Source organism: Vibrio sp. T9 (assembly GCF_003123985.1).
Lineage (GTDB): Bacteria > Pseudomonadota > Gammaproteobacteria > Enterobacterales > Vibrionaceae > Vibrio > Vibrio diabolicus.
The window spans coordinates 1-56,480 of record NZ_NIGY01000006.1 but is presented as its reverse complement, the minus strand read 5'-3'; the positions used below and the strand labels follow the sequence as shown (position 1 = coordinate 56,480).

The window sequence follows — 56,480 nt, the reverse complement described above, 5'->3', positions numbered from 1 at the left end:
TCTTGAGGCAGCTCAACGTTACCGATCTGCTTCATGCGCTTCTTACCTTCTTTCTGTTTCTTCAGAAGTTTCTTCTTACGACTTACGTCACCGCCGTAACATTTCGCGATTACGTTCTTACGCAGCTGTTTTACAGTTGAACGTGCGATAATGTGGTTACCAATCGCTGCTTGGATTGCGATATCAAACATTTGGCGAGGGATAAATTCTTTCATCTTCTCTACCAGCTGACGACCGCGAGTCTGAGACTGGTCTTTGTGTGTGATCATCGCCAATGCATCAACGGTGTCACCGTTCAGAAGAACGTCTACACGTACCATATTCGAAGCTTCAAAACGCTGGAAGTTGTAATCCAAAGACGCATAACCACGAGATGTCGATTTCAGACGGTCGAAGAAATCCAGTACCACTTCTGCCATTGGAATATCGTAAGTCACGGCAACCTGGTTACCGTGGTAAACCATATCGACCTGAGTACCACGCTTTTCAACACACAGCGTGATCACGTTACCTAGGTACTCTGAAGGTACCAGGATATTACAACGAGCGATCGGTTCACGAATTTCTTCAATATCATTGATCGCTGGTAGTTTGGCAGGGCTATCAACGTACAGCAGTTCACCATCGGTCTTTTCAACTTCGTAAACTACCGTTGGTGCCGTGGTGATAAGATCTAAGTCGTATTCACGCTCTAGACGCTCTTGGATAATTTCCATGTGCAGCATGCCAAGGAAACCACAACGGAAACCAAAGCCAAGTGCCGCTGAGTTTTCTGGCTCGTAGAATAGCGATGCGTCGTTTAGGCTTAATTTGCCCAGCGCATCACGGAAGTTCTCGTAATCGTCAGACGATACCGGGAACAGACCTGCGTAAACCTGAGGTTTTACTTTCTTAAAGCCTGGTAGCGGTTTTTCACAGCCATTCTTAGCCATAGTCAGCGTATCACCAACTGGTGCACCAAGGATGTCTTTAATACCACAAACCACCCAACCTACTTCACCAGTACGAAGGATATCGGTATCTACTTGTTTTGGCGTAAAAATACCAAGACGGTCTACACCCCAAACTTGACCCGTGCTCATCACTTTGATCTTGTCGTTCTTCTTCAGTTCGCCGTTTTTAATACGTACTAGAGAAACAACGCCAAGATAGTTATCAAACCATGAGTCAATGATCAGCGCTTGTAATGGCGCATCTGGGTCACCTTCCGGTGCTGGAATCGCTGATACGATGTTCTCTAGAACGTCATCAACACCGATGCCTGTCTTCGCAGAACAGCGGGTTGCTTCCATTGCATCGATACCAACGATTTCTTCAATTTCTTCTGCCACGCGCTCAGGATCGGCTGCTGGTAGGTCAATCTTGTTCAAGATTGGCACAACCTCTAGATCCATCTCAATCGCGGTGTAACAGTTAGCCAGTGTTTGAGCCTCAACACCTTGACCCGCATCTACAACCAATAACGCACCTTCACAAGCCGCTAGAGAACGTGATACTTCATATGCAAAGTCAACGTGCCCCGGAGTATCGATGAAGTTCAGCTGATACGTTTCACCGTCTTTAGCGGTGTAGTTTAGCGTCACACTCTGAGATTTAATGGTGATACCACGCTCACGTTCAAGATCCATAGAATCCAGAACCTGTGCGGCCATTTCACGATCGGTTAACCCGCCACAAACTTGGATTAGACGGTCTGATAGGGTCGACTTACCATGGTCGATGTGGGCGATAATCGAAAAGTTACGAATGTGCTTCATAGATTTAGGGTGACTAACTCTTTACAAATAGGGACAGTAAGAAACGCCATCCACTGACGGCATTTCAATCAAGTTGGCAGATTCTACCGAATTTCGTTAACGGGCGCACGTAATTTAAAGTACATACCCAAATAACCTTTAGTGGAGGGGGGACGGCGCTTACTGGATTGGCTCTCCAAGTACCCGAACAAGGGTAACTTGGCGCTTAGATTCATCCTCTAACGGACGAGAAACACGTTTTGCGATCCACATTCCACCAGCTGCAAATAATACTGATGCCAATATGATGATACCTTCCCCGCCCGCGGTCAGCGGCGCTAATAGGAAGTGACCAAACATCGCACCGATAATCAAACCAAACAACGGCAGTAAATAAACCGCCATTGCTGATTTTATCAGGCTCGACTCAGGAAAGCCTATCTCGACGACTTGACCTATCTTCACTGATTTATCCGTGCGCAGGTGCCAAGATAAACTCTTGTTACCAATGGCTTTAGTCACAACGCCCGTTCCACAGCTTTTCTGTGAAGAGCAACTACTGCAACTGGTCTGCTGTTCGCAGCTTAAATCAATTTCGTATTGTTTACCGCGACGATGTACGTCTGTCACAGTAGCCAACGCGGTCATCATTGTTGTTTACTCTTTGTTACATTAAATGTGACAGATTGAGCGATACGCTGTGCTGTGGTCGGCGGAATGTCTCCAACTACGGAGATTTCATGTTGACCGCTCACAAAACTATGCAGCGTTCTTCGGCCTTGGCGAACCAACTGACCTTTTAACGAGTGCTCATCTTTGTTTGCTACGTAAACAGAGAAGCTAAATAGACCGTCAGAGTACAGCTGACTCTCCACCATTTGATTGGTAACAGCCATGCGATAGCGGTTGAGCTCGTTCGGTTCGAAACCTTCAGGGATCCAACCTACCTGCCAATTGCTGGTTCCAATATCGCCTTTTGGCATGGTGAGAACAGCTGGTAATTGAACATCTTGTAGGCCACTCATTAACTCTGCGATTTTTGGATTCACTGTGTAAGAAATAGTGCGATATTGTTCAAGCATCTCACCATCACGGTCCACAAGGTCGGCACGTAACGGCAATTTACTCTTTTCATCGATCCATAGTACGTATGAATAGCGCAGACCGTCTTTAGGGACGACACGCAGCACTTGTGTTGCTACACCTGCTTCACGAGCTCTACCCACTTTTACATAGTCGTAATACAAGTTTAGCTCATCGATATTGGTGTTGAGCATAGGCATGGTCGGAGCGACCATTTTACCTGACTCGATGGTGAATGGTTCTAAACCCGTTTCGATATAGCTTACTTCTGTGCCGCGACGAATCACTTCACGTACAGGGCCACTTAAATAGACAAGATGAGCATATTGATCGTCACCATGCGTGGCATGACGATACAGCAACGGCTCAATGCTGTTCTTTTTGATAAGGATATAAGAGAGTTCGTAACTTAAATTCTTACTCGCCTCGCTCATTTGATGCAATAAAGCCTCCGCTGGCTTATCACCAGCAAAGGCTTGAGAAGACATCATACTGAACAGAGCGCAAGCGCTGATCAGAAATTTTTTCATTCAATATCCGGATTCAGATTTGCATCTTGTTGAGATGCATCACTGTTAATTCGTAACTGCAATTCGTAGTCTCGCAGCATAGCATGAACACGCTTACGTTGCTCTTGCATATTTGCTTCACCTACAGAACGCTCAACAGACTCACGAGTTAAACTCACAGGCTCTGCGCTGCCAGCAAACGGAACTGTCTGCAACACAGGTAATTGGTCTGTTTGCGGCGACATTGAATCGCTACCACCGTACTGCTGTACACCTAAAATAACGACAAGCGATACACATGCAGCAACAGCAACTTGACCAAACTGTGTCAACCAACCTGGCAACTGACGTTTTGCTTTTTGCGGTTCTGGTTGCGACTCTTTTGGCGTATCAGCGATTGAGATAACATTTGCACTGTGCGCATCAAACGCACGGTGTGCAGGTTCATCTTCTAACGCTAACGCCACGCTTTCAGCAATATTCCACTCAGGTTTTGCTGGCGCTTCGCCTCGCATCACATCACCTATCAGGTGATAGTTCTGCCAAGCATCACGGCTCTCTTGGTCTTGCTCTAACTCTTGAATTAAAGCCTTATCGACCAATTCTCCATCCATGAGAGCTGAAAGTTTTTCTTTGTCAGCCATTATTTTCACCATAGTTATTACTTGTACTAGCGTTGCAAAAGAGGTCTGATTTTCTTTTCCACCGCCTCACGAGCACGGAAGATACGCGATCGTACCGTTCCTACCGGGCAATCCATCACTTCTGCAATTTCTTCATAACTCAAGCCATCGAGCTCTCGTAATGTCATTGCGGTTTTTAAATCTTCAGGTAAAGCTTCGATTGCACTGAACACCACCCGTTGCAATTCTTTGGACAACGTTAAGTTCTCAGGGTTCGATATTTCTTTAAGTGCACTACCTGTTTCGTAAAATTCAGCATCTTCAGCATCGACATCTGTCGCTGGAGGTCTACGCCCTTGAGCAACAATGTGATTTTTCGCAGTATTCACTGCAATGCGATACAGCCACGTATAAAACGCACTCTCCCCACGAAAGCTGGGAATAGCTCGGTAAGCTTTAATAAACGCTTCTTGTGCTACATCTGGTACATCGCCAGGATTACTAACGTATCTGGAAATAAGATTACATACCTTGTTCTGGTACTTCGTTACCAGCAGGTTGAATGCTTGCTTATCGCCATTCTGAACTCGCTCAATCAATACTTGATCGGTCAGCTGCTCGTTCATTCGAGCGGATACTCCTATTTGTTATGCCCCTACTCTTCTCAGATATGGGTACTAATTATGCAAAACGTAGTATTGACACCACTGCTTACTTGAGCACTATTGTGACCCTAACGTGAATGAGAAAGTTCCATGGTTTCTCAAGTTTTTTGTCATTGTTTTTTCACAATGTGATGTCTATACCCAAATGACCACCGTTGCCTGACTTTAGTCTAAGTTTGACAAGCGAGCATCTTGAGGGGAATTGGGTATAATGAATGATCTCTATCCCAGATTGTGCTGGGTCGAGCATGGAAAAGCAATGGCATTGACAAACTATTACTTTTCATTTGCATGGCTAATGGCTATCTGAACACCGCGTTACAAATATAACTTAGGAAGCATGCTCATGCTCTGCATGAAAAAGAAGAGTGGCTCAGTCACCGCAGTAACACGGATGTCGATAGGTCTCCCAACTTAGCCCTTAGCGACAGGTGTCGCGATAATGGAATGCACATGGTGTGCAAATAATACACAAGGTGACTTTGTTACCTTAGCTTGGGATTATAAAAGTTATATGAACACAAATCGTGAACATGAGTGTGATGTGTTAGTGGTAGGGAGTGGCGCGGCTGGTTTGTCGTTGGCTTTGCGCGTTGCTAACCACTGTAAAGTGATGGTGCTGAGTAAAGGGCCACGCAGCGAAGGGGCGACCTATTATGCCCAGGGTGGTATTGCTGCTGTATTTGATGAGTCAGACACCATTGAGTCACACGTTGAAGATACACAAATCGCCGGCGATGGTATTTGTGACGAAGATACTGTGAGGTTCATTGCTGAACATTCAAAAGAGTGCGTACAGTGGTTGATCGACGGTGGTGTCCCATTTGATCGTGAAGAGGATGACTCTGACGATGAGCCTCGTTACCACTTAACTCGTGAAGGTGGCCATAGTCGTCGTCGTATTCTTCACGCGGCAGATGCAACAGGTATGGCGATGCAAACCTCTCTGCAAGATAACGCTCACAACCATCCAAATATTCATGTTCTCGAACGTCACAATGCGCTGGACTTAATCACCGAAGACAAAATTGGCGGTGATAAAAACAAAGTTATCGGTGCTTATATTTGGAACCGCAACGAAGAGCATGTCGAAACCGTGCGGGCCAAATTTGTGGTTCTCGCTACAGGTGGCGCTTCAAAAGTTTATCAATACACCTCTAACCCAGATGTTTCGTCTGGTGATGGTATTGCCATTGCTTGGCGTGCAGGGTGTCGTGTGGCAAATATGGAGTTTAACCAGTTCCACCCGACGTGTTTATACCACCCCGAGGCGCGTAACTTCTTGTTGACCGAAGCGTTACGTGGTGAAGGTGCTTACCTGCGTCGTCCAGATGGTTCTCGCTTTATGCCAGATTTCGATGAGCGTAAAGAGCTTGCTCCGCGTGACGTCGTGGCTCGTGCTATCGACTTCGAAATGAAGCGTTTGGGTGCCGACTGTATGTACCTCGACATTAGTCACAAACCTGCGGACTTTATTACTAAGCACTTCCCAACCATTTACTCACGTTTGATGGACTTGGGCATTGATATGACCAAAGAGCCAATCCCAATCGTACCTGCTGCGCACTACACTTGTGGCGGTGTCATGGTGGATAGAAATGGCTGCACCGATCTTAAAAACTTGTATGCGATTGGCGAAGTCAGCTATACAGGGCTGCATGGGGCTAACCGCATGGCATCAAATTCACTTCTCGAATGCGTGGTTTATGCTTGGTCTGCGGCGAAAGATATTCTAAAACATCACACTAACGTGGAGCTTCCTTCACAGGTGCCATGTTGGGATGAAAGTAAAGTGACCAACAGTGATGAAGAAGTGATCATTCAGCACAACTGGCACGAGCTTCGTCTGTTTATGTGGGACTACATGGGCATTGTACGAACTGACAAGCGTTTAGAACGCGCCTTGCGCCGTATCCAACTGTTGCAACAAGAAACGCATGAGTACTACAGCAATTTCCGTGTCTCGAACAACTTATTAGAACTGCGTAACCTTTTACAAGTAGCAGAGCTGATGGTTCGTTGTGCGATGCAGCGTAAAGAGAGTCGAGGTTTGCACTACACGCTTGATTATCCGAACCAACTGGAAAACAGCGGACCAACGATTTTGGTTCCAGCTAAACAGCTTTAATTCGACAAAATAAACTATTACATCAACAGGGAGCATTGGCTCCCTGTTTCATTTCCCACTGGCGTAATACCAAAGATAATTGACGGTAATGCTGATCGTCACAGCTATCACGCCAAATCGTGACGCTACGGCCAGACTGCAATCGAAATGTTATCTTGAATGGCAATGTCGATGTATCGACTCGTTGTAACTGATCCTTTTCAGACTCAAGAGCCGCCGAACATTCACTATACTCAAGGGCCTCAAACCTAACCGAGCCATCGCAATGCACATACCAATAACCCTGACTTGTCGGTTTAACAAAGCCTTGGCTCAGTAGTGCCTTAACAATCATTAATAACAAATAAATCGATAATACGAGAGGGATGCTAGAGAGGGTAACGGCCCAAGTCATCAGTAAGAAAAGTATTACATTGAGAACTCGGGCAGTCAGAGAGGGAGAAGCGGTAAAATTAACGAACTTTGCTGAGGTTATGGGCGACAATTTTATCAACCATTGCAGCATGACCTAAGTTTTCGCTGCGGCCATGCCCCATTATCCAAGTAAACAGATCAGGATCATCGCATTCAAGTAAAGAAACAAAGTCACGCTGCTCTTGTTCACTCAGAGTATCAAAGCACTCTTCAAAAAACGGCATAATTACTACGTCAAGCTCAAGCATGCCTCGACGACAAGCCCATTTAATACGCGCTTTTTCTTCCGGAGTGTACATTCACTATTCCTTCATAGATGTCTTGTTGTTAGTGCGGAGTGTAACAAGGGATGTGCTACGTCACTAGTGTGCGGGTCACAATACGATAGTGAAAGCAGACAAATGTTGATTCGTAAATCGCTCCCCTAGTATCTCAAGGTTATTTGGGTATAACATAGCGGAAAAATATCTTCAAAAGGCATTGTAATTATGGAATGGCAAACTCGTTTTTCAGCACTACCTCTCTCAACTCAAGACGCACTTCCAGAGTTATCTATCTCGCTGCTGGACAATTTCGGCATGATCACCATGGTCGGTGACGATAAAAAATCATACTTACAAGGTCAGGTTACCTGCGATGTCGTTTCTTTAGAACAAGACCAATCAACGTTAGGCGCACATTGTGATGCGAAAGGTAAAGTGTGGAGTGTGTTCCGCCTTTTCCATCACCACGATGGCTACGGCATGATCCAACCAAAATCGGCGATTGACGTAGAACTTAGCGAAATAAAAAAATACGCCATTTTCTCTAAAGTAACGATTGAAGCTTCTGATGAAGTTATCTTAGGTGTTGCCGGCGTAAAAGCCGACGAGCTTATTTCTTCAATGAGCAAAACGACTGGCAGCGTTCGCCCTGTTGAAGGCGGCACCGCGGTACAAATTTCACAAAGCCGCTGGCTACTGATATTAAGTGCGTCAGCTGCGCAACAAGTCGTTGAAAATACAGATGCTGCCCTTACGACAAATGAGCTTTGGAATCGTTTCGACATTGAAGCTGGTTTACCATTTGTCTCTGCATCCGCGCAGAATGCTCACATTCCACAAGCACTCAACGTGCAAGCTTTAGGAGGCATTAGCTTCACAAAGGGCTGCTACACAGGACAAGAAACGGTAGCACGAGCTAAGTATCGCGGTACAAATAAACGTGCGATGTACATCGTAAAAGGGGCAACTTCTGCTCCATTTAGTGACGAGCCAATTGAGCTCGAACGCAGCGTGGGTGAAAACTGGCGTTCAGTGGGTGCTTTATTAAACCACTACCAGTTCAGCGACAATCAAGCGATTGGCCTGATCGTACTGCCCAATAATCTCGATGAAGACACTCGTCTTCGTTTGGTTGCTCAACCAGAATGTGAATGGACAATCGAATCACTGCCTTACAGCCTTGATGATGAGTAATACAATCAATACTCCTTTGATGCAATTTCTCACAGACCAACACATTCCGTTTCGTCTGTTACCGCATCAAAGACCAGCAACCACTATTGAGGATGCCGCGCAACAACGCGGCATTCGCCCTTCTCAAATGGTAAAAGCGATCTTGCTACGAGACATGGATAATCAATATGCTCTCGCCTGTGCTCCTGGTGATCGTAGTGTCGATCCCAAAAAAGTGCGCTCGTTACTGCAATGCCGCCGGATGACTTGCGTTGATCAAGCCGACGTTGAGGCCATCACGGGTTACAAAATTGGTACTGTCACTCCACTATTACTCAAACGACACATTCCGATCGTGTTCGATCCTAGCTTACTAGAAGAACAGGAAGTCACGATCAGCAGTGGCGATCGCATGGCTGGACTGGCGCTTTCTATCCAAGATCTTATCCAATTGTGTCAGCCGACCGTAGCTGAGATCTGTCGTTAATCGTCTAAAAATAATGTAATAACACGTAGTGTTTCTATCATCACGTGATCTCGCTCATATCTATAAAAATAGACGAGAGAATTTTTAATCACATATAAAACATAAATAGTCACAAAGATAAAACTCGTATATGCTGAATTTGTTGGTTAAGTTTCAAACAAGCACTTAACCAGCATAAAGTGAATCAGCTGACTGAATGACAGTATTCATGCCGTCAGCTGTCCACTTTTTGTGTAATGCATCTGTGACTATTCGCCCGCTGAAGCGGGCTTTTTTTTGTACGGAACTTTTTTCTCTTCCTCTTTCTCTAACCGTTAGGACGTAAAGTTTGTTCTGTTGGATACCACCTTAATAGAAACAATTAGCAAACAATCATTTTCGTTCTATTCTTAATTCTGTAACAAAACTATTGCTTAATGCGTCACGTAAAAAGGAGTGTATTGTCGTAAGGGTTCCTTGAACGGTGATTTTTTGGGGTAATCCTCACGCTATTTAAGAGATGACACTGTCAAATTGTCTAAGACAACACAAATCTCTGACGCAACACCCTACATCTGTATTTAATACTATGGCTGTCACAATAATTTTCGCGTCCAAAACGTAGAATACCTAGGCTAGGTTAGATAAAAGGAAAGTAAATATGAGACTGTTTAAGCGCTATACACCAAGTATGATTGCTAAACATATAAGTCGTCTTTTTAAAGGAAGAATTTATATTTACGGGGTCGGTAGATTCGAGTTTGATAACGGCAAGTTAATACTGCCGGAGAAAGCAGAGCAACGCCATTTCCGAGCGGTCAAAGAGATCAACCAAGAAATAATGAAACTCCGATGCGCATATGCTTAGCAAAACGTTGATAAAACAAAGGCTGGATTAACCAGCCTTTTGTGTATTTGAAGTTCGCTTTACACCTACTGACGTGCCAGATCCGGCAGATGACCTTTTAGACCAAGCGCACGCTTCATGATCTCATCTTTCGCTCCCGGCAGTTGACCCGCTAAACTCAAACCAATGCCACGAACCAGCTTCTTAGCAGGATTCTCTCCAGAGAACAGGTCTCGGAATCCTTGCATTGCAGCGATCATCTTTGCTGCTTCCGCTTTGCGCCAACGCTCATAACCTCTTAGATTGCGTTTGCTGCCAATATCTTGGCCTTGCTTCCATAGCGCTAACACCTCTTGAGCGAGGCTGGCTGCATCTAATAAACCTAAATTTACCCCCTGGCCCGCTAGAGGATGAATGGTATGCGCTGCATCACCAACCAATGCGACTCGCTCCACAACAAAATCTCGCGCATAACGCATTTTCAGAGGAAACGCGGCACGCTCTCCCACGACTTCACATAGACCAAGTCGTGTATCAAATTCGCTCGTCAATGCTTTGTTGAAATCATGCTCACTCATTGCCAATAGCTGCTCTGCACGATTTGGCTCAGTGGACCAAACAATAGAGCACATATCTGGTTGCGACATTGGCAAAAACGCCAATGGCCCTTGAGGAGTAAAAATCTGTCGTGCAATGCTATTGTGCGGAGCAGCGGTTTTAACATTCGCGACCAGAGCATGATGCCCATAATCCCAATGCGTTAACGGAATATCCATTTGATGACGAAGCCACGAGTTTGCCCCATCGGCTCCGACCACTAACTTAGCCGTCATGGCTTGACCATTGTCGAGCGTCAACCAACTTTCTTGTTCGCCCACCGCTAAGGTCGCGCAACGTGCAGGCATAAACATAGTGACGTTATCGAGCTTTTGGACTTGTTCGAGCAGTGCGAGTTGAATCACTCGATTCTCAACAATATGCCCTAAATCAGGTTGTGCCATGCTTTGTGCATTGAACTCAATACTAGCGAAGCTATCTTGCTCCCACACTTCCATTCCGTAGTATGGTGAAGCTCGGCGTTGCTCTATTCCCTGCCAAGCGCCAAGCTTACGCAAGATCGTCTCACTAGAACGGCTCAACGCAGACACACGCACATCAGGTAACTCTTTCAACGACTCATCTGGCACCTTGCCTTCTATTACGGCGACACGCAGATCGCTGTCCTTGAACGCGGCAGCAAGTGCCAACCCAACCATCCCTCCGCCGATGATGGCGATATCTACACTTTGCATCATTGCTTTTTATTACCTAATTCAGTGCGGCCGTTCATCGTTTTACCAAACCAAGCGTATGGCGCAGTAGCGGCTGCTTAAAAATAGAAAGGTTATCCATCGCTGCTAAGGCTGTATTTCGCCCAATTCGCATCGCGGGTAAATCATTTGAAAAAATATGCACTAAGGCACTGGTTAGCCAGATCGTTTCGCTTCGATCTGCCTCTCTACGCTGACTAAAGCGCATCAAGCCTTGATAAAGACCAACATCATCGCTTTGCTGCACGATTTCTTCTGCTAGCGAGACAACGTCGCGGATACCAAGATTAAAACCTTGTCCAGCTATCGGATGCAGCGTTTGCGCCGCATTCCCAACAATCGCAAAACGATGAGAAATATTTTGCTTTCGATGGCGAAGAAGCAATGGGTAACTCGCACGGCGTCCCACTTTTTTCATCGCGCCTAAACGCCAACCAAAATCTTGTTGTAAACGTTGGAGAAATGCTTGGTCAGATAACTCAAGAACTGCTTGGGCTTCTTCAGGGTGCAGACACCAAACTAAAGACATTCTATTGTCACTCATTGGCAATAAAGCAACAGGGCCATTTTCAGTAAAACGTTCAAAGGCTCTACCTTGATGAGGTTCTTGAGTCACAATATTGGCAATGACAGCCACTTGTTCAAAATCTTGCTCAGAAAGCTCTAAACCAATTTTCTGACAGCAGGTTGAAACCGCACCATCTGCTGCCACCAACAGTTTTGCGTCAAGCTGCTCACCGCTTTTCAACGTAATATGGGTACAGTCTTGCTCGCGCTCGATATCGGTAACAGAGTCAGGGCAAAACAGCGTAATGGATGCGCTGCTATCTAATAATTCTTGATATACGCGACCAACATCGGCTAATTCGACAACATACCCTAGTGCTTCAACGCCAATCTCTTGCTTGGTAATTTCCGTCATCCCAGCATGAGAGCGGTCAGAAACGTGGATATGTTCAATAGGTGTGACAAACGGTTCTAATGAAGTCCAGAGCTGTAGTTGACGCAACAGATTGACAGTACCGTAAGACAATGCGATTGAACGAGAGTCAAAACCAGGGTGCATATCTGACTGCGCTTTAAAAGGCTCAACGACGGCAATGCGGAGCTTTCCCTGGGACAAATGGTCAATCGCCAATGCTAACGTTGCACCAGCCATGGCACCACCAGCAATGACTACATCATATTGCTTCATGCTAACCTCTGGACCATCTACGATTAATGAATAGTATGCTTTTTATCGCTACTTTCAGGGCGAACACCAAACTCAGCATGAATCGTTAGTACGCAAGCTTTGATGTGTTCAATCACTTGTTCTAGCAATTGCGCTTGTTCACCGAGGTCGTCATCTTCATCAATGCCTAATTTGGCAATCTCTTCTAAGTCAGCCAATGCTTCTTTAGCGTCATCTGACGCTTTATTTAGCGCAACACCTGCTAGACCTAAACCAGAAATAAAGTGGTTTACGAAATCGGACACGCTGTCAGCCAACGCGAATAAGCCTTCTTCTCCCGGCTCATCTGGCAATAATAAAGACAGCTCCATCGACGTGCCCGTGAGTTCATTGACAGTAACAGTGAATACGCTTTGAGCAAAAGCTAACGCGGTAGAAGGCCAACCCATACCATCATTGGTGTAGTCAAACAGAATAGGCTGCCAAGTTTGATCATTAATCGCCAATCCACCACTTAACATGCCGACAAATAAGCCATGTAATTCCGCAGGTGTTACTGCTAGGCTTGCAGATTGCAGTTCAGCAGCAATAGATTGGTATTCAGGAAGGGTGATTTCACTCATAACTTGGCTCATTCTTGCATAATAATGTATTGGTATATCCTACCATCAAGGTTAGTGGTCTGAAACGGCTATCAAATTCAATTTTGAACAGCATTTGCTCAATTTGCCCAATTCCTGTGTGATCTCGTCATCATTTCTCTTTCTGTGATGGGAAATGCTTGAATCTTAATAGCGGTTTTCCTATAGTTTGCTCCTCGGTAGTTGTATGAAGCAACACCTTAGATAGCGCGAATATAGAGTTTATTCATCATGAGCAATCAAGCGATCGACGTTGAAATATTAGGCAAAGTTACACGAGTGAATTGTCCGACAGGACAAGAAGAGTCTCTTGTTGCAGCGGCAAAAGATCTGGATCGCCGATTGAAAGAAATGAGCGAACGTACTAAGGTAACCAATGAAATCCAACTGCTGACCTTCGCTGCATTGAATATTTGTTATGAGTTGCACACCAAGTCATACGAATCAAACGGTCAACAGCAAGAAATTACTGAGCGAATGGAAAAGCTCACTGCGTCTCTTGAGAACGCACTAAGCAAAGTTACGCAAGGACAGCAGTAAATACAAAATTTACCCTGGGGTGTGCGTCAGCAGGATTTAAGTCCCTGAGCCGATAAGCAATACCTAAGGGTTAGTATTTGGTAACTATTGAGCAAGCTCGGCATGTACCGAGAAGCCTACGGTTGTCATTGCTGATCCGCCTTGAACCAGCTGGTTCAAGGGCCACAATCCTCAACGGCACCCTGGGGTATTCTCTCTATGTCAGACCTCTCTCGACAAGACTTCCGCAAACTGATTCGTGAAAAGCGCAACGCATTGTGTAGCGATACGCAATTCCAAGCGGGGATCGACCTTGTCACTCAGTTCTCTCAACTTCCTGAAATCCAGCAAGCACAGCATATTGCTATTTATCTTTCTGCTGACGGTGAACTTGATACCAAGCCGCTCATTGAGTGGTTGTGGCAACAGGGAAAATCGGTTTATTTACCTGTCATCCATCCGTTTTCCAAAGGTCAGTTACTGTTTCTTCTGTACGTAAGTGATGATCAATTGGTCTACAACAAATACGGCATCTTAGAGCCCAAACTGGACATCCGCCACCTCAAGCCCGTTCGTCAACTTGATATCATTTGTACACCTTTGGTTGGATTCGACAGCATCGGCCACCGCTTAGGCATGGGCGGAGGGTATTATGACCGTACCCTGTCTCATTGGTTTATAACCGGAGAAGGTGCCAAGCCTGTTGGTATCGCTCACGACTGCCAACATGTAGAACGCTTACCAATTGAAAGCTGGGACATTCCATTACCTAAGATCGTGACCCCAAGCCGAATATGGCAATGGGAAAGTGGCAAGTAAGCCGCTATAATCACGCCCGCAAACGTTAACGAACATCTATTCAGGAGATTGGCATGACTCAAGATGAAATGAAAAAAGCGGCTGGTTGGGCAGCACTAAAATATGTTGAGAAAGGCAGCATTGTCGGTGTTGGTACTGGCTCTACCGTGAATCACTTCATCGATGCACTAGGCACTATCAAAGACGATATTAAAGGTGCAGTGTCTAGCTCTGTCGCTTCAACTGAGCGCCTTAAAGAGCTTGGTATTGAAGTATACGAGTGTAACGACGTAATGAAGCTGGATGTGTATGTTGATGGCGCAGACGAAATTAACCCAGCACGTGAAATGATCAAAGGCGGCGGCGCGGCTCTGACTCGTGAGAAAATTGTCGCAGCAATCTCTGATAAGTTTGTATGTATTGTTGACGGCACCAAAGCAGTTGACGTACTAGGTCAGTTCCCACTACCTGTAGAAGTGATCCCAATGGCACGCTCTTACGTTGCGCGCGAATTAGTAAAACTGGGCGGTGACCCGGCTTACCGTGAAGGCGTTGTGACTGACAACGGCAACGTAATTCTGGATGTACACAACATGCAGATTACTAACCCGAAAGAAATGGAAGACAAGATCAACGGTATCGCGGGTGTGGTGACTGTGGGTCTTTTTGCTCACCGTGGTGCTGACGTCGTAATCACAGGTACACCAGAAGGTGCAAAAATTGAAGAATAAATAACAGCTCAAATCGACCTATCTGGTTCACTTTTCTGTTATTTCATTACATACGGTGCTGCAAGGCACCGTTTTTTATTCCTTTCTCTAAGAAAATTATCTCTTATTCCGTAATTTTCTTACCCAAAGCAATTTTTTTTTGTTACTTTATTGAACAGAAGACGCACAAGGAAACGTTTGTCCTCCTACAAAACTATCAATTATCCCCTTTTTAATAGTTTTGCCCAATGTGCGCCACATTAGCCCACCTTTCCATTTTAAGGACGAGAAAAATGGCCAAAGTTTCACTGGAAAAACAAAAGATTAAGATCCTCTTGTTAGAGGGACTCCACCCTTCTTCAGTTGAAGTTCTTCAAGCAGCTGGTTATACCAACATTGAGTACCATAAAGGTTCCCTTCCGGAAGAAGAATTGATTGAAGCGGTTAAAGACGTGCACTTCATCGGTATTCGCTCCCGTACGAACCTATCCGAAGAGGTAATCAATGCGGCGAATAAACTGGTTGCAATTGGCTGTTTTTGTATCGGTACTAACCAAGTAAACCTAGACGCAGCAGCAAAACGCGGCATTCCTGTGTTTAATGCACCGTTCTCTAACACACGCAGTGTGGCTGAGCTGGTACTTGGTCAAATCCTACTACTTCTGCGTGGCATTCCTGAAAAGAATGCGCTTGCACATCGCGGTATTTGGAAGAAAAGTGCTGACAACTCTTACGAAGCACGTGGCAAACGTCTTGGCATTATCGGATACGGCCACATTGGTACGCAGCTAGGTATTATTGCCGAAAACTTAGGTATGCGCGTTTACTACTACGATATCGAAAACAAGCTGTCCCTTGGTAATGCGACGCAAGTACATACCATGAGTGAACTACTAAACAAGTGTGACGTAATTTCTCTGCACGTTCCTGAAACGCCAGAAACAAAAAATATGATGGGTGAAGCTGAGTTTGCTCGCATGAAGCCAGGCTCAATCTTTATTAATGCAGCACGCGGCACTGTCGTGGATATTCCAGCGCTTTGCCATAGTTTAGAAGCAGGTCATATTGCGGGCGCTGCGATTGATGTATTCCCAACAGAACCGAAAACGAATGCCGACCCGTTCGAATCTCCTTTGCAGAAGTTCGATAATGTCATTCTCACTCCACACGTTGGTGGTTCAACGCAAGAAGCACAAGAGAACATCGGTGTTGAGGTCGCAGGAAAACTGGCGAAGTACTCTGACAACGGCTCTACGCTTTCAAGCGTAAACTTCCCAGAGGTGTCACTGCCAGAGCACGGTGGTGAATGCTCTCGCTTGCTTCACATCCATAAAAACCGTCCTGGTATTCTTACTCAGATCAACACCATCTTCGCGGAAGACGGCATTAACATTGCCGCACAGTACCTACAAACAGCCGCTGAAATCGGCTACGTAGTGATCGATGTTGAAACCGAGCGCTCAGAAGAAGCGCTAGCGAAACTGAAAAGTATTGAAGGCACTATCCGTGCTCGTATCCTTCACTAATCACTAATTTGTGAAGCAGAAATAACAAAGGCAGGGAATACCCTGCCTTTTCTTTTTGCACCCAGTATTACTTCAGCTTGTAAATCACGTCAACTTGATCGCGAATAATCATGGTAGAATCCTGGTAGCTGTTTGCCCCTTCTTTACTGTCCATCGCCATCGAGCGCATTAGAACAGGCTGAACGTGCATCTGTCTGTAATTGATCTGCCAGACATCACCCAATTTTTTCTCAAAGCCAGTAGCCAGTGACGCTGCTTTTTCTCGCGCATCTTGGATAGCCGCCATGCGTGCCTTTTGCTGATACTCAGCCTGGTTGCTTACCTTAAGTTGAATATTATCAACCTGATTAATCCCTGCTTCTAACGCCATATCTAGGTACTGGTTTAGGTTTTTTAGATCCGTAACCGTCACATCAATGCTACGAGAAGCGCGATAACCAACGAGCTCTGCTTTACCAGATTTAGGGTAGTGGTATTGAGGCGCAAGGTATAAATTCGAGCTGGTAACATTGTCTTTTGATAAGCCAGCATCAGACAGATTTTTCAGAAATTGCTCAACGGTTTTGTCAACTGACTGCTTGGCCTGTTCAGCAGTCATTGTCGTGTCTACCACTTTTACAGAAAACGTCGCCATATCTGGTGTAGCAATAACTTCACCATAACCTGTCGTCGTTACGTGAGCAAATTCAGGCGAGTTCGCCAACACTGAAGCACTAGTAAGGCTGAGTGCAGAAGCCAGCAAAAATGAATACAGTCTCATTCAATAAATCCATCCATACAAAAATAAAGTACTTACTCTCAGCAGAAAGGCTCAAGATTCAGACAAAACTATCACTACTGAGAAAGTGTATGGTTTCATAATAGAAACTTCTGTCGATTATCCAAGCACTCAGAATGACTTCTAACACAACTTTGACTATGTAACATTGGCGTAATTTTTCAACGAAACACTCTGTCGACAATGAACCCATCGATGCGACAATGAACTTATTGAGGTAAGTGTCGCTGAGCATACCCGACTATCGCGTGTGAGATTTCTTGTAGAACCCCCGTTTCCAGTTGCCAATGATGCCAATAAATCCGATGGGACATTAAGAAACCGGGAGTAACATCAACCAACGCGCCACGCTCTAGCTCGTCGGTAATTTGCAAACGAGGGATTAAGCAATAGGCTACACCAGCTAACGCCACTTTTAGAAACGCTTCAGAGCTGCTGATGTTATGGTGAATGACGCTATCAGGGCTGACATTGAAATGCTCGGTAAGAAAGGTTTTATGTAGGTCATCATATTGATCATACGAAACGGCCGGCGCCTTGGCCAAAGTCTGGTTATTAACGCCTTGAGCAAAGTAACGCTGATAAAACTCCGGGCTCGCGACACAAACGTAATCAACACGTCCCAAGTAATCCGCTCTACAGCCAGGTATCGGCTGGGATTCTAAGCTGATCGCCCCCGTCACTTCGCCACTTTTTAGCTTTTCGATGGAACGAGATTCACCATAGATAGTGAGTTTGAGTTCAACCTGACGCTGCTTCATGACATCTTGCAGTGCAGGCAGTAGCCAAGTAGCAAGGCTATCAGCATTGGTCGCCAAAGAGAGTTGTACAGGTCGAGTACTGGTATCATTCTTGAGTTCGGGTAGAATTTCATGCTCGAGTAAGCGCACTCGACGATAAAGGCCTAATAACTTTTTACCAATCGGCGTTGGCTTGGGTGGTTGACTACGAACCAAAACGGGTTGTGCAAGAAACTTCTCTAATTGTTTAATACGTTGAGAAATCGCTGATTGCGAGACAAATAAATGCTCAGCTGCACGCTCAAAGCTCCCCTGATAAACCACGGCATCTAATGCCTCAATCCATTTGTAGTCCAACCCTCTCATCCTACTCTTCCTCTCCTGATAAAACACCAACCCTTAAATTAGCTTGGCTAATATAATATTAAAATCATTAATTATACTTATTTAGATAAACTCTTTATCTTTCACTCTTCTGAGAATTTATTGGTTATTTTGAAGTGAGGTGAAGTGTGAGCTTGTGGGTTCTATTGCAAGGGTTTGGTTTAGGGGCATCAATGATCATTCCGATCGGCGCACAAAATGCGTATGTCTTAAATCAAGGCATAAAGCGCAATCATCACCTGACGACTGCCACTATTTGTAGCATCCTAGATATGATCTTCATTTCTCTAGGTATCTTTGGTGGTGGTGCGATTTTGTCTCAAAATGAAATCTTGCTAACATCGGTGACGCTTGGTGGTATTGCCTTCCTGAGCTTTTATGGATTACTGTCACTTAAGAGTGCGTTTAAGTCAGACAGTGACTCAGAGTCAAAAGGTGAAGTCGTCGCTCGTGGTCGTCGAACGGTCATATTAGGTGCGTTAGCCGTCACAGTACTTAACCCACACTTGTACTTAGATACCGTCGTTATTCTGGGCTCTATTGGTGGGCAGTTTGAAGGCCATGACCGAATTGCTTTTGCACTAGGTACGATGATGGCTTCCTTTGTTTGGTTCTATACCTTGTCGATAGGAGCCGCAAAACTAGGCCCAACCCTATCAAAGCCAAGAGTGAAAAAAGGCATCGACATCGCGGTCGCAGTAATGATGTTCACGATAGCGTATATTTTAGCTAGTGAACTTATTGAAAAGTACTGGTAATCAACAGGACAACAAAGACATGGAGTCACTAAAGCGTATCTATGATATCAATAGAGAGCGACTCAACGCGCTCTCTATTCCTTTTCGGGAATGGCAGCATGAAGCCATCTTAGACTTTGACACGGATATAAGAATTGCGTCCGAGCTTGGATGGACAGGCACGCACACCAAAAGCCTCTTCTTAAAACTTAAAGGACAAGGCTACGCAATTTATCTAACAGAAAAAGACTCTCGCCTCGATGCCAAACAAATAAAAGCCGTCACAGGCAAACGCCCCTCAATTTGTGACGACGATGAAATGGTCGAAGTGTTAGGTTGTTTGCCTGGAGCGGTATGTCCGATTGGCTTACCTGAATATGTCACGCTCATTGTTGATACAACCCTGTATCAACACGAAGAGTTGCTCTATACGCCAGGATTGCCTGAATTCACCTTTGGCTTTGCAGGTAAACATCTAAAACGTCTATTGCTTGCCGGTAATCACATTCTTTATGAGATATAAAAAAGCGAGGCCAATTGGCCTCGCTTTCGAATATCTACCGCTTGTATTAAGCGTCGATTTTGTTCAGATGAACATCCATTTGTGGGAATGGAATTTCGATACCATTTTCATCCAATGCTTCTTTAATACCTTGCATTGCATCAAAGTATACGCCCCAGTAATCTGCAGTTTTCACCCATGGGCGAACCACAAAGTTTACTGAAGAGTCTGCCAGCGTAAGTACGCCGATTGTGATATCAGGATCTTTCAAGATACGCGGATCTTTTTCTAGCGTCTCGCGAATTACTTTCTTCGTTAGTTTAAGATCCGCTTTGTATGACACACCAATCACTAGGTCGACACGTCGCGTTGCATGACGAGAGTAGTTAGTAATTGCACCACCGATTACTGACGAGTTAGGCACAACAACCATCTTGTTGTCTGGTGTTTTTAGAACAGTTTGGAAGATTTGAATTGCTTCAACACTACCCGCTACACCGCCAATTTCTACGTAGTCGCCAGATTTGAATGGACGGAACGCAACAATGAGTACACCAGCTGCAAAGTTTGATAGTGAACCTTGTAGCGCAAGACCAACAGCAAGACCTGCCGCACCGATTACAGCCACGACTGAAGCGGTTTGAACGCCTAATCGACCAAGAGCGGCGATAAGTACGATTACAAATAGCAAGTAACGAACAAGACCGTGAATAAATTCAACGACAGCCTTATCCATGTTTTTCTTTTCTAGTACTTTAGAAACACTACCAGCGACTGCTTTAACGATAATATTACCGATAAACAGAATAAGCAGCGCAGAGATAATGTTCACACCGTACTGAACCAGTAGATCTGAGTTGTTTGTCAGCCAAGTTTCAGCCTGAGTTAGACCATCCGTTAAAGTGGTATCGATACCCACCGATTCACCTGCCATAATTCTTATCCTCAAAAATAAAGATATATAAATCCAATTGCCGTTAATTTATGAACCTTGTTTTTTAAAGGCTCTTTTCTAAAACAACATCCCTATTGCCCCACTGAACAGTGTCAGATTTTTGGCACAATATCCCAACTTTGACTTTTTCAAAGTCAGAGTTTCGCAAAGATATGCAAAACAAGACTTTATCAGAGTTTTCTGATATTGGCTTGTTACAGGTTACGCAATGCACTCTTATTTCGCCACTCCTATGACTGATATTCCTATGTTTTTATTTAAAAACGTTAAAGGGGGAACATCCCACCAGAAAATACAACCTGACGCATAAAGATATCAATAGGAAAACAGGGAAAGAAACATAGGGGCAAAATGATAGACATAAAAAAACCCGCTCAAACAGCGGGTTTTTAAGTAACTTAATCAGCAACGATTATAGTACGTCAACTGCGTTTAGGTCAGCAAATGCTTGCTCTAGACGAGCTACCATTGAAGCTTGACCAGCACGTAGCCATACGCGTGGATCGTAGTACTTCTTGTTTGGTGCATCTTCACCAGTTGGGTTACCGATTTGACCTTGTAGGTAATCGTGGTTTTCAGCTTCGAACTTACGGATACCATCCCAAGTTGCCCACTGTGTATCAGTATCGATGTTCATTTTGATAACACCGTAACCGATAGACTCACGGATTTCTTCTAGAGAAGAACCTGAACCACCGTGGAATACGAAGTTTAGAGAGTTCGCTGGAAGACCGAATTTCTCAGAAACGTGCGCTTGAGAATCACGTAGGATAGTTGGAGTTAGAACAACGTTACCTGGCTTGTACACGCCGTGTACGTTACCGAAAGATGCTGCGATAGTGAAACGGTGGCTGATTGCGCTTAGTTTCTCGTATGCGTATGCAACGTCTTCTGGAGAAGTGTATAGCTCAGACGCATCCATATCAGAGTTGTCAACGCCGTCTTCTTCACCACCAGTACAACCTAGTTCGATTTCTAGAGTCATGTTCATTTTAGCCATGCGCTCTAGGTACTTAGCAGAAATCTCGATGTTCTCTTCTAGAGACTCTTCAGAAAGGTCGATCATGTGAGAAGAGAACAGAGGCTTACCAGTTTGCGCGAAGTACTCTTCACCAGCGTCTAGTAGACCGTCGATCCAAGGAAGTAGTTTCTTAGCAGCGTGGTCAGTGTGTAGGATTACTGGTACACCGTAAGCTTCAGCTACAGCGTGAACGTATTTCGCACCAGCAACAGCACCTAGGATTTGAGCTTCTTGACCTTCAAGTTTTAGACCTTTACCAGCAAAGAAAGCAGCGCCACCGTTAGAGAATTGAACGATAACTGGAGCTTTAACTTTTGCAGCTGCTTCAAGTACTGCGTTTACAGAGTCAGTACCCACACAGTTTACTGCTGGAAGTGCAAAGCTATTTTCTTTTGCAACTTCAAATACTTTCTGAACGTCATCGCCAGAGATAACACCTGGTTTTACGAAGTCGAAGATCTTAGACATGGATGTAATCCTATTTATCTGTCGTTTTTAAACAAAACTTGTTAAGTTGAAAATCTTGCAAACGTTTGCTCACAACTGAGGCTATTCTAGCAGAGTTCCTCACACGTTGCAGCAAACAAGAAAGCGGGAGAATCACTCCCCCGCTTTGCTTTAATTACTTAGCGCGTGCTTCTAGCATTTCTACTGCTGGAAGAACTTTACCTTCTACGAACTCAAGGAAAGCGCCGCCACCTGTAGAGATGTAAGAAACGTCAGCTTTGATACCGAACTTGTCGATAGCTGCTAGCGTGTCACCACCACCTGCAACAGAGAAGCCTTCAGATGCTGCGATAGCTTCTGAGATACCTTTAGTACCTGCTTCGAAGTTCTTGAATTCGAATACGCCTACTGGACCGTTCCATAGGATAGTCTTCGCGTTCTTAAGGATTTCTGCTAGTTCAGCTGTTGAATCTGGGCCAAGGTCGAAGATCATGTCGTCGTCTTGTACTTCAGAAACGTGCTTAATTTCTGCTTCTGCGTTTTCGTCGAATGCTTTCGCACATGCAACATCAGTTGCTACTGGAATTGCACACTCATCCATTAGCTTCTTAGCAGTGTCTACTAGATCCGCTTCGTATAGAGACTTACCAACGTTGTGGCCAGCAGCTGCGATAAATGTGTTAGCAATACCACCACCAACAACTAGTTGGTCAGCGATTTTAGATAGAGACTCAAGTACAGTTAGCTTAGTAGAAACTTTTGAACCACCTACGATAGCAACCATTGGGCGAGCTGGGTTGTCCATTGCTTTACCTAGCGCTTCAAGCTCGTTTGCTAGAAGAGGGCCAGCACAAGCGATAGGTGCGTGCATACCAACACCATGAGTTGACGCTTGAGCGCGGTGAGCCGTACCGAATGCATCCATTACGAATACGTCACATAGTGCTGCGTATTTCTTAGATAGCTCTTCGTCGTTTTTCTTTTCGCCTTTGTTAAAGCGAACGTTTTCTAGAACAACAAGTTCACCAGCGTTTAGCTCTAGGCCATCTAGGTAGTCTTTTGCTAGCTTAACTTCACAATCTAGTGCGTCGTTTAGGTAGTTAACAACTGGTTGTAGAGAGAACTCTTCAGCGTATTCACCTTCAGTTGGGCGACCTAGGTGAGACGTAACCATTACTTTAGCGCCTGCTTCTAGGCAGTGCTTAATAGTTGGAAGAGATGCGATGATACGTGCATCTGAAGTTACTTTACCGTCTTTTACTGGCACGTTTAGGTCAGCACGGATAAATACACGTTTACCTGCAAGATCCAGGTCAGTCATCTTGATTACAGACATGATGTGTCCTCTCAAATATTGATAATTAAAGTTTTTGAAAACTCGGCAACCCTGCCAAGCCTGTTAATTCTTCAAACTGGTTATAGATGATATGGAGATATCATGGATTTATTTCAAGGCTTGAAATAAAAATTCTCCATCACTTCTTCGTCATTACTGCTCCACTTGAGAAGAAGCTTGCATTGCTAAGGCAGTATCCAGCATCCGGTTAGCAAAGCCCCATTCGTTGTCGCACCAAACGAGCATTTTTACGAGTTGCCCGTTACTCACTCTAGTCTGGCTTCCATCAACAATCGCACTATGGGGGTCGTGGTTAAAGTCGATGGAAACGAGTGGCGATTCAGTATAGTCAACAATGTTACGTAATGTACACTGAGATGCGTTAACAATGGTTTGATTTACGTCATTAACTTTCACATTTGTATTAATTGTGACACTTAAATCCATTGCGGTGACGTTAACGGTTGGGACACGAACAGAAATTGCTTCGAATTTGTTGGAAAATTTCGGGAAGATTCTTTCAATCCCCTTATGCAACTTGGTGTCAACCGGAATAATAGATTGGCTCGCTGCGCGGGTACGGCGTAGATCGTTATGGTACGCATCGATTACTTGCTGATCGTTCATGGAAGAGTGAATCGTGGTTATGGTACCGGACTCAATACCGAAGGCTTCGTCTAACACTTTAATGATGGGAACGATACAGTTGGTAGTACAAGAGCCATTGGAGACAACACGATGCTCGTCTTTCAGAGTTTCGTGGTTCACACCATAGATAATCGTATTATCTATGTCGTTTGCGCCCGGGTGTGAAAACAGCACTTTCTTCGCGCCAGCTTCTATATGCGCTTGCCCATCAGCTTGTGAACCAAACACGCCAGTGCAATCCAAGACAATATCGACTTCTAAATCACGCCAAGGAAGTAGTTCGAGTTCAGAGAGGTGAAGAATGCGAATAGAGTCATATTCGCCGCTGTCATGATGAACATGCAAGTGTTCTTGGTCGTGGGAGATTTTTTTTCCGAAGCGACCATGACTAGTGTCATATTGCAGTAGGTGCGCCATCGCTTCTGGCTGCGCTAATTCGTTAACCGCCACAACCTTGATCTGCTGATGTTTTCCGCTTTCATATACGGCTCGCAGAACATTACGACCTATACGTCCAAATCCATTGATCGCAACCTTTAGCATTTATCCTTCGCCCTACCAAAAATTTCGTGTCACAGATACTACCTGATCAGGCTGAAAAACGCACCTGTTGAATCATAGTAAAGCAGGATTAAAAAAGGCCGAGACAATGCTCGGCCTTATTACAACAATAATTAAAATGCGACGTCTAAACCTAACCAGTAGCGACGACCATCTTCGACATATCCGTATTCTTCGTAACTGATTTCCTCATCCAGCAAGTTATAGATCGCGCCTTTAATACGAGTATTATCGGTTAACTGGTATGTCACACCAGCGTCCACAAAGGTATAAGCAGGCTCTACGATACTGTTTCTTGATGGGCCAGTAACCGGATCCATTTCTTTACCTCGGTAAGTGACTTTCGCCCAGCTTTCTAGATCTGTTGTTGTTTGCCAAGTTACATCCACATTGAACAGATGCTTTGGTAACTGCTGCAGCGGCATGCCTTTGTATTCACCTGTTTTTTGCTCTGAGTCGGTAAATGTGTAACTCGAACTGAGGTAAATGGTTTCCGTTAATGGCGATGCTAAGGTCGCTTCAATACCTTGTGTGACCGCTTCGTCCACGTTAATGCGGTACGTTGGATCTGCACCCCATTGGTTTGGTCCATCTGTACAGATGGTATCTGGACAAACAACACGTGTGATCTTGTCTTTGAACTCATTATGGAACGCAGTCAAAGAGACATCTAAACCAGAGTCACCTTGATACAAGACACTGATTTCTTTGTTTAGCGACGTTTCAGGGTCAAGGTCTGGGTTACCGTAGATATTACCGCCGCCACTGACTTGCGCCCAACCAGGAGTAATTTCACGTAATTGCGGAGAACGGAAACCTGTTGCCACGCCACCTTTCACAGTCCAAGACGGGTCAACTCGCCATACACCATAGACACGCGGACTAAAGTGCGCGCCATAGTTTTCGTCATGATCTAGACGACCACCAAGCGTAACGCTAAACGGATCGGCGACTCTCCATTCATCTTCAATGAAAACAGCCCACTGCGTATTCGATGTTTCGGTCTTCGATGACGCTTTGTTGGAGGTGAAATCCTCAAGCTCTGCATGAGTGGCGTCCACACCAGTCGTCAACGTATGGTTTCCAATACCAGTCACCAAGCTCGATTTGAACGTGGTGTTGGTGATCGTCATCTCACGAGATTTGTTCTCGCTCTCTTCACGTTGTAAGTAAGTATCTGAGATGCCAACCGAGTCCCAGTCGCCATTGTGACTTAGCGTTACATAATTACGACGATATTCGTTGAGTGAATCCTCACAACCTCTTCGGCAACCCGTCGTTGGTACGGAAAGGCCAACGTTACCGCGACGACTTTGTGCCGATGTGCCCCCCTCTAATTGCACAGAGTGGCGATCATTAATCTGGTAGGTCAGTTTTGAAGAGATACTTTGCATATCTTTATCTTCATAACCGTATTCAATATCGTCTTCTTCTCTTGCGGTATACTGACCGTATACTTGGAGAGATAGATTTTCGGCTAGCGGCCCATTGACGAAGAAATTCGCGCTCTGCTCTCCGCCCGAGCGACTGTTTTCTTGCAGAACCGTGCCTAGCTGAACATTACCTGTCCACTCCATCGCGTCTTTTCGCGTGATCACGTTAATTACACCACCAATCGCATCAGAGCCATAAAGCGTCGACATTGGACCACGGATAACTTCAATTCGCTCAATCGCTTGAAGAGGGGGTAACCAGCCTTGTTCGATACCAGGGCCGTCACTATTTGGGCGAGTTTCACGTGTGCTTTGACGTTTACCATCGACCAGTATCAAAGTGTATTTAGAACCCATACCACGGATACTGATATCGGTAGTGTCACCACCACCTGTTACGACGACACCAGGCACGCTTTTTAGTGCATCAGTCACATCGCGGTAATAACGAGAGTCCAACTCCTCACGTGAAATCACACTAATACTTGCAGGCGCGTCCGCTTGAGATTGCTCATAACTTGATGCAGTTACAACCACTGTTTCCATTTTAGAAACCGCATCATTAGCAAACACATGAGGGACACTGACGAAGGCTAAAATACCAGTTGCAGTAATAACTGGTAGTCTAAGAGTAGACATCTACATCTCCATAATTGATAATGATTATTATTTTCGAAAGTGAATTATTCACAAATAGAATGAGATGCATAGTGAGAGTTATGGAACGGTTCTTCCCATTTATGGAACCCGTGCATAACGCAGTAAGGAGTAAATGAAATATGCACGACTTAGCATCAATTCGAGCCTTTGATGCGCTCAATCAGCATAAGAGTTTGACCGCCGCTGCCAAGGCCCTTAACCAGCCTAAATCAACGCTGAGTCGTCGCTTAGCACAATTAGAAGAAGATTTCGGTCAGGCTCTAACCGCAAGACAAGGTAACCGATTAGTTCTGACAAGAGCGGGAGAAATTTTTGCCCACTACAGTCGCCAGATTCTTGAGCTAAGTGAAGAGAGTTATGACGCGCTTCAAGGTTTAACAAACCAAGTTTCAGGGCCGCTACATATTGTTTGTCACACAGCATTAGTTAGAAGTTGGCTAGGTGGTGTGCTCAACGGTTTTCTTGCCGATAATCCTGACGTTAGGGTTCAACTTACCAGTGACTTTTCTGAAGCGCACCATGACCCAGATTTGTTCATCTGGCTCGGTGAGCGTAAAGATCTCGATTGGCGCAAAGAGGTATTAGGCTCATTTCGTTACACGCCCTTTGCCTCTCCAGCTTATCTTGATAAGCACGGTTCGATCCTGCACCCCAAAGAGCTTGAAGCGCATCCGTGGATCGATTTTGGCTCGGTACAAGAAAATGGATTGATGCTCACACACCCTCAACACGGTGAGTTCTTTTTAGAGCCATTTGTGAGTCGCTTATACAGCGACAACATCGCAATGCAGATCGACAGCATCGCGAATGGTCATGGTATTGGACTGTTGCCAACTTGGACAGCAAGCGGCTACGAGAAACATCATCCGGGTCGAATCACACCTTGCTTAGAAGGTTGGCTTTCAGAGCCCATCTCCATTAACTGCTATACGCCTGCAGGAAGACCGCCATTACGCTTATCCGTACTTTTAGACTGTATTCACCAAAGCATTCCACAAGGTTGGAAAACCTGACAAAAAACAAAGAAGGCCATCGCAATGATGGCCTTTCCAACTTTATTATCTAACAGTCGTCCTTTACGTTCGGACTATTGAGACAATCTAGCAATTACGCTAGCAATTCTTTTGCTGTGTTCACTACGTTTTCAGTCGTGAAGCCAAACATCTCGAATAGCTGACCAGCAGGTGCAGATTCACCAAATGTCGTCATGCCGATGATGCGACCATCGAAACCAACGTACTTGTACCAGAAGTCAGCAATACCTGCTTCGATAGCGATGCGTGCCGTTACGTCTGATGGCAATACTGCTTCACGGTAAGCGGCGTCTTGTTTGTCGAATGCATCTGTTGATGGCATTGAAACCACGCGTACTTTCTTACCTTCTGCTGTTAGTTGAGTCGCAGCTTCTACTGCTAGCTCAACTTCAGAGCCTGTTGCGATAAGGATAAGCTCTGGCTTGCCTTCGCAATCTTTCAGGATGTAAGCACCTTTCGCGATGTTCGCTACTTGCTCAGCTGTACGATCTTGTTGCGCTAAGTTTTGACGAGAGAAGATAAGTGCTGTTGGTGCATCTTTACGTTCAATCGCTAGTTTCCATGCTACGGCAGACTCAACCTGGTCACATGGACGCCATGTGCTCATGTTTGGCGTTACGCGTAGAGATGCCATTTGCTCAACAGGTTGGTGAGTTGGGCCATCTTCGCCAAGACCAATCGAATCGTGCGTGTACACTTGGATGTTCTGAATTTTCATCAGCGCAGCCATACGCATTGCGTTACGAGCGTATTCCATGAACATTAGGAATGTTGCGCCGTAAGGAACGAAACCACCGTGCAATGCGATACCGTTGATGATAGCGGTCATACCGAATTCACGTACACCGTAGTGGATGTAGTTGCCAGAGAAGTCATCCGTTTCTAGAGACTTAGAACCAGACCACATGGTCAGGTTAGAAGGCGCTAGGTCAGCAGAACCACCCATAAACTCAGGAAGCATTTGACCAAACGCTTCTAGTGCATTTTGCGATGCTTTACGTGATGCAATGTTCGCTGGGTTTGCTTGAAGATCAGCAATGATTTGGTTCGCTTTTTCTTCCCATTCCGCTGGAAGTTCGCTGTTTAGACGACGTTTAAGCTCTGCTGCTTCTGCAGGGTAAGCTGCTGCGTATGCTTCAAACTTTTCATTCCAAGCCGCTTCTTTCGCTGCACCTGCTTCTTTTGCGTCCCACTCAGCGTAAACATCTGCAGGGATTTCAAATGGACCGTACTCCCAACCTAGGTATTCGCGAGCCGCTTGAATCTCATCGTGACCTAATGGCGCACCGTGACAGTCGTGCGAACCAGACTTGTTAGGAGAACCGAAACCGATAATTGTTTTAGTACAGATTAGAGTCGGACGAGGATCCGCTTTAGCCGCTTCAATCGCTGCGTTGATTGCTTCAGGATCGTGACCGTCTACCGCTGGGATTACGTGCCAGCCGTAAGCTTCAAAACGCTTAGGTGTATCGTCAGAGAACCAACCTTCAACGTGACCGTCGATAGAGATACCGTTGTCATCCCAAAACGCGATCAGTTTGCCTAGACCTAATGTCCCAGCAAGAGAACATGCTTCATGCGAGATGCCTTCCATTAGACAGCCGTCACCCATGAACACATACGTAAAGTGGTCAACGATGTCGTGACCTTCTTTGTTGAACTGTGCCGCTAGTGCTTTCTCTGCGATAGCCATACCAACAGCATTAGTGATGCCTTGGCCAAGAGGACCCGTTGTTGTCTCGATACCAGGCGCGTAGCCGTACTCTGGGTGACCTGGGGTTTTTGAGTGCAATTGACGGAAGTTTTTCAGATCATCAATAGATAGCTCATAACCGCTTAAGTGCAGTAGAGAGTAAATAAGCATTGAGCCGTGACCGTTTGATAGCACGAAGCGGTCGCGGTCGGCCCACTCTGGGTTTGATGGGTTGTGGTTTAGGTGAGAGCGCCAAAGAACTTCAGCGATATCAGCCATACCCATTGGTGCGCCTGGGTGGCCTGAGTTAGCTTGTTGAACACTATCCATGCTTAGAGCACGAATTGCATTGGCAAGATGTTTACGAGACGACATGTCTGCTCCTGAGTACATTAAGCGAAACGAAAAGTAGGTCATAATTCTCTCAAAGCCCTGTTGGGTGTGCAAACGTTTTCCAGTCCAAAACCTCACAAATATTGCACCTTTCGCGCCAAATCGTTCGAAGTTCTTAAAATTATCAATAAATCAGGCAAACGTTTGGTTATAACAAAAACCAAAAAAGAGCTTGTAATTCGAGCAATCAAATTTAGAATAGACGTCTAGATGTAGATACACCTACAAAAATTAGTATTAATTTGCGCTGGAGAGTTTATCATTCCCCAGTTTTAAACCAGATATAGTGGAGCTAACATGGCTAAGCACCTGTTTACTTCTGAGTCAGTATCAGAAGGTCATCCAGATAAAATTGCAGACCAGATTTCTGATGCGGTTCTTGACGCGATTCTAGAGCAAGATCCAAAGGCTCGTGTTGCATGTGAGACTTACGTTAAAACCGGTATGGTAATGGTGGGTGGTGAAATCACGACTTCAGCATGGGTAGACATCGAAGAGTTAACTCGTGAAACCGTTCGTGAAATCGGCTACGTACATTCAGATATGGGCTTTGACGCAGATTCTTGTGCGGTACTAAACACAATCGGTAAACAGTCGCCAGATATCAACCAAGGTGTTGATAAAGCTGACCCTAAAGAACAAGGTGCAGGCGACCAAGGCATCATGTTTGGTTACGCTTGTAACGAAACTGAAGTACTAATGCCAGCGCCAATTACTTACTCTCACCGTCTTGTTCAAAAGCAAGCAGAAGTTCGTAAAAACGGCACACTACCTTGGTTGCGCCCTGATGCAAAATCTCAGGTAACATTCCAATACGATCAAGGTAACATCGTTGGTATCGACGCGGTTGTTCTTTCAACTCAACACTGTGATTCAATCTCAACTTCAGACCTGCGTGAAGCGGTAATGGAAGAGATCATTAAGCCAGTGCTACCTTCTGAGTGGATCAACAAAGAAACAAACTTCTTCATCAACCCAACTGGTCGCTTTGTAATCGGTGGTCCTATGGGTGACTGTGGTCTAACAGGTCGTAAGATCATCGTAGATACCTACGGCGGCGCAGCTCGTCACGGTGGCGGTGCGTTCTCTGGTAAAGATCCATCAAAAGTTGACCGTAGTGCAGCATACGCAGCACGTTACGTAGCGAAAAACATCGTAGCGGCTGGTATGGCTGACCGTTGTGAGATCCAACTTTCTTACGCAATCGGTGTTGCTGATCCAACGTCTATCATGGTGGAAACATTCGGTACTGAGAAAGTATCTCACGACATCATCATTGAAGCGGTTCGTCAATTCTTCGACCTACGTCCATACGGTCTACAAGAAATGCTTAATCTTCTTCAACCTATCTACAAGAAGACAGCGGCTTACGGTCACTTCGGTCGTGAAGAATTCCCGTGGGAAGCGACAGACAAAGCTGCACTTCTACGCGATTTCGCTGGCATCAAATAATCAAGCCAAGCAAGAATCAATCAAGCCCTCGCCTATGGCGGGGGCTTTTTATTTTCAGCAACTTTTATCCAGCCATTTCAGCTCATACCGCCCAGCCTCACGAAGTAGTCGTGTTTTTCCCTCATTTTTATACCGAATAAATTTTCAGCAATTATTTGTAAATTATCCCATCTCCGCCAATAGTTAAAATATTGTTAATTCCAATTTAAATAGAGACGTCGGATGCTGGCGACTGTGGCAGCAACACTTAATAAAGACACGAGTCAGGCATCTTTATGGCCGATACCAAACTAAGCCAATGCTCAGAAGTAAGCTTGAAAAAGTCGCTTCAAGTTTGACTGAACAAAAACCGCTGTCAGTTGGTATAAGCGGATAATGTGGGAATAAATCAAGGAGGAGTTATGCCTCGAACTGTTAATCCATCGGACTTCCACAACAAGCGAAAGGAAGTGCCAGATAACGAATACGCCAGAACCATACCGTGCAATACGGTCAATCTTTCTGCACCTTTTCATTGGCTCGCATTAGGTCTGCATGATTTCGTGCGAATGCCGCTTATTAGTGCTTTCTATGGCATCTGTTTTATGGCAGCTGCCATAGGCATTGTTTTGCTCGTTCAGTGGCAAGGCACACACTTGGTCGTCATGCCCAGTTTGATTGTTTACATGTTAATCGGTCCGTTTCTCGCGCTCGGCTTGTATGATGCCAGTTGGGAGAGAGAGCGCGGACACAAAGCAAGCTTGTTCCATTCAATGAAAGCGATCGGTCGTAATTCAACATCTCAATGGGCATTCGCCGTGTTACTCGCAGTGTGTATGATATTTTGGATGCGTATTGCCGCTCTACTTCATGCGCTTTACCCTTCTGTTCAAGGGGCATCTTTAAGTGAGTTCCTACCCTTCCTTGTGATAGGATCTTTAGTTGGATTTGTTTTGGCTTGTGTGGTGTTTAGCATTTCAGCCTTTTCTATTCCGCTTATGATGGAGCGTCGCGTAGACATGATGACCGCTGTATTTACCAGCTTTAATGCCGTGAAATCCAACATTCCAGCGATGATTGTTTGGGCGGCGATCATCTGCGGCGGTATTCTTATCGGCTTTGCGACCTACGGGATCGGAATGTTGTTTACCATGCCAATTCTAGGCTACGGTACATGGCATGCTTACCATGCCACCATCAAGAAAAAACACACACCATAATTAACTGATGCTATGATCTGGCCCTCGCAAATGCGGGGGCTTTTTTATTTGATTTATCGAGGTGAATTGTGGATATAGAACTAAGCTATAAAGCCAAGCAAGTGATGGCGGACTGCATCGCGATGGCAGAGCAAGCTTTCAAACGTTCTTTCCCTATTCCAACAATCACCTTCAACGTCCGCGGGAAAGCGGCAGGAAAAGCCTACCTTCAATTGAATCAAGTGCGCCTGAATCCCGTTTTATTTCGCGAAAACACCCAAGAATTCTTAGATGAAGTCATTCCTCACGAGGTGGCACACCTGATTACTTATCAGGTTTACGGACGAGTTAGGCCTCACGGCAAAGAATGGCAAGGTGTCATGGAAGCCGTATTTAAAGTGCCCGCCAAAACCACTCACAGCTTTGAAGTAAAATCCGTTCAAGGTAAAACCTTTGAGTATCGTTGTGGCTGTATGACCTACCCTCTATCGATTCGCCGTCATAATAAAGTGCTGCGCAAAGAGGCGACGTACTCTTGTCAAAAATGCCGCCAACCACTTAACTTCACGGGCGTTCAGTTATCGTAATCTATATCTCATAGTGTTACTTGCGTTCCCAAAATAAAGATCGAGTTTATCAAAACCTTCCCTTCGCCACTTATTGTTAACTTACTCATCACTAAAGCCATTTTATGCGTGTTATCATGAATAAAGTCATACTTTATAAAGACTTTAATCATGAAATACCTATTCTCTCTGTTACTTATCGCGCTTTCTAGCACTGCGGTTGCCGCGCCACCAAGTTCATTCTCTGCCGCCAAACGTGAGGCGGTAAAAATTTATCAAGACCATCCAACGAGCTTTTACTGTGGCTGCAACATTCAATGGCAAGGCAAAAAAGGCTCCCCAGATTTAGCCTCTTGCGGTTACCAAGTCCGTAAACAGGAAAAGCGGGCCGCACGAATCGAATGGGAGCACGTTGTACCTGCGTGGCAATTTGGCCACCAGCGTCAATGCTGGCAAGATGGCGGACGTAAAAACTGCAAGAAAAAAGACAAAACCTTTCGCTTGATGGAAGCAGACCTGCACAACCTAACCCCTGCCATTGGTGAAGTAAACGGTGACCGTTCGAACTACAACTTTAGCCAATGGAACGGTATCGATGGCGTGAGTTATGGTCGCTGTGATATGCAAGTGAACTTTAAGCAGCGTAAAGTCATGCCACCAGACCGTGCTCGAGGTTCGATTGCTCGTACCTACCTATACATGAGCAAAGAGTACGGCTTTAAATTATCAAAACAGCAAACGCAGTTGATGAGTGCTTGGAACAAAACCTACCCAGTCGATAAATGGGAATGTGAGCGTGACGAGCGCATTGCCAAAGTACAAGGCAATCATAACCCATTTGTTCAAAAAGCCTGTCGCGCACTCTAGTACTCCTCTATCTTGAAGCGTTTCAATAACTGATATTGAAACGCTTCTTGCCCCTTGTTTTTTCGGTGGAAAGCATCCATGTTAGGGTTTAAGTTTATTCTCTTGCTGGAAATCTCATGCGTATCCCTCGAATTTATCATCCAGAAACCATTCATCAACTTGGCTCACTTGCTTTAAGTGACGACGCAGCAGGCCATATCGGCCGTGTTCTGCGCATGAAAGAAGGCCAAGACGTTCTCCTATTTGACGGCAGCGGCGCAGAATTCCCAGCGGTTATCAGTGAAGTCAGCAAAAAGACGGTTTTGGTTAACATTACCGAGCGTGTAGAAAACAGTATTGAATCCCCTTTAGACCTGCACCTTGGTCAAGTTATTTCACGTGGCGATAAGATGGAGTTCACTATCCAAAAGTCAGTGGAACTTGGCGTCAATACCATCACACCTCTGATTTCCGAACGTTGTGGCGTCAAGCTTGACCAAAAGCGCTTTGAGAAAAAACTCGCGCAATGGCAAAAAATCGCCATCAGTGCCTGTGAGCAGTGTGGACGCAATGTCGTTCCAGAAATTCGTCCAATTATGAGCTTGGAAGAGTGGTGTAAAGAAGAGTACGATGGCTTAAAGCTCAATCTTCATCCTCGTGCTAACTACTCAATCAACACACTGCCAACACCTGTTGAGAAAGTGCGCCTACTGATCGGCCCTGAAGGCGGTTTATCGTCTGAAGAGATCGAGATGACTCGAGAATATCAATTTGAAGAAACGCTACTCGGCCCTCGCGTTCTGCGCACCGAAACAGCGGCTCTGACAGCAATTACAGCCTTACAAGTTCGTTTCGGCGATCTTGGTTAAACGGAGAAAAATAATGATCAAACTCGGCATTGTGATGGACCCAATTTCGTCCATTAACATCAAAAAAGACTCTAGCTTTGCCATGATGCTTGAAGCGCAACGACGCGGCTATGAAATCCACTACATGGAAATGAATGATCTGCATCTCGATCAAGGCGTTGCCATTGCAGATACTAAAGTGGTGGAACTAAAAGAAGATCCAAACGGCTGGTACGAGTTCAAATCAGAGCAAACGATCGAACTGTCTGAACTAGACGCTGTACTAATGCGTAAAGATCCTCCGTTTGACACAGAATACATCTACGCGACTTACATCCTTGAGCGTGCAGAAGAACAAGGTGCACTGATCGTTAACAAACCTCAAAGTCTACGTGATTGTAATGAAAAACTGTTTACAGCGTGGTTCCCTGAGCTGACACCAACGACAATCGTGACGCGAAAAGCAGAAAAAATTAAAGAGTTTCGTGAAAAACATGGTGATGTCATCCTAAAACCGCTTGATGGTATGGGCGGCGCATCTATCTTTCGCGTAAAAGAAAACGACCCTAACGTCTCTGTAATCATCGAGACACTGACCAACCACGGTCAAAACTACGCAATGGCGCAAACCTTCGTGCCAGATATCAGCAACGGTGACAAACGTATCTTAGTCGTAGATGGTGAACCAATGCCTTACTGTCTAGCTCGTATTCCTGCAAAAGGTGAAACGCGCGGTAACCTTGCAGCTGGTGGCACAGGTGAGGCTCGACCACTAAGCGAGACCGATATTAAGATTGCTCAAACTGTGGCTCCTACACTGAAAGAAAAAGGCCTTATCTTTGTTGGCCTTGACGTAATTGGCGACAAGCTAACGGAAATCAACGTCACCAGCCCAACCTGTATTCGCGAAATTGAAGCGGCTTTTGACATCTCAATCACTGGCAAACTGATGGATGCGATTGAGCGTCGAGTAAAAGGCGAATAACTCAAACTGTATTACAGTTAATAGAGAGCGTAGTACATTAACTTAAGCAAACTCATGCACATACCTAGATGGTAAACTGTATGATGTTTGCTTAGGGGCATTTACGAGAGTTAAGGGTCAATATGAGTATGAATCTCACAAATCACTTTTTAGTTGCCATGCCTGGGATGAAAGATCCGTACTTTCAAAACAGCGTGATCTACGTTTGTGAGCACAACGAAGACGGCGCTATGGGGTTGATGATCAATGCTCCTGTTGATATCACCGTCGGCAACATGCTCAAGCAGGTGGAAGTTCAGCCAGTACACCCGCGCCTATTTGAAGCCAGCCTAGATAGACCAGTCTACAATGGCGGCCCAATCTCGGAAGATCGTGGTTTTATTCTGCATAAACCTAAAGATTACTACGAGTCCAGCATCCAAATGACTGATGATCTCGCTGTAACCACTTCACGTGATATTCTTTCGGTGTTAGGAACAGAAGCAGAACCAAGTGATTACTTAGTGGCACTTGGCTACTCAGGTTGGAGTGCAGGCCAATTAGAAAATGAGCTGGTCGAAAACTCTTGGCTCACCATTGAAGCGACGCCTGAAATTATCTTTAATACACCAATCAACGAGCGTTGGAAGAAAGCGGTCGAAAAGCTGGGCATCGACCCAAGTCACCTTTCAGCAGACTCTGGACATGCTTAGTCCGAAATACAGTTACATTAGATAGAGACACCTTATGTCACGCACAATTATGGCTTTTGACTTTGGAACCAAAAGCATTGGTAGCGCTATTGGCCAAGAAATTACTGGTACAGCTTCCCCATTAAAAGCCTTTAAAGCCAATGACGGTATTCCAAATTGGGACGATATCGAAAAGCAAATCAAAGAGTGGCAGCCAGATTTGCTAGTGGTCGGTTTACCAACTGATCTTCATGGCAAAGACCTTGAGACCATAACCCCTCGTGCACGAAAATTTGCTAAGCGTCTGCAAGGCCGATACGGCTTACCTGTTGAACTGCATGATGAGCGTTTATCTACAGCAGAAGCTCGTGCGGAGTTGTTCAGCATGGGCGGCTACAAAGCCCTATCGAAAGGGAATGTGGACTGCCAGTCAGCGGTGGTGATTCTAGAAAGCTGGTTTGAAGCCCTCTGGGGTGAGTAAAAACTTCAAGCACAATGAAAAAAGGTTGGCTTCTGCCAACCTTTTTTGTTTCTGGATTGGATTAATCCATATCGATCTTAACGTTCGCCAAACTGCCCGTAGAGAATGCTTCACCACGCTGCGTTTTCAACATCAAGCGCAGATCATTCGCCGAGTCGGCACTGTGCAGCGCATCCTCTTCGCTGATCTTACCTTGCATCACCAACTTATAAAGAGATTGATCGAACGTCAGCATACCAAACTCATTTGAGCGAGCCATGGTTGACTTCAACTCATGCAAATCTCCGCGACGGATCAAATCAGATACTCGTGGGCTATTTAGCAAGATCTCAAATACACCATGACGCCCCTGCCCATTTTTGTCTCGGATCAGCTGCTGACCAACCACACCTTTTAGGTTCATCGACAAATCAAACAAGAATTGTTCTTTTTGATCTTTCGGTACCAAGTGAAGAATGCGCTCTAAGGCTTGGTTGGCGTTGTTGGCGTGCAAAGTTGCCATACACAAATGGCCTGTTTCAGCGAATGTCATCGCGTATTCCATTGTTTCACGGCTACGGATCTCTCCAATCAAAATCATATCTGGCGCTTGGCGCAGCGAGTTTTTAAGCGCAACTTCATAGCTTTCCGTATCTAACCCAACTTCGCGTTGAGTCACGATACAGCGCTTGTGCTCATGCACGAATTCGATCGGATCTTCGACCGTCAAAATGTGTCCCGTCTTGTTTCTGTTTCGATAGCCCGTCATTGCCGCCATTGTGGTGGATTTACCTGACCCAGTAGCACCAACCACCAGCACCAAACCACGCTTGGCTATCGCTAAATCTTGCAACACTAACGGTAACTTTAATTGCTCAAAGGTGGGAATATTGGTTTCAATACGACGAATCACCGCACCCGGTAATTCCCGTTGAAAAAAGGCACTAACACGGAAGCGGCCACAATCTCTCACAATGGCAAAATTCGACTCACGACTTTTACGAAATTCCTGACGCCGATCTGGCTCCATAGCGCTGTCGAGTAATGCCGCGACATCACTCTCGGTAAGTTTTTCACCCTGTGGTCGCAATTCGCCATCCACGCGAAACAAAATTGGCGCACCAACCGTGATGTAAAGATCCGACGCTTTCAGCGCCAGCATACCTTCGAGAAATTTATTTAGATCCATCTTCCGTGTTCACCTACGTATTACGAGAATTGCTGCACTTCTAACCCGATCTTACTATCGACCTCTTCACGAGCGACCATACCTTGTGCCATTAACTGACGAGCATTTTGCTCCATGGTTTGCATGCCGTGAGCCGCACCAGTTTGAATGATCGAATACATCTGCGCGACTTTGTCTTCACGGATCAAGTTACGAATCGCAGGCGTTGCCATCATGATTTCATGGCATGCAATACGGCCACCACCATTACGTTTCAATAATTTTTGTGCGATAACCGAACGAAGGGATTCAGAAAGCATCGAGCGCACCATGTCTTTATCGCTGCCAGGGAACACATCGATAATACGGTCAATGGTTTTTGCCGCCGAGCTGGTGTGTAACGTGCCGAACACTAAGTGCCCCGTTTCCGCCGCCGTTAACGCAAGACTGATGGTTTCTTTGTCACGCATCTCACCAACCAGAATGACATCCGGGTCTTCACGTAATGCGCTGCGCAGTGCGTTTTGGAAACTGTGCGTATCACGGTGTACTTCACGCTGGTTGATCAAACATTTATTGTTGTTGTGAACAAATTCAATCGGATCTTCAATTGTGAGTACGTGCTTGTTGTGATTACGGTTAATGTAGTCAACAATGGCTGCTAAGGTCGTCGATTTACCAGAACCTGTTGGGCCAGTAACCAGAACTAAGCCTTTTTCAGCGTTCGCAATTTTTTTGAAGATCTCGGGAGCTTCCAGCTCTTCCAAAGTTGGAATGCTACTTGGAATGGTACGGAATACTGCCGCACAGCCACGAGATTGGTTGAAAGCGTTGACACGGAAACGACCAACGTTATGCAACTCAAAAGAGAAGTCGACTTCGAGTTTTTCTTCGAACTCACTGCGTTGGGCATCGTTCATGATTTCGAAAACCAAACGATGCACTTCTTGGTGTGTAAACGCTGGAATGCCTAGTTTTCTCACATCCCCATCAATACGAACCATTGGTGGGACACCTGCAGAAAGATGTAGATCCGAGGCATTATGTTTTACACTAAAATCCAGTAACTCAGTGATATCCATTTAAAATCCTTAAGTCTAAAGTACAGCTATGAGTAGTATTCAACAAAATATTGAACATATCACCTCTCAAATTCGATATGACGAGCAAAAATGTGGTCGAACTCCAGAGTCAGTGCAACTTCTAGCGGTAAGCAAAACTAAACCTGTCGAGGCAATTCTCGAAGCCTACCAAGCGGGACAAACCGCCTTTGGTGAAAACTACGTCCAAGAGGGCGTCAGTAAAGTTCAGCACTTTGCCGAGCATTATCCAGATAATCGAATCGAATGGCACTTCATTGGCCCGATTCAGTCGAATAAATCGCGACTTGTTGCTGAACATTTCGATTGGGTTCACACCATCGATCGAACCAAGATTGCTCAACGCCTGAATGATCAACGTCCCAGCGAACTTAAACCGCTACAAGTTCTGATTCAGGTTAACACCAGTGGTGAAGCATCTAAGTCTGGTGTCACCGAAGCGGAAGTATTCGAGCTGGCGGAGTTGATTTCTCGCCTACCCAACCTCACTTTAAGAGGGTTGATGTCGATTCCTGCCAACGTGTCTGACTACGAATCACAACTTCATGAGTTTCAGAAGTTGGCCACATTGAAGCAAACACTCGAAGCTCAGTTCCCAGAAATCGATACATTATCAATGGGAATGAGTGGTGATATGACCGCTGCAATCGAAGCTGGTAGTACAATGGTTCGTATTGGAACCGCTATTTTCGGCGCACGAGACTACAGCTAAATCAACAAAACGCTCACTAGCGACATAAATTCGTCGTTAAATTAAAGAGTAAATCGCGCAATCATCTTACTCGCCAATAGGAGCAGTAAGTAACAGCGGCGCCATTATACACCTGAGCGCACAACAAACTCTAAATATCATGATGGAAATCAGACAAATGGAACATAAAAAAATCGCCTTCATTGGTGCTGGCAACATGGTGAGAGCCATTGTTTCTGGCTTGGTTGCTAACGGATACCCAGCGCAGAACATTACCGCGACAGCGCCTTCAGAGGCTCGCCGTCTTCCGCTAGAACAAGATTTTGGCATCCGTACCACCAGCGATAACATCCAAGCGGCGACCGAAGCGGATGTGGTGGTATTGTCTGTGAAACCGCAAATGATGGCGGATGTTTGTAAACCACTGCAAGCGATCGATTTCACTAATAAACTGGTGATTTCTATTGCCGCTGGCATCAACTGTTCACGATTGGATGATATGCTAGCCACCAAATTGAACTTGGTTCGTGTTATGCCAAATACGCCATCACAACTTGGGTTGGGCATGAGTGGTTTATTCGCACCAGCCCATGTAACTGAGCAAGACAAAGCTTTTGCCGCAGAGTTAATGGAAGCGGTCGGTAAGGTATGCTGGGTTGAGCGAGAGTCTGGTATCAATAATGTGATTGCAGCAGCGGGCAGTGCTCCGGCATACTTCTTCCTGTTTATGGAGGCAATGCAAGCAGAAGCGATTGCTCAAGGCTTTGATAAAGACACCGCTCGACTATTGGTTCAGCAAGCTGCATTGGGCGCGGCCAGTATGGTGGTTAGCAACCCAGAAACTGAGCTATCGACCCTGCGTGAGAACGTGACATCGAAAGGTGGGACAACGGCAGAAGCACTGCGTACATTCAACGAACATCAACTTTCAGATATTGTTGCTAAAGCCATGCAAGCTGCTGTGGCTCGCGCGGAAGAAATGGAAAAACTGTTTTAATTATTTGGATGAACTCCGTTTAGTATCATCCATCACTTGTTAAGGGTACCTTATGAATTCAATGAGTTTTCTCATCTCAACCCTATTTGACCTGTACATCATGGTCGTAATTTTGCGAATTTGGTTGCAAGCTGCACGCGCAGACTTCTACAACCCATTCTCGCAATTCATAGTAAAAGCGACTCAACCGGTCATTGGTCCACTGCGCCGCATTATCCCTTCCGTGGGGAATATTGACCTAGCAACCGTGTTGTTTGCCTACGTGTTGTGTGTGCTTAAATTTGTCGTTCTGATCCTGATAGCTTCGAACGGTTCCGTCTCTTTCAGCGCTGATTTCTTGTTCTTAGGCTTGTTATCATTAATCAAAGCCGCTGGAGGTCTGCTGTTCTGGGTACTATTGATCCGTGCAATTTTGAGCTGGGTAAGCCAAGGTCGCAGTCCTATCGAGTACGTATTCCATCAATTAACCGAGCCAATGTGCGCACCAATCCGTCGTATTATTCCGGCTATTGGTGGTCTTGATTTGAGCGTACTGGTGCTGTTTATCGGCTTGCAGTTCGCGAACTTCTTGATGGGTGATATCATTGGTCCAATTTGGTTCCAATTATAATGTCAGCCGCAGTTTGGCAAGATGGCGAGGACATCATCCTAAAGCTCTATATTCAACCTAAAGCAAGCCGCGATAAAATCGTTGGCTTGCATGGTGAAGAGCTCAAAATCGCCATTACTGCTCCACCTGTCGATGGCAAAGCTAATGCGCACCTAACTAAGTTCTTAGCCAAGCAGTTTAAAATCGCTAAGGGTTTGGTTCACATAGAAAAAGGTGAATTAGGACGGCACAAACAAATTCGGATAGAATCACCTACCCAGATACCGACAGAAATTAAAGCCATCTTATGATGGCTTTTTATTTACAATTTTGTACCACACTTACTAGTACCAATGACTGAGTTCGCATTTTTACCCCGTGACCAAGGTAAAATTGCGGCTATGGTTGTTTTATAACAAGTGCTTTGAGGAAGTAACAATGAGCAAATGGATTACCGCATTACTGATCAGCCTATTGTCGTTACCAAGCTTCGCCGATCAGTTTAAAAATATGAAAGATATCGAAGTACACTATGTCGCGTTTAACTCGACATTCTTAACACCGAAAGTCGCACGTAGCTACGATATCAAGCGTAATGGATACCTCGCTGTGGTTAATATTAGCGTGCTAGATAGAGCTTCATTGGGTAAACCTGCATTAGAAGCAAAAATTGCTGGACGCGCGAAAAACCTCATCGGCCAAACTCAGACCTTGTCCTTTCGTGAAGTCAAAGAAGGCAATGCGATATACTATTTAGCCGAACTACCAATTACCCACGAAGAAACTTTTACTTTCGATATTGACGTAAAAGCTGGAAACAAAGGCTCAGGTAAGCTTAAATTCACCCAGAAGTTTTATGTTGAAGAGTAATTGGGTTGTGATGATCCAAAAGCTTTTGGATCTAAGCAGGCTAAAAACCACTTATTAGTTAAAGAATATCTAGAGGAGAACGATTTGTTCTCCTCTATCACTATTAAAAGAGATTCCCATGAAAAAAATTGTGCTAGCAACCGGTAACCAAGGCAAAGTTCGTGAAATGGCAGATTTATTGTCTGACTTCGGTTTTGAAGTATTAGCGCAAAGTGAATTCAATGTATCGGAAGTAGCAGAAACGGGTACAACCTTCATTGAAAACGCGATCATCAAAGCTCGCCATGCCGCACAAGAAACAGGGCTTCCTGCGATTGCAGATGACTCTGGCTTAGAAGTCGATTTCTTAAAAGGCGCTCCGGGCATTTACTCTGCACGTTACGCAGGCGAGAACGCATCTGATCAAGAGAATCTAGAAAAATTGCTAGCGGCAATGGAAGGCGTACCAGAAGCAGAACGTACAGCACGTTTCCACTGCGTATTAGTCCTCATGCGCCACGAGAACGACCCAACGCCTATCGTCTGCCACGGAAAATGGGAAGGCCGCATTCTAACTGAAGCACACGGTGAAAATGGCTTTGGCTACGACCCAATCTTCTTTGTTCCTGAAAACAACTGTGCGTCAGCCGAACTTGAACCTGCACGTAAAAAACAACTGTCTCACCGCGGTAAAGCGCTCAAGTCGTTGTTTGCTCAACTGTCTGAGCAAGTGTCTCAGTAATCACGAGCGAATTAGACCATGTTAACGCCCCCAACACTCAGCTTGTATGTACACATCCCTTGGTGTGTACAAAAGTGCCCGTATTGCGACTTTAACTCTCACGCGCTCAAAACCGAGATTCCAGAAGAAGAGTACATCAGTGCTCTTCTAGAAGATTTAGATACTGACATTCAGAAATACCGCCTTAACGAAATGCCACGTCCACTGCATTCAATCTTCATTGGTGGTGGTACGCCGAGTTTGATTTCGGCAGAAGGCATCGAGCGTCTACTTAAGGGCATTGAAGCGCGTATTCCGTTCAAGCCTGAAATCGAAATCACCATGGAAGCGAATCCAGGCACCATCGAAGCAGAGCGTTTTGTTGGCTACCGCAAAGCTGGTGTAACGCGTATCTCTATCGGCGTACAAAGCTTTGAGCAGCAGAAGCTTGAGCGTTTGGGGCGCATTCACGGCCAAGACGAAGCCGTCAATGCTGCTAAGCTGGCGCACCAAATCGGTTTGAACAGCTTTAACCTCGATCTCATGCACGGCTTACCTGATCAAAGCATCGAACAAGCCTTGGCAGATTTGGACAAAGCGATTGAGTTGGCACCGCCGCACTTGTCTTGGTATCAGCTGACCATCGAACCAAACACCATGTTTTACTACAAGCCACCAACGCTACCTGACGATGATGACTTGTGGGATATTTTCGAGCTCGGACACCAAAAACTTGCAGCCGCGGGTTATGTGCAATATGAAATTTCGGGTTACAGCAAGCCGGGCTATCAGTGTCAGCACAACCTCAACTACTGGCGCTTTGGCGATTACCTTGGTATTGGTTGTGGCTCTCATGGCAAACTCAGTTTTACCGACGGGCGTATTATTCGAACGACAAAGGTAAAACACCCGCGTGGCTATTTAGCGGCTTATCAAAATATGGTCAAACCTTATCTGCATACAGAACATGTCGTCGCGGATGAAGACCGTCCATTCGAGTTCTTTATGAACCGATTCCGCTTAATGGAAGCATGCCCGAAGCAAGATTACGTGGACACCACAGGCTTGCCGCTCAGTACGATTCAAGAAACTATTGATTGGGCGTTAGAAATGGGCTACTTGAGTGAAACCGCCACTCATTGGCAAATTACTGAAAAAGGGAAGCTCTTCCTTAATGACTTGCTCGAAGCCTTTATGGCCGAAGAAAGCGAAGAGTAACGCAGCCCAAAAACAAAAAAGCCTCTCAATTGAGAGGCTTTTTATATAGAACATTCAACATTAGAAAATCGAACGGCCAATTCGCTCTGAGAGCAGTTCAAGCGCCTTAGTACCCGCAAGCGAATTACCTGAAGGATCAAGCTCTGGAGACCATACTGAGATGGTCATTTCGCCAGGTACTACCGCGATAATGCCACCACCGACACCAGACTTACCAGGCATACCAACGCGATAAGCAAACTCGCCCGCGCCATCATACAGGCCACACGTTGCTAACAGTGCATTAAGTTGTTTGGTTTGCACAGGAGAAACTACAGGCTTACCCGTTTGTACCGATGTGCCCTTGTTTGCTAAATAGCTAAACGTTTTAGCCAAATCGACGCAACTCATCTTCAGCGCACAAGCGTGGAAGTAGTTTTGTAGTACTGGAATCACTTCATTTTCGAAGTTGCCAAACGAACGCATGAGATATGCAATCGCCGCATTACGATCACCATGCATCATTTCGGATGCCGCGACGACTTTGTCATACACAATATGAGTATCACCAGAAAGCTGACGTACAAATTCCAATAGGCGCTGACGAGGTGCAGATAAGCGAGTTTGCAACAGATCCGCCACAACTATCGCTCCAGCATTAATAAAAGGGTTGCGAGGAATACCTTGCTCCATTTCTAGCTGGATTAGCGAATTAAATGCCTGCCCCGAAGGCTCTTTTCCCACTCGAGACCAAATTTCTTCTTGCTTGTACAAGCACATCGCTAACGTCAAGCTCAATGCTTTTGAAATAGATTGGATAGAGAAAGGTTCATCGGCATCGCCCGCCTTGATAACCTCACCTTCGTTGGTGTATACCGCAATACCTAACTTGTTGCTGGGTACTTTTGCCAGAGCAGGAATGTAATCAGCCACTTTACCTTGGCCGATTAAAGGGCGCACTTCCGCCAAAATATCTGTCAAAATTTCCACTGTCGGTTTCATTCTCTACCTTCTATTTACAAGAGAACTCGTTGAGCTCAGAGGTAAAAAAAGCCAACGTGTCGTTGGCTTTTCCATAGGGTTCGTTCGACTCAAGTCGATTATGGTTTTACTGCCACAATAATATTGCGGTTGATAGATTGATCAACACGGTGAAGATAACCGATGTAAGGCTCTTCTGAAAGTACCTTCCAACCTTGCTCTTCAAATAATGCCGCGACGTCTTTCCATTTCAATGTAAATTCATTGAAAGACAACACCACTGAACCTTGTTTTTTCAGTACCACTTTCCATGCAGGCAGAGCCTCTTTTAAAAGCTCTAGTGGGCTCCGGTTCAGTTTGCTGTCCTTGGCATTTTTGCTGCCGTGCTGCACACCATAAGGCAAGTCAGACACCATCACATCAACTGAGTTCTTTTTCACGACTTGATCAGCGATACGAGTATCAGCCGAATACAGCTTCATAAACTGAAGATTGCCTTGGTTGTAATCTTCTTTATTTGCTGCAGCTTCAACCACGAAACCATCCGCCACTTTCTTGCCACCCGCTGTGCGCTTTTCTTTGCTCACTTTGTGCTTAAAGCGGCCATTCTTCATGAACTTAACGATAAAGGTCTGGATCTCTTGCACCCACTTGGCATTGATCTCTACCCCCACCACGTTCAAACCATGGATCAAGCCTTCAAACAAGGTTGTACCTTTACCACACATTGGATCCATCAAGGTCAGCTGCTCACTTCCCGTATTGGACGCACTAATGCCGATATTCACCATCAAGCGAGTAAACTGCTCGTTTGTTTTCCCGGTATAACGCAGAATCTGACTCATTCTTTCCGGGAAAGTATTGAACGCTGACGCTTGAATTGGTCGAAGTAAACCATCTTCGCGCACTTCAAATAGTGCATAGTAAATCGAAGAGGCTGCGATTCTTCGCGTCTGCTCATCGCTCAGAGCTTCCTGACAAGAAAACACCAACGCTGCAGGTAAGCCAACCTCTTTACTACCAATTTCTGTCACATCCACGCCTTGTGAAGCTAAAATTGCTTTTAGCTCTGAACAGGCAATGGTCATTGCGCTATCAAAGTAAATTCGGTTATGACCCGGATTCGCTAATATCGCGTAATGGTACATCCCATGAACTCCTCTAGTTACGCGATACGCTTATATTTGATATCCCACACACCGTGACCAAGACGGTGACCACGAGCTTCAAACTTCGTTAAAGGACGGTCGTCTGGACGAGGAACGAAATCACCATCTTTAGCAATGTTTTCGAAGCCTGGCGCTTGGTTCATAACTTCAATCATGTGCTCTGCGTAGTTTTCCCAGTCTGTCGCCATGTGGAAAATACCTTCATTAGGGATCAGCTTCTCACGAACCATTTCAGCAAAACCTAATTGAACGATGCGACGCTTGTGGTGACGTTTCTTGTGCCAAGGGTCTGGGAAGAACAACTGCAGTGTCGATAGGCTGCCGTTTGGAATCATATGCTCAAACACTTCCACTGCGTCATGGCACATCACACGCAGGTTAGTAACTCCCGCCTCACGCGCATCCGCAAGACAAGCACCAACACCCGGGCTGTGTACTTCGATACCAATGAAGTTCTTCTCTGGTGCATTCTTTGCCATTTCAACCAATGAAGCACCCATACCAAAACCGATCTCTAGTACAACGGGGTTGTCGTTACCAAACACTTCTTTCCAATCGAGAAGTTCAGCTTTGAAGTCAATACCCATCGTTGGCCAGCATTCATTCATCGCGCTCTCTTGACCTTTAGTCAAACGCCCTTCACGGCGCACAAAGCTGCGGATTTTGCGGATCAGCTTTCCGTCTTCGTTGTATTCGTTAGTGGTTACTTCACTCATTGATTTTGCCTGCACATTGATTAATCAAAGCGGGGATTATCCAAAGAATTTACTGAGGTGCAAGTATTTGTTGAGCTCTTGGCCTATGGCAGCCCAAAAGCAATAGCACACCTCTTTATATCCCTACTGTTTATCCGTTGTACTTCTTGCCCATTATGTGGTGCAATTTTGCACCTAACCAATAATAGAATACAGAGCAAGTCGTGACACCTTTCGCCAATGCCATCCTAGAATGGTATGACGCATATGGAAGAAAAGATCTTCCGTGGCAACAAAATAAGACCGCATACAGTGTCTGGTTGTCTGAAATCATGCTTCAGCAAACTCAGGTCACTACGGTTATTCCGTATTACCAACGTTTCTTGGAGCGTTTTCCAACCGTTATCGATCTTGCCAATGCTGAGCAAGATGAAGTCCTACACCTTTGGACTGGCTTAGGGTATTACGCCCGAGCCCGTAACCTTCACAAAGCAGCACAAGAGGTCGCCTCTACATACAATGGTGAGTTTCCTCTTGATATAGAGAAAATGAACGCCTTACCGGGGATTGGCCGCTCTACCGCAGCCGCCGTTTTATCGTCTGTGTATAAACAACCACATGCGATTCTTGATGGCAACGTGAAGCGCACCCTATCCCGCTGTTTCGCAGTCGAAGGATGGCCAGGACAAAAAAAGGTTGAAAACCAGCTGTGGGAAATTGCCGAAACGCATACCCCACAAACGGACGTAGATAAGTATAACCAGGCAATGATGGACATGGGCGCAATGGTCTGCACACGCAGCAAACCCAAATGTAGCCTCTGCCCTGTTGCGGATCTGTGTGTGGCAAAACAACAAGGCAATGTGCTCGACTACCCGGGTAAAAAACCGAAAAAAGACAAGCCAATCAAGCAAACTCGTTTTGTAATGCTTCACCACAACACCGAAAATGGTCATGAAGTGTGGTTAGAACAAAGACCACAAACAGGCATTTGGGGTGGCTTATTTTGCTTCCCACAAACCGAACATGTGGATGTAGAAAGCGACATTGAATTGCTACTGGATCAACGTGGCATTCAAGCCAGCAATATCAAGCAGCAGCAAACACTGATTACCTTTCGCCATACCTTTAGCCATTACCACCTCGATATCACGCCAATTTTGATTGATTTATCAAAGCAACCGGACGTGATAATGGAAGGCAACAAAGGTCTTTGGTATAACTTATCTAAACCTGAAGAAGTCGGTTTAGCCGCGCCAGTAAAACTATTGCTGGAAGCGCTACCCCACGAACTTCGTTAATTGAATACAAGGAGTCATTATGAGCCGCACTGTATTTTGTGCTCGACTAAAAAAAGAAGGCGAAGGTCTAGACTTTCAACTTTACCCTGGTGAACTAGGTAAACGCATTTTCGACAACATCTCGAAAGAAGCGTGGGCTCAGTGGCAACACAAACAAACCATGTTGATCAACGAAAAGAAACTCAACATGATGGATCCAGAGCACCGAAAACTGATCGAAACAGAAATGGTAAACTTCCTCTTTGAAGGAAAAGACGTTCATATCGAAGGTTACACACCGCCGAGCGAATAAAGTTGCTTGAGTTAAAACAATGACATCACAACCACTTGTGGTGTCATTTTTCTATTACCTTCAATAGCCCTGATACTTATGAAAAAAATTGTCTTTATTGCTGCCGCACTTTTAATGGCTGGCTGTAGCCGTGAATTCGTCGAAAAGATTTATGACGTCAACTACGAGCCCACAAACCGTTTTGCCAATAACTTAGCTGAGCTACCTGGACAATTTGAAAAAGATACCGCCGCGTTGGATGCCCTGATCAATAGTTTCTCTGGTAATATTCAAAAGCGCTGGGGTAAAAAAGAAATTAAGTACGCAGGCAAAAGTAATTACGTCAAATATATCGATAACTACCTTAGCCGTGCCGAAGTCGACTTTCGCAAAGGCGTGATCACGATTGAAACCGTATCACCGACCGAGCCCCAAAAGCACCTCAAAGAGGCGATTGTCACTACCTTACTCACGCCAGACGATCCAGCTCACGTCGACTTGTTCTCCTCAAAAGGAATCACGTTAGAAGGGCAACCATTTCTGTATAAACAAGTTGTCGATCAAGACAATAAGCCAATTCAGTGGTCTTGGCGGGCAAACCGATTTGCGGAGTATCTCATCGCAAACAAGATCAAGACCAAAGACGTTGATTTCAAGAAAGCGTATTACGTCGAAATCCCCATGGTTGAAGACCATTTTTCAACACGCAGCTACCAATACGCCGATATCGTGCGCCGAGCTTCCAAAAAATACGATATTCCAGAAGATTTGATATACGCCATTATTAAAACCGAGAGCAGCTTCAACCCGTACGCAGTAAGTTGGGCAAATGCGTATGGCTTAATGCAAGTTGTACCTAAAACCGCCGGTCGAGACGTATTCAAGCTCGTGAAAAAGCGCTCAGGCCAGCCAAGCCCTGAATATTTGTTTAATCCAGAAAACAACATCGATACCGGTACTGCGTATTTCTACATTTTAAAAAATCGTTATTTAAGAGAAGTCCATCACCCTACCTCTCTCGAGTACAGTATGATTTCCGCTTACAATGGCGGTACTGGAGGTGTTTTAAACACATTCCATCGCAGCGATCGCAAACGCGCAATGCAAGATCTTAATTCGTTGCAACCCAACCAAGTTTATTGGGCACTAACTAAGAAACACCCGAACGCAGAAGCACGTCGTTACCTAGAAAAAGTTACAAATTTCAAAAAGGAATTTAACTCAAAGCAAACTTTGTAGTGATAGTTGAATAAAAAGCGTTCGAACAAGCACTTTTTTGAAATTATTTAAAAAAAGTGGTTGACGCAAAGCGGGAAAATCCGTTTAATAGCGCTCCGTTGCCCGGATAGCTCAGTCGGTAGAGCAGAGGATTGAAAATCCTCGTGTCGGTGGTTCGATTCCGCCTCCGGGCACCACAATTTGATTTGTTGGTGTCTTAACGAAATGTTATAACACGGACAAAAGCACAAAGAATAAAGTGTGCCGACTTAGCTCAGTAGGTAGAGCAACTGACTTGTAATCAGTAGGTCACCAGTTCGATTCCGGTAGTCGGCACCATTCTTTTGCCTCGATAGCTCAGTCGGTAGAGCAGAGGATTGAAAATCCTCGTGTCGGTGGTTCGATTCCGCCTCGAGGCACCATATTTGGTGCGCTTGCTTAATTTAAATCATTGGCAAGACACAAAACAGGATAGTTCCTCCTTAGCTCAGTTGGTAGAGCGACGGACTGTTAATCCGCAGGTCACTGGTTCGAGTCCAGTAGGAGGAGCCAAATTCAAGAATTTCATGAAAATGAGATTCTTAAAACGAAGAGTTCATCTCTTCTAAAAAGAATAAAGTGTGCCGACTTAGCTCAGTAGGTAGAGCAACTGACTTGTAATCAGTAGGTCACCAGTTCGATTCCGGTAGTCGGCACCATTCTTTTGCCTCGATAGCTCAGTCGGTAGAGCAGAGGATTGAAAATCCTCGTGTCGGTGGTTCGATTCCGCCTCGAGGCACCATTATTTGGTGTCATTGCTAAACACGATACACGAATAATTCCTCCTTAGCTCAGTTGGTAGAGCGACGGACTGTTAATCCGCAGGTCACTGGTTCGAGTCCAGTAGGAGGAGCCATTTTTAAAAAGCCGCATCTTTTGATGCGGTTTTTTGGCATCTGCCCTACGCTCATTTCATTTTCTTTGTTTCTCTGTTTCTCTGTTTCTCTGTTTCTAGCATCGCAAAATATTAAGCCCAATCTCTAAAAAACACTTATTTTACGCTAAAAATTTAATCCTCATCATAATTTCAATACGCACTAGTATGCGCTCATATTCATCTTCACTAAGATGCCCGAGTTATTACATTTCTTCTTTTAGCTATGCCTTGCATAGTGATGACACTTTATTTGTGAGCTAAATATGAAACTAAAAACTCAAGCCTATTTATTATCTGCGATCATATTGCTAGCACTCCTAGCACTGACCGCAACGGGCTTATGGACACTTCGCGTCGCAAGTAACCTTGATAACAAAGCTCGGGTTACTGAGCTATTCAAAAGTGCGTACAGCATTCTTACCGAAGTAGAAAAAATGGCTATCGAAGGCAAAATGCCAGAGGACGAAGCGAAATCATTAGCCACTCGCCTACTCCGTAATAATATCTACAAAGACAACGAATACGTTTATGTCGCAGATGAGAACATGATTTTTGTTGCAGCTCCGCTTGACCCTCAATTACATGGAACAAGCTTTCACGACTTTCGTGATGGAGATGGCAACAGCGTCGGCCAACTTATCTTAGATGTTTTGGGGCGCAAAACAGGTCAAATCATCGAATATACTTGGAGTCAAAAGCAGGCCGACGGAAGCATTGAAGAAAAACACTCTATTGCCGAGAAAACACCACATTGGGGCTGGGTTGTAGGTACAGGGATCGGCTTTAATGAGGTGAATGCTCGCTTCTGGGCTACCGCTCAATGGCAGCTTGTACTGTGTTTAGTTATCGCGGGGAGTATTCTCGGTGGCCTGATAATCTCGATTCGCAAGATGCTCAATCTACTTGGTGGAGAGCCAAACGATGTGCGCAAAGCCGTTCAAGCTGTCGCACAAGGCGACATTCAGACCAGTTTTGATGCAGTGGCGCCGAGAGGAAGTATCTATCGTGCGGTGCAAGATATGAGTCAATCACTAGCCACCATGGTGACAAACCTTGAGAAATCCATGCACGCACTGCGCGCTGAGTTATCTGCCGTAGAATCTCGCTCAAATACGATTGCCGATCTCACCGTATCTCAGCAGCAGTCAACAGCAATGATTGCCACTGCGATGACTGAAATGGCATCTTCAGCCAACCATGTTGCCAACTCGGCAAGTGATACAGCAAACAACACAGACGAAGCCGATAAACAAAGTCAGCATACTCAGAAGCTGATTCACAGTACTGTTGAAAACATTCAAGGTTTGGCTTCTCAATTAAATACTGCAAGTAAAGCGGTCGCCGATCTAGATCAGGATGTAAATAGTATAGTGAAAGTGCTCGATGTAATTGGCGATATTGCAGAGCAAACAAACTTACTCGCACTCAATGCTGCCATTGAAGCAGCACGTGCCGGAGAGCAAGGTCGAGGCTTTGCCGTTGTTGCCGACGAGGTGCGTAACCTTGCAGGCCGAACACAAGATAGCACTAAAGAGATTCAGCATATGATCTCCAACCTGCAAGAAGGTTCCCGTAACGCTATTCACACAATGGAAGTGTGTGCAGAAACCAGTGAGGGCACAGTAACAGAGTCTAAGAATGCCTCTGAAGCTCTGCAGCAAATTGTAACGGCTTTAGAATCTATCACCGCAATGAGTCAGCAGATCGCGACCGCAGCAGCCGAACAAACTCAGGTTAGCGATGATATTGCGCTGCGCATAAATCTTATCGAGGAAAGCGGAAGCCAGCTCAACTCTGTGGTAACGGAGAGTCAATCAAGCACTCAAAGTTTAGCTTCGCTGGCGGATGAGCTAGAAGGTTGGGTAAACAAGTTCTCTGTAAAGCACTAGGTTAAAGTCAATTGTTTAGTATAAAGCACGTTTTCAAGCGTGCTTTTTTTGTTTTTATCCATTTACTCTACTTTCAAACTCCTATCTTTCCATTAAAGAAAGCTTAGTTGATGGTGGATTTGTATCAAAAATGCATAAAAACAGCCCACTCCGAGCACATTTTCATCAAACGATATTTTATTTTAATTTTATGGTTGACCTAAGAGCCGAAAAACCGTTTAATACACCTCGTCGCCCGGATAGCTCAGTCGGTAGAGCAGAGGATTGAAAATCCTCGTGTCGGTGGTTCGATTCCGCCTCCGGGCACCACAATTTATTAATTGTTGGTGCTTAGCACGAACAATAGTTAAAGAATATAGTGTGCCGACTTAGCTCAGTAGGTAGAGCAACTGACTTGTAATCAGTAGGTCACCAGTTCGATTCCGGTAGTCGGCACCATTTATTCTTTTAAAAAGACAATTCCTCCTTAGCTCAGTTGGTAGAGCGACGGACTGTTAATCCGCAGGTCACTGGTTCGAGTCCAGTAGGAGGAGCCATTTTTCAGTTAGTAAGTCGATTACTTATTAACGAAAATGTGCCGACTTAGCTCAGTAGGTAGAGCAACTGACTTGTAATCAGTAGGTCACCAGTTCGATTCCGGTAGTCGGCACCACTTATTAAAATTTGTTCCTCCTTAGCTCAGTTGGTAGAGCGACGGACTGTTAATCCGCAGGTCACTGGTTCGAGTCCAGTAGGAGGAGCCATATTAGAAAAAGCCGTATCTCTTGATACGGCTTTTTTGCATTGGTTTAAAGTCAAACTCTTTTCTACTCATGTCACTCAGGAAAGAAAATCAGAGTTTAGATCATTACCTTGAAGGCATCGCTTAACTTAGAGTGGAATATCTGCTCACCAACAACTCTGCTTTCTATCGATAGTCCCACCATAAGCAATGTTCACCAATAAATAATAATCATAGTGGGTGGCACACATCTCCCAGATCAAAAAAGCCAGGTAAAACCCAGCTTTTTGCTTAAATCAACCAACTCAGCTTAAACCACCGAGACAAATATACTTTGTCTCCAAATATTCATCGAGCCCTTGTTTCGCACCTTCTCGGCCAACTCCTGACTCTTTCACTCCACCAAACGGGGCCACCTCAGTAGAAATAATCCCCTCATTGACACCAACCATGCCGTATTCCAGACCTTCACTGAAAGCAACAATACGCTTGAAGTTATTCGTGTAGAAGTAACAAGCCAAACCATACTCTGTGTCATTCGCCATTCCTAGAACTTGCTCATCATTCTCAAAGGTAATAATAGGTAATACAGGCCCGAATAGCTCTTGCTGAACAATCGACATATGTTGCTTGACGCTATCCAAAAGAACGGGCTCCATAAAGCGCCCAGGGCGTCTCTGCGGAGAGTTGGCAATAGAAGCCCCTTCTTGTACAGCTTGATCGATCACCGCCTCTAGGCGATGTTTAGAAGCCATCGTAATAACAGGGCCTAATGTGACACCTTTCTCTAAACCATTACCAAGCTGTAATTTGCTTAACTTCGACAATACTTTTTCAATAAAAACTTGTTTTACACCTTCATGAACATACAGCCGATTGGTACAAACACATGTTTGCCCTGCATTACGAAACTTCGAAGCGACAAGCCCTTCCGCAGCCGCATCTAAATCTGCATCTTCAAAAACAATAAAAGGTGCATTACCACCTAACTCCATCGAAACCGCTTTGACAGAGTCACTGGCTTGTTTCATCAAAATCTTCCCGACTCGCGTAGAGCCCGTAAAAGAAACTTTCTTAATCCTAGGATCAGTACTTAGTACTAGGCCAAACTCAGCTGCCTGCTCTGATACCACCACAGGAAGCAGTTCTTTTGGGATTCCTGCCTGATAAGCTAATTCAACAACAGCAATTGCAGTAAGAGGGGTAAGCTCAGAGGGTTTAATCAGCATACCACAGCCTGCCGCCAGGGCTGGTGCTGCTTTTCTTGTAATCATCGCAATAGGGAAGTTCCACGGCGTAATTGCAGCGCATACCCCTACAGGCTGGCGAATAGCAGACAGACGTCGATCTGTCGTGGGGGCTGGTATAACTTCGCCATAAGCACGTTTGGCTTCTTCTGAAAACCACTCGACAAAAGAGGCGCCATACATCACCTCCCCTTTACTCTCGGTTAATGGTTTTCCCTGCTCTAAGGTAATAACTGTGGCAATGTCTTCTGCATTATCAAGGAGTAATTGATACCACTTTTTCAAGCGACGAGAGCGCTCTTTAGCACTTAACTTTGCCCAGCGAATTTGCTCGGTTTTACACTTACCAATAATGTCATCTAATTCCTCAAGAGCACTGGGCTTTAGTCGAACTAACTCTTGCTCAGTTGCAGGGTTGATGACCACAATTCCCTCTTCGGAAGACCATTGTTTAAATACGGATTTCAAGGTTTCATTTTTTATTTGTTGCATCATCAAACTTACTCCTACGAGAACTCCTCTTAGGTTAATCTTTACTAGCAAGATCAGCAAAGAAAACAAAGTTTTCTAAAAGACATGAATGTTCGAATGACTTTATTCTCTTAACAGTCTAGACGCTCATTCTCTTCCAATGACTAAATCAGACTAGCGGTAACAAACTCCAGCAATCCATTCTCCTAGGGACTATCCAGAACACTAGAACGATGAATATTTGCGAAGTAGCAGTAGAAACCCCTTGCTAGAGAAAAGCGTTAACGAAATACGCAGTGACAGAGTGCAGACGACGAGCTAGCTTATGCGGATTCATCAGTCTCCAGCATTTACTATAAGGTTCGAATCTGTAGAGATATGGGCAAGATTACATTCAACTAGAATTGTGCAATTCGGTTGTGGGTAAAGCTGGCACTACAGATACCAAAAATCTTATTCTTTCAAGTGAAGCTTAATATAAGTGGCAGCGGTTCTGGGCTACTAACTGGCCTTTTCCGCGGGACTCATTCGAACGAAGGGAGAAATATACTTGCATTAACGAAAAAGCCCCAGTCTTTCGACTGGGGCTTAATATAAATGGCGGAGTGGACGGGACTCGAACCCGCGACCCCCGGCGTGACAGGCCGGTATTCTAACCAACTGAACTACCACTCCGCAGTGGTATCACTCGCTTGTAATCAGCAAGTGTCCAAAATTTAAAGCCTGGCGATGTCCTACTCTCACATGGGGAAACCCCACACTACCATCGGCGCTATTTCGTTTCACTTCTGAGTTCGGCATGGAAATCAGGTGGGTCCAAAACGCTATGGTCGCCAAGCAAATTCTTTACGTTTTGTTTTAGGCTTTAATTTAAAGCCTAAAACAAACAATAAATGGTGCTGATACCCAGAATCGAACTGGGGACCTCATCCTTACCAAGGATGCGCTCTACCGACTGAGCCATATCAGCACATTATTTGTGTCCGTAAGGACTAAAAAAGCCCGCTTTTACAAACGGGCTCTCTTAACTTTTGTCTTCACCTTTCAAAAAAGGAGAACACTAAATTTAAAGCCTGGCGATGTCCTACTCTCACATGGGGAAGCCCCACACTACCATCGGCGCTATTTCGTTTCACTTCTGAGTTCGGCATGGAAATCAGGTGGGTCCAAAACGCTATGGTCGCCAAGCAAATTCTTTAATCTGGAAAGCTGTTTTTTAATTCTCGTTCTTACACATTCAATGTTCTTTCATTGAGTCCATCAAAACCCCTTGGGTGTTGTATGGTTAAGCCTCACGGGCAATTAGTACAGGTTAGCTCAACGCCTCACAACGCTTACACACCCTGCCTATCAACGTCGTAGTCTACGACAACCCT

General features: G+C 45.2%; 54 protein-coding genes, 14 tRNA genes, 3 rRNA genes and 1 other RNA gene (1 of these 72 running past the window's edge). 43 read left to right on the top strand and 29 right to left on the bottom strand.

Annotated elements, in window-relative coordinates; translation table 11 throughout:
* The 5 genes from lepA to rpoE form a co-directional block, all read right to left on the bottom strand.
* Positions 1-1,757 carry the 5' portion of a translation elongation factor 4 gene (lepA, locus tag CBX98_RS13225; RefSeq protein ID WP_005393909.1) on the bottom strand. 37 nt of this gene lie to the left of the window's left edge, so 1,757 of the gene's 1,794 nt are visible here — the first part of the coding sequence; the start codon lies at positions 1,755-1,757; the stop codon falls past the left edge of the window.
* 159 nt (positions 1,758-1,916) lie between these two features.
* On the bottom strand, positions 1,917-2,387 hold the full coding sequence (locus CBX98_RS13220; RefSeq protein ID WP_005384575.1) for a SoxR reducing system RseC family protein: 471 nt from the start codon (positions 2,385-2,387) through the stop codon (positions 1,917-1,919).
* Positions 2,384-3,349: a sigma-E factor regulatory protein RseB gene (gene rseB, locus CBX98_RS13215; RefSeq protein ID WP_005393918.1), complete on the bottom strand. Its 966-nt coding sequence runs from the start codon at positions 3,347-3,349 to the stop codon at positions 2,384-2,386. Before rseB ends, CBX98_RS13220 begins: the two co-directional genes overlap by 4 nt.
* Positions 3,346-3,972: a sigma-E factor negative regulatory protein gene (locus CBX98_RS13210; RefSeq protein WP_012841405.1), complete on the bottom strand. Its 627-nt coding sequence runs from the start codon at positions 3,970-3,972 to the stop codon at positions 3,346-3,348. Before CBX98_RS13210 ends, rseB begins: the two co-directional genes overlap by 4 nt.
* A 26-nt stretch (positions 3,973-3,998) precedes the next feature.
* Positions 3,999-4,577, bottom strand: coding sequence for an RNA polymerase sigma factor RpoE (gene rpoE / locus CBX98_RS13205; RefSeq protein ID WP_005380946.1), 579 nt, complete (start codon positions 4,575-4,577; stop codon positions 3,999-4,001).
* A 553-nt stretch (positions 4,578-5,130) separates the two neighbouring features.
* Between rpoE and nadB the strand changes: the two genes are divergently transcribed.
* Positions 5,131-6,744, top strand: a complete 1,614-nt coding sequence (gene nadB, locus CBX98_RS13195) for an L-aspartate oxidase (protein ID WP_041853018.1) — start codon at positions 5,131-5,133, stop codon at positions 6,742-6,744.
* 22 nt (positions 6,745-6,766) lie between these two features.
* On the opposite strand, the gene CBX98_RS26820 is transcribed toward nadB, so the two are convergent.
* On the bottom strand, positions 6,767-7,249 hold the full coding sequence (locus CBX98_RS26820; protein WP_308384594.1) for a protein YgfX: 483 nt from the start codon (positions 7,247-7,249) through the stop codon (positions 6,767-6,769).
* The gene (locus CBX98_RS13185) at positions 7,197-7,457 is read right to left on the bottom strand and encodes a succinate dehydrogenase assembly factor 2 (protein WP_005393925.1); all 261 of its coding nucleotides are present in this window, start codon (positions 7,455-7,457) and stop codon (positions 7,197-7,199) included. The genes CBX98_RS26820 and CBX98_RS13185 overlap by 53 nt, the downstream gene beginning before the upstream one ends.
* A 189-nt stretch (positions 7,458-7,646) precedes the next feature.
* On the opposite strand from CBX98_RS13185, the gene ygfZ reads away from it, so the two are divergent.
* The 3 genes from ygfZ to CBX98_RS13170 all read left to right on the top strand — a co-directional run bounded on the left by ygfZ (position 7,647) and on the right by CBX98_RS13170 (position 9,928).
* Positions 7,647-8,615: a tRNA-modifying protein YgfZ gene (gene ygfZ / locus CBX98_RS13180; protein ID WP_109169436.1), complete on the top strand. Its 969-nt coding sequence runs from the start codon at positions 7,647-7,649 to the stop codon at positions 8,613-8,615.
* On the top strand, positions 8,608-9,081 hold the full coding sequence (locus tag CBX98_RS13175) for a YbaK/EbsC family protein (protein WP_172605971.1): 474 nt from the start codon (positions 8,608-8,610) through the stop codon (positions 9,079-9,081). The genes ygfZ and CBX98_RS13175 overlap by 8 nt, the downstream gene beginning before the upstream one ends.
* Before the next feature lie 640 nt (positions 9,082-9,721).
* Positions 9,722-9,928 carry a DUF1107 domain-containing protein gene (locus CBX98_RS13170; RefSeq protein WP_005380970.1) on the top strand — a complete coding sequence of 69 codons (207 nt, stop codon included), beginning with the start codon at positions 9,722-9,724 and terminating at the stop codon, positions 9,926-9,928.
* A 65-nt stretch (positions 9,929-9,993) separates the two neighbouring features.
* On the opposite strand, the gene CBX98_RS13165 is transcribed toward CBX98_RS13170, so the two are convergent.
* From CBX98_RS13165 to CBX98_RS13155, 3 genes are read right to left on the bottom strand one after another with little or no spacing between them, the layout of a single operon-like run.
* Positions 9,994-11,202: an FAD-dependent 2-octaprenylphenol hydroxylase gene (locus tag CBX98_RS13165; protein WP_005393929.1), complete on the bottom strand. Its 1,209-nt coding sequence runs from the start codon at positions 11,200-11,202 to the stop codon at positions 9,994-9,996.
* A 31-nt stretch (positions 11,203-11,233) separates the two neighbouring features.
* Positions 11,234-12,412: a 2-octaprenyl-6-methoxyphenyl hydroxylase gene (gene ubiH, locus CBX98_RS13160; RefSeq protein WP_109169432.1), complete on the bottom strand. Its 1,179-nt coding sequence runs from the start codon at positions 12,410-12,412 to the stop codon at positions 11,234-11,236.
* Positions 12,413-12,435: 23 nt separating this feature from the next.
* Positions 12,436-13,014 carry a YecA family protein gene (locus CBX98_RS13155; RefSeq protein WP_109169430.1) on the bottom strand — a complete coding sequence of 193 codons (579 nt, stop codon included), beginning with the start codon at positions 13,012-13,014 and terminating at the stop codon, positions 12,436-12,438.
* A gap of 249 nt (positions 13,015-13,263) precedes the next feature.
* Between CBX98_RS13155 and CBX98_RS13145 the strand changes: the two genes are divergently transcribed.
* The 5 genes from CBX98_RS13145 (at position 13,264) to serA (ending at position 16,585) form a co-directional block, all read left to right on the top strand.
* Positions 13,264-13,572, top strand: a complete 309-nt coding sequence (locus CBX98_RS13145; RefSeq protein WP_005393932.1) for a cell division protein ZapA — start codon at positions 13,264-13,266, stop codon at positions 13,570-13,572.
* 8 nt (positions 13,573-13,580) lie between these two features.
* Positions 13,581-13,765: non-coding RNA, 6S RNA (ssrS, locus tag CBX98_RS13140), on the top strand.
* A gap of 5 nt (positions 13,766-13,770) precedes the next feature.
* Entirely contained in the window at positions 13,771-14,370 is a 600-nt protein-coding gene (locus tag CBX98_RS13135; RefSeq protein ID WP_074191801.1) for a 5-formyltetrahydrofolate cyclo-ligase, read from the top strand.
* A gap of 53 nt (positions 14,371-14,423) precedes the next feature.
* Complete coding sequence (gene rpiA, locus CBX98_RS13130; protein ID WP_005380982.1) at positions 14,424-15,080, top strand: ribose-5-phosphate isomerase RpiA; 657 nt, start codon at positions 14,424-14,426, stop codon at positions 15,078-15,080.
* A gap of 272 nt (positions 15,081-15,352) precedes the next feature.
* Complete coding sequence (gene serA, locus CBX98_RS13125) at positions 15,353-16,585, top strand: phosphoglycerate dehydrogenase (RefSeq protein ID WP_109169429.1); 1,233 nt, start codon at positions 15,353-15,355, stop codon at positions 16,583-16,585.
* A 67-nt stretch (positions 16,586-16,652) separates the two neighbouring features.
* Here the strand turns inward: serA and CBX98_RS13120 are convergent, their stop codons facing one another.
* Positions 16,653-17,345, bottom strand: coding sequence for an oxidative stress defense protein (locus CBX98_RS13120; RefSeq protein WP_005393939.1), 693 nt, complete (start codon positions 17,343-17,345; stop codon positions 16,653-16,655).
* Between the two features lie 227 nt (positions 17,346-17,572).
* Complete coding sequence (locus CBX98_RS13115; RefSeq protein ID WP_046875104.1) at positions 17,573-18,469, bottom strand: LysR family transcriptional regulator ArgP; 897 nt, start codon at positions 18,467-18,469, stop codon at positions 17,573-17,575.
* A 146-nt stretch (positions 18,470-18,615) separates the two neighbouring features.
* On the opposite strand from CBX98_RS13115, the gene CBX98_RS13110 reads away from it, so the two are divergent.
* Positions 18,616-19,245, top strand: a complete 630-nt coding sequence (locus CBX98_RS13110; RefSeq protein ID WP_065646102.1) for a LysE/ArgO family amino acid transporter — start codon at positions 18,616-18,618, stop codon at positions 19,243-19,245.
* Between the two features lie 19 nt (positions 19,246-19,264).
* Positions 19,265-19,747, top strand: a complete 483-nt coding sequence (locus tag CBX98_RS13105) for a YbaK/EbsC family protein (protein ID WP_074191803.1) — start codon at positions 19,265-19,267, stop codon at positions 19,745-19,747.
* A gap of 46 nt (positions 19,748-19,793) precedes the next feature.
* On the opposite strand, the gene mscS is transcribed toward CBX98_RS13105, so the two are convergent.
* From mscS to CBX98_RS13080, 5 genes are all read right to left on the bottom strand, one after another.
* Complete coding sequence (gene mscS, locus CBX98_RS13100) at positions 19,794-20,660, bottom strand: small-conductance mechanosensitive channel MscS (RefSeq protein WP_005393946.1); 867 nt, start codon at positions 20,658-20,660, stop codon at positions 19,794-19,796.
* 433 nt (positions 20,661-21,093) lie between these two features.
* Positions 21,094-22,170, bottom strand: coding sequence for a class II fructose-bisphosphate aldolase (fbaA, locus tag CBX98_RS13095; RefSeq protein ID WP_005393947.1), 1,077 nt, complete (start codon positions 22,168-22,170; stop codon positions 21,094-21,096).
* A 154-nt stretch (positions 22,171-22,324) separates the two neighbouring features.
* Positions 22,325-23,485: a phosphoglycerate kinase gene (locus CBX98_RS13090; RefSeq protein ID WP_005393948.1), complete on the bottom strand. Its 1,161-nt coding sequence runs from the start codon at positions 23,483-23,485 to the stop codon at positions 22,325-22,327.
* 153 nt (positions 23,486-23,638) lie between these two features.
* A complete protein-coding gene (gene epd / locus CBX98_RS13085) occupies positions 23,639-24,676 on the bottom strand; it encodes an erythrose-4-phosphate dehydrogenase (protein WP_006743084.1) in 1,038 nt (345 codons plus the stop codon).
* Positions 24,677-24,807: 131 nt separating this feature from the next.
* Complete coding sequence (locus CBX98_RS13080) at positions 24,808-26,766, bottom strand: ligand-gated channel protein (protein WP_104970965.1); 1,959 nt, start codon at positions 26,764-26,766, stop codon at positions 24,808-24,810.
* Positions 26,767-26,906: 140 nt separating this feature from the next.
* Between CBX98_RS13080 and CBX98_RS13075 the strand changes: the two genes are divergently transcribed.
* Complete coding sequence (locus CBX98_RS13075; protein WP_104969806.1) at positions 26,907-27,800, top strand: LysR family transcriptional regulator; 894 nt, start codon at positions 26,907-26,909, stop codon at positions 27,798-27,800.
* Between the two features lie 94 nt (positions 27,801-27,894).
* Here the strand turns inward: CBX98_RS13075 and tkt are convergent, their stop codons facing one another.
* A complete protein-coding gene (gene tkt / locus CBX98_RS13070; protein WP_109169427.1) occupies positions 27,895-29,889 on the bottom strand; it encodes a transketolase in 1,995 nt (664 codons plus the stop codon).
* Between the two features lie 315 nt (positions 29,890-30,204).
* Between tkt and metK the strand changes: the two genes are divergently transcribed.
* The 8 genes from metK (at position 30,205) to ruvX (ending at position 36,934) form a co-directional block, all read left to right on the top strand.
* Positions 30,205-31,359 (top strand): methionine adenosyltransferase, encoded by a 1,155-nt coding sequence (gene metK, locus CBX98_RS13060; RefSeq protein WP_005381027.1) that lies wholly within the window; start codon positions 30,205-30,207, stop codon positions 31,357-31,359.
* 401 nt (positions 31,360-31,760) lie between these two features.
* Positions 31,761-32,558, top strand: coding sequence for a DUF2189 domain-containing protein (locus CBX98_RS13055; protein ID WP_005393959.1), 798 nt, complete (start codon positions 31,761-31,763; stop codon positions 32,556-32,558).
* A gap of 68 nt (positions 32,559-32,626) precedes the next feature.
* Positions 32,627-33,124: a SprT family zinc-dependent metalloprotease gene (locus tag CBX98_RS13050; RefSeq protein WP_005393961.1), complete on the top strand. Its 498-nt coding sequence runs from the start codon at positions 32,627-32,629 to the stop codon at positions 33,122-33,124.
* 150 nt (positions 33,125-33,274) lie between these two features.
* On the top strand, positions 33,275-33,970 hold the full coding sequence (endA, locus tag CBX98_RS13045) for a deoxyribonuclease I (RefSeq protein WP_109169425.1): 696 nt from the start codon (positions 33,275-33,277) through the stop codon (positions 33,968-33,970).
* A gap of 116 nt (positions 33,971-34,086) precedes the next feature.
* Positions 34,087-34,818, top strand: coding sequence for a 16S rRNA (uracil(1498)-N(3))-methyltransferase (gene rsmE, locus CBX98_RS13040; protein WP_005393970.1), 732 nt, complete (start codon positions 34,087-34,089; stop codon positions 34,816-34,818).
* Between the two features lie 13 nt (positions 34,819-34,831).
* Positions 34,832-35,782: a glutathione synthase gene (gshB, locus tag CBX98_RS13035; protein ID WP_006743090.1), complete on the top strand. Its 951-nt coding sequence runs from the start codon at positions 34,832-34,834 to the stop codon at positions 35,780-35,782.
* Positions 35,783-35,910: 128 nt separating this feature from the next.
* Positions 35,911-36,474, top strand: a complete 564-nt coding sequence (locus CBX98_RS13030) for a YqgE/AlgH family protein (RefSeq protein WP_109169645.1) — start codon at positions 35,911-35,913, stop codon at positions 36,472-36,474.
* Positions 36,475-36,508: 34 nt separating this feature from the next.
* The gene (ruvX, locus tag CBX98_RS13025; protein WP_005381017.1) at positions 36,509-36,934 is read left to right on the top strand and encodes a Holliday junction resolvase RuvX; all 426 of its coding nucleotides are present in this window, start codon (positions 36,509-36,511) and stop codon (positions 36,932-36,934) included.
* Between the two features lie 61 nt (positions 36,935-36,995).
* On the opposite strand, the gene CBX98_RS13020 is transcribed toward ruvX, so the two are convergent.
* Both CBX98_RS13020 and CBX98_RS13015 read right to left on the bottom strand, forming a co-directional pair.
* Positions 36,996-38,102 carry a PilT/PilU family type 4a pilus ATPase gene (locus CBX98_RS13020; RefSeq protein ID WP_109169424.1) on the bottom strand — a complete coding sequence of 369 codons (1,107 nt, stop codon included), beginning with the start codon at positions 38,100-38,102 and terminating at the stop codon, positions 36,996-36,998.
* A gap of 20 nt (positions 38,103-38,122) precedes the next feature.
* Positions 38,123-39,163, bottom strand: coding sequence for a type IV pilus twitching motility protein PilT (locus tag CBX98_RS13015; protein ID WP_005381015.1), 1,041 nt, complete (start codon positions 39,161-39,163; stop codon positions 38,123-38,125).
* A gap of 28 nt (positions 39,164-39,191) precedes the next feature.
* Between CBX98_RS13015 and CBX98_RS13010 the strand changes: the two genes are divergently transcribed.
* The 7 genes from CBX98_RS13010 (at position 39,192) to hemW (ending at position 44,246) form a co-directional block, all read left to right on the top strand.
* Complete coding sequence (locus CBX98_RS13010; protein ID WP_054575409.1) at positions 39,192-39,893, top strand: YggS family pyridoxal phosphate-dependent enzyme; 702 nt, start codon at positions 39,192-39,194, stop codon at positions 39,891-39,893.
* 157 nt (positions 39,894-40,050) lie between these two features.
* A complete protein-coding gene (gene proC, locus CBX98_RS13005; protein ID WP_109169422.1) occupies positions 40,051-40,869 on the top strand; it encodes a pyrroline-5-carboxylate reductase in 819 nt (272 codons plus the stop codon).
* Positions 40,870-40,921: 52 nt separating this feature from the next.
* Positions 40,922-41,479, top strand: a complete 558-nt coding sequence (locus CBX98_RS13000) for a YggT family protein (protein ID WP_012841393.1) — start codon at positions 40,922-40,924, stop codon at positions 41,477-41,479.
* Positions 41,479-41,769: a DUF167 family protein YggU gene (gene yggU, locus CBX98_RS12995; protein WP_005393980.1), complete on the top strand. Its 291-nt coding sequence runs from the start codon at positions 41,479-41,481 to the stop codon at positions 41,767-41,769. The genes CBX98_RS13000 and yggU overlap by 1 nt, the downstream gene beginning before the upstream one ends.
* Before the next feature lie 127 nt (positions 41,770-41,896).
* Complete coding sequence (locus CBX98_RS12990; protein WP_005393982.1) at positions 41,897-42,328, top strand: DUF4426 domain-containing protein; 432 nt, start codon at positions 41,897-41,899, stop codon at positions 42,326-42,328.
* Between the two features lie 118 nt (positions 42,329-42,446).
* Positions 42,447-43,049, top strand: a complete 603-nt coding sequence (locus tag CBX98_RS12985; protein ID WP_074191809.1) for an XTP/dITP diphosphatase — start codon at positions 42,447-42,449, stop codon at positions 43,047-43,049.
* Positions 43,050-43,067: 18 nt separating this feature from the next.
* The gene (hemW, locus tag CBX98_RS12980; RefSeq protein WP_109169420.1) at positions 43,068-44,246 is read left to right on the top strand and encodes a radical SAM family heme chaperone HemW; all 1,179 of its coding nucleotides are present in this window, start codon (positions 43,068-43,070) and stop codon (positions 44,244-44,246) included.
* A 60-nt stretch (positions 44,247-44,306) separates the two neighbouring features.
* On the opposite strand, the gene glsB is transcribed toward hemW, so the two are convergent.
* From glsB to trmB, 3 genes are all read right to left on the bottom strand, one after another.
* On the bottom strand, positions 44,307-45,227 hold the full coding sequence (gene glsB, locus CBX98_RS12975) for a glutaminase B (RefSeq protein ID WP_005381007.1): 921 nt from the start codon (positions 45,225-45,227) through the stop codon (positions 44,307-44,309).
* A 98-nt stretch (positions 45,228-45,325) separates the two neighbouring features.
* Complete coding sequence (locus tag CBX98_RS12970) at positions 45,326-46,354, bottom strand: DNA methylase (protein WP_109169418.1); 1,029 nt, start codon at positions 46,352-46,354, stop codon at positions 45,326-45,328.
* 17 nt (positions 46,355-46,371) lie between these two features.
* Entirely contained in the window at positions 46,372-47,091 is a 720-nt protein-coding gene (gene trmB / locus CBX98_RS12965) for a tRNA (guanosine(46)-N7)-methyltransferase TrmB (protein WP_006743099.1), read from the bottom strand.
* Positions 47,092-47,294: 203 nt separating this feature from the next.
* On the opposite strand from trmB, the gene mutY reads away from it, so the two are divergent.
* The 16 genes from mutY to CBX98_RS12885 all read left to right on the top strand — a co-directional run bounded on the left by mutY (position 47,295) and on the right by CBX98_RS12885 (position 53,408).
* Positions 47,295-48,371, top strand: coding sequence for an A/G-specific adenine glycosylase (gene mutY / locus CBX98_RS12960; protein ID WP_074191812.1), 1,077 nt, complete (start codon positions 47,295-47,297; stop codon positions 48,369-48,371).
* A gap of 19 nt (positions 48,372-48,390) precedes the next feature.
* Entirely contained in the window at positions 48,391-48,663 is a 273-nt protein-coding gene (locus CBX98_RS12955) for an oxidative damage protection protein (RefSeq protein WP_005381002.1), read from the top strand.
* A 78-nt stretch (positions 48,664-48,741) separates the two neighbouring features.
* Positions 48,742-49,881 carry a membrane-bound lytic murein transglycosylase MltC gene (gene mltC / locus CBX98_RS12950; RefSeq protein WP_005393998.1) on the top strand — a complete coding sequence of 380 codons (1,140 nt, stop codon included), beginning with the start codon at positions 48,742-48,744 and terminating at the stop codon, positions 49,879-49,881.
* 100 nt (positions 49,882-49,981) lie between these two features.
* Positions 49,982-50,057, top strand: a tRNA-Phe gene (locus tag CBX98_RS12945).
* Positions 50,058-50,123: 66 nt separating this feature from the next.
* Positions 50,124-50,199: transfer RNA gene (locus CBX98_RS12940), tRNA-Thr, on the top strand.
* Positions 50,200-50,206: 7 nt separating this feature from the next.
* Positions 50,207-50,282, top strand: a tRNA-Phe gene (locus CBX98_RS12935).
* A 54-nt stretch (positions 50,283-50,336) separates the two neighbouring features.
* Positions 50,337-50,412, top strand: a tRNA-Asn gene (locus CBX98_RS12930).
* A gap of 70 nt (positions 50,413-50,482) precedes the next feature.
* A tRNA-Thr gene (locus tag CBX98_RS12925) sits at positions 50,483-50,558 on the top strand.
* A 7-nt stretch (positions 50,559-50,565) separates the two neighbouring features.
* Positions 50,566-50,641: transfer RNA gene (locus tag CBX98_RS12920), tRNA-Phe, on the top strand.
* Between the two features lie 38 nt (positions 50,642-50,679).
* Positions 50,680-50,755: transfer RNA gene (locus CBX98_RS12915), tRNA-Asn, on the top strand.
* 284 nt (positions 50,756-51,039) lie between these two features.
* Positions 51,040-52,665, top strand: a complete 1,626-nt coding sequence (locus CBX98_RS12910; protein WP_085342613.1) for a methyl-accepting chemotaxis protein — start codon at positions 51,040-51,042, stop codon at positions 52,663-52,665.
* Between the two features lie 233 nt (positions 52,666-52,898).
* Positions 52,899-52,974, top strand: a tRNA-Phe gene (locus CBX98_RS12905).
* 53 nt (positions 52,975-53,027) lie between these two features.
* A tRNA-Thr gene (locus CBX98_RS12900) sits at positions 53,028-53,103 on the top strand.
* A 22-nt stretch (positions 53,104-53,125) separates the two neighbouring features.
* A tRNA-Asn gene (locus tag CBX98_RS12895) sits at positions 53,126-53,201 on the top strand.
* Positions 53,202-53,241: 40 nt separating this feature from the next.
* A tRNA-Thr gene (locus CBX98_RS12890) sits at positions 53,242-53,317 on the top strand.
* Between the two features lie 15 nt (positions 53,318-53,332).
* Positions 53,333-53,408: transfer RNA gene (locus tag CBX98_RS12885), tRNA-Asn, on the top strand.
* 283 nt (positions 53,409-53,691) lie between these two features.
* Here the strand turns inward: CBX98_RS12885 and CBX98_RS12880 are convergent.
* From CBX98_RS12880 to CBX98_RS12855, 6 genes are all read right to left on the bottom strand, one after another.
* A complete protein-coding gene (locus CBX98_RS12880) occupies positions 53,692-55,128 on the bottom strand; it encodes an NAD-dependent succinate-semialdehyde dehydrogenase (RefSeq protein WP_172605966.1) in 1,437 nt (478 codons plus the stop codon).
* Between the two features lie 574 nt (positions 55,129-55,702).
* A tRNA-Asp gene (locus tag CBX98_RS12875) sits at positions 55,703-55,779 on the bottom strand.
* Positions 55,780-55,825: 46 nt separating this feature from the next.
* A 5S ribosomal RNA gene (gene rrf / locus CBX98_RS12870) occupies positions 55,826-55,942 on the bottom strand.
* Between the two features lie 56 nt (positions 55,943-55,998).
* Positions 55,999-56,074: transfer RNA gene (locus CBX98_RS12865), tRNA-Thr, on the bottom strand.
* A 101-nt stretch (positions 56,075-56,175) separates the two neighbouring features.
* Positions 56,176-56,292 (bottom strand): 5S ribosomal RNA (gene rrf, locus CBX98_RS12860).
* A gap of 93 nt (positions 56,293-56,385) precedes the next feature.
* Positions 56,386-56,480: ribosomal RNA gene (locus CBX98_RS12855) — 23S ribosomal RNA — on the bottom strand; the annotation flags it as partial.

Coding starts and splice junctions, on each gene's coding strand:
- CBX98_RS13120 (WP_005393939.1), bottom strand. CDS start 17,345: ATGAGACTGTATTCATTTTTGCTGGCTTCTGCACTCAGCCTTACTAGT.
- fbaA (WP_005393947.1), bottom strand. CDS start 22,170: ATGTCTAAGATCTTCGACTTCGTAAAACCAGGTGTTATCTCTGGCGAT.
- tkt (WP_109169427.1), bottom strand. CDS start 29,889: ATGTCGTCTCGTAAACATCTTGCCAATGCAATTCGTGCTCTAAGCATG.
- ygfZ (WP_109169436.1), top strand. CDS start 7,647: ATGGAATGGCAAACTCGTTTTTCAGCACTACCTCTCTCAACTCAAGAC.
- CBX98_RS13210 (WP_012841405.1), bottom strand. CDS start 3,972: ATGGCTGACAAAGAAAAACTTTCAGCTCTCATGGATGGAGAATTGGTC.
- CBX98_RS13105 (WP_074191803.1), top strand. CDS start 19,265: ATGGAGTCACTAAAGCGTATCTATGATATCAATAGAGAGCGACTCAAC.
- hemW (WP_109169420.1), top strand. CDS start 43,068: ATGTTAACGCCCCCAACACTCAGCTTGTATGTACACATCCCTTGGTGT.
- CBX98_RS12970 (WP_109169418.1), bottom strand. CDS start 46,354: ATGTACCATTACGCGATATTAGCGAATCCGGGTCATAACCGAATTTAC.
- rsmE (WP_005393970.1), top strand. CDS start 34,087: ATGCGTATCCCTCGAATTTATCATCCAGAAACCATTCATCAACTTGGC.
- CBX98_RS13020 (WP_109169424.1), bottom strand. CDS start 38,102: ATGGATCTAAATAAATTTCTCGAAGGTATGCTGGCGCTGAAAGCGTCG.
- mscS (WP_005393946.1), bottom strand. CDS start 20,660: ATGGCAGGTGAATCGGTGGGTATCGATACCACTTTAACGGATGGTCTA.
- CBX98_RS12955 (WP_005381002.1), top strand. CDS start 48,391: ATGAGCCGCACTGTATTTTGTGCTCGACTAAAAAAAGAAGGCGAAGGT.
- CBX98_RS13010 (WP_054575409.1), top strand. CDS start 39,192: ATGAGTAGTATTCAACAAAATATTGAACATATCACCTCTCAAATTCGA.
- CBX98_RS12880 (WP_172605966.1), bottom strand. CDS start 55,128: ATGATGCAACAAATAAAAAATGAAACCTTGAAATCCGTATTTAAACAA.
- CBX98_RS26820 (WP_308384594.1), bottom strand. CDS start 7,249: ATGCTGCAATGGTTGATAAAATTGTCGCCCATAACCTCAGCAAAGTTC.
- CBX98_RS13175 (WP_172605971.1), top strand. CDS start 8,608: ATGAGTAATACAATCAATACTCCTTTGATGCAATTTCTCACAGACCAA.
- ruvX (WP_005381017.1), top strand. CDS start 36,509: ATGTCACGCACAATTATGGCTTTTGACTTTGGAACCAAAAGCATTGGT.
- rpiA (WP_005380982.1), top strand. CDS start 14,424: ATGACTCAAGATGAAATGAAAAAAGCGGCTGGTTGGGCAGCACTAAAA.
- CBX98_RS13090 (WP_005393948.1), bottom strand. CDS start 23,485: ATGTCTGTAATCAAGATGACTGACCTGGATCTTGCAGGTAAACGTGTA.
- trmB (WP_006743099.1), bottom strand. CDS start 47,091: ATGAGTGAAGTAACCACTAACGAATACAACGAAGACGGAAAGCTGATC.
- CBX98_RS13220 (WP_005384575.1), bottom strand. CDS start 2,387: ATGATGACCGCGTTGGCTACTGTGACAGACGTACATCGTCGCGGTAAA.
- nadB (WP_041853018.1), top strand. CDS start 5,131: ATGAACACAAATCGTGAACATGAGTGTGATGTGTTAGTGGTAGGGAGT.
- yggU (WP_005393980.1), top strand. CDS start 41,479: ATGTCAGCCGCAGTTTGGCAAGATGGCGAGGACATCATCCTAAAGCTC.
- CBX98_RS13115 (WP_046875104.1), bottom strand. CDS start 18,469: ATGAGAGGGTTGGACTACAAATGGATTGAGGCATTAGATGCCGTGGTT.
- glsB (WP_005381007.1), bottom strand. CDS start 45,227: ATGAAACCGACAGTGGAAATTTTGACAGATATTTTGGCGGAAGTGCGC.
- CBX98_RS13155 (WP_109169430.1), bottom strand. CDS start 13,014: ATGAGTGAAATCACCCTTCCTGAATACCAATCTATTGCTGCTGAACTG.
- CBX98_RS12985 (WP_074191809.1), top strand. CDS start 42,447: ATGAAAAAAATTGTGCTAGCAACCGGTAACCAAGGCAAAGTTCGTGAA.
- CBX98_RS13030 (WP_109169645.1), top strand. CDS start 35,911: ATGAATCTCACAAATCACTTTTTAGTTGCCATGCCTGGGATGAAAGAT.
- CBX98_RS12910 (WP_085342613.1), top strand. CDS start 51,040: ATGAAACTAAAAACTCAAGCCTATTTATTATCTGCGATCATATTGCTA.
- CBX98_RS13145 (WP_005393932.1), top strand. CDS start 13,264: ATGAGCAATCAAGCGATCGACGTTGAAATATTAGGCAAAGTTACACGA.
- CBX98_RS13000 (WP_012841393.1), top strand. CDS start 40,922: ATGAATTCAATGAGTTTTCTCATCTCAACCCTATTTGACCTGTACATC.
- endA (WP_109169425.1), top strand. CDS start 33,275: ATGAAATACCTATTCTCTCTGTTACTTATCGCGCTTTCTAGCACTGCG.
- CBX98_RS13075 (WP_104969806.1), top strand. CDS start 26,907: ATGCACGACTTAGCATCAATTCGAGCCTTTGATGCGCTCAATCAGCAT.
- gshB (WP_006743090.1), top strand. CDS start 34,832: ATGATCAAACTCGGCATTGTGATGGACCCAATTTCGTCCATTAACATC.
- CBX98_RS13055 (WP_005393959.1), top strand. CDS start 31,761: ATGCCTCGAACTGTTAATCCATCGGACTTCCACAACAAGCGAAAGGAA.
- CBX98_RS13135 (WP_074191801.1), top strand. CDS start 13,771: ATGTCAGACCTCTCTCGACAAGACTTCCGCAAACTGATTCGTGAAAAG.
- CBX98_RS12990 (WP_005393982.1), top strand. CDS start 41,897: ATGAGCAAATGGATTACCGCATTACTGATCAGCCTATTGTCGTTACCA.
- rpoE (WP_005380946.1), bottom strand. CDS start 4,577: ATGAACGAGCAGCTGACCGATCAAGTATTGATTGAGCGAGTTCAGAAT.
- CBX98_RS13080 (WP_104970965.1), bottom strand. CDS start 26,766: ATGTCTACTCTTAGACTACCAGTTATTACTGCAACTGGTATTTTAGCC.
- ubiH (WP_109169432.1), bottom strand. CDS start 12,412: ATGAAGCAATATGATGTAGTCATTGCTGGTGGTGCCATGGCTGGTGCA.
- metK (WP_005381027.1), top strand. CDS start 30,205: ATGGCTAAGCACCTGTTTACTTCTGAGTCAGTATCAGAAGGTCATCCA.
- proC (WP_109169422.1), top strand. CDS start 40,051: ATGGAACATAAAAAAATCGCCTTCATTGGTGCTGGCAACATGGTGAGA.
- epd (WP_006743084.1), bottom strand. CDS start 24,676: ATGCTAAAGGTTGCGATCAATGGATTTGGACGTATAGGTCGTAATGTT.
- rseB (WP_005393918.1), bottom strand. CDS start 3,349: ATGAAAAAATTTCTGATCAGCGCTTGCGCTCTGTTCAGTATGATGTCT.
- CBX98_RS13015 (WP_005381015.1), bottom strand. CDS start 39,163: ATGGATATCACTGAGTTACTGGATTTTAGTGTAAAACATAATGCCTCG.
- CBX98_RS13170 (WP_005380970.1), top strand. CDS start 9,722: ATGAGACTGTTTAAGCGCTATACACCAAGTATGATTGCTAAACATATA.
- CBX98_RS13185 (WP_005393925.1), bottom strand. CDS start 7,457: ATGTACACTCCGGAAGAAAAAGCGCGTATTAAATGGGCTTGTCGTCGA.
- mltC (WP_005393998.1), top strand. CDS start 48,742: ATGAAAAAAATTGTCTTTATTGCTGCCGCACTTTTAATGGCTGGCTGT.
- serA (WP_109169429.1), top strand. CDS start 15,353: ATGGCCAAAGTTTCACTGGAAAAACAAAAGATTAAGATCCTCTTGTTA.
- CBX98_RS13165 (WP_005393929.1), bottom strand. CDS start 11,202: ATGATGCAAAGTGTAGATATCGCCATCATCGGCGGAGGGATGGTTGGG.